The sequence below is a fragment of the Ramlibacter sp. Leaf400 genome, from assembly GCF_001424545.1.
GTDB lineage: Bacteria > Pseudomonadota > Gammaproteobacteria > Burkholderiales > Burkholderiaceae_C > Ramlibacter.
Genome location: NZ_LMQL01000009.1, coordinates 220,595 through 275,389 on the forward strand (window position 1 = coordinate 220,595; position 54,795 = coordinate 275,389).

The 54,795-nt window shown below is 69.5% G+C and carries 57 protein-coding genes (2 of these 57 only partly in view); 21 read left to right on the forward strand and 36 right to left on the reverse strand.

Annotation, left to right across the window (positions count from 1 at the left end; translation table 11 throughout):
* From ASG30_RS09265 to ASG30_RS09300, 8 genes are all read left to right on the forward strand, one after another.
* A protein-coding gene (locus tag ASG30_RS09265; RefSeq protein WP_055895187.1) for a potassium transporter Kup crosses the window boundary here: on the forward strand, positions 1-268 show its final stretch. Its footprint begins 1,601 nt before the window's first position; only the last 268 of its 1,869 coding nucleotides appear in the window; the start codon falls outside the window, past its left edge; it ends in the stop codon at positions 266-268.
* 423 nt (positions 269-691) lie between these two features.
* Positions 692-1,588: a LysR substrate-binding domain-containing protein gene (locus ASG30_RS09270; RefSeq protein WP_055895188.1), complete on the forward strand. Its 897-nt coding sequence runs from the start codon at positions 692-694 to the stop codon at positions 1,586-1,588.
* 119 nt (positions 1,589-1,707) lie between these two features.
* Positions 1,708-2,682 carry a Bug family tripartite tricarboxylate transporter substrate binding protein gene (locus tag ASG30_RS09275; RefSeq protein WP_055895190.1) on the forward strand — a complete coding sequence of 325 codons (975 nt, stop codon included), beginning with the start codon at positions 1,708-1,710 and terminating at the stop codon, positions 2,680-2,682.
* Positions 2,682-3,656: a succinylglutamate desuccinylase/aspartoacylase domain-containing protein gene (locus ASG30_RS09280; protein WP_055895192.1), complete on the forward strand. Its 975-nt coding sequence runs from the start codon at positions 2,682-2,684 to the stop codon at positions 3,654-3,656. The genes ASG30_RS09275 and ASG30_RS09280 overlap by 1 nt, the downstream gene beginning before the upstream one ends.
* A 38-nt stretch (positions 3,657-3,694) precedes the next feature.
* Positions 3,695-4,723 carry a type II asparaginase gene (locus tag ASG30_RS09285; protein WP_055895194.1) on the forward strand — a complete coding sequence of 343 codons (1,029 nt, stop codon included), beginning with the start codon at positions 3,695-3,697 and terminating at the stop codon, positions 4,721-4,723.
* A 92-nt stretch (positions 4,724-4,815) separates the two neighbouring features.
* Positions 4,816-7,251 carry a penicillin acylase family protein gene (locus ASG30_RS09290; protein WP_055895196.1) on the forward strand — a complete coding sequence of 812 codons (2,436 nt, stop codon included), beginning with the start codon at positions 4,816-4,818 and terminating at the stop codon, positions 7,249-7,251.
* A gap of 175 nt (positions 7,252-7,426) precedes the next feature.
* Positions 7,427-8,035: a hypothetical protein gene (locus ASG30_RS09295; protein ID WP_156385471.1), complete on the forward strand. Its 609-nt coding sequence runs from the start codon at positions 7,427-7,429 to the stop codon at positions 8,033-8,035.
* 214 nt (positions 8,036-8,249) lie between these two features.
* Complete coding sequence (locus ASG30_RS09300; RefSeq protein WP_055895201.1) at positions 8,250-8,663, forward strand: hypothetical protein; 414 nt, start codon at positions 8,250-8,252, stop codon at positions 8,661-8,663.
* A 93-nt stretch (positions 8,664-8,756) separates the two neighbouring features.
* Here ASG30_RS09300 and ASG30_RS22105 read toward each other — a convergent pair whose 3' ends face one another.
* The 15 genes from ASG30_RS22105 to ASG30_RS09370 form a co-directional block, all read right to left on the reverse strand.
* Positions 8,757-9,476 (reverse strand): hypothetical protein, encoded by a 720-nt coding sequence (locus tag ASG30_RS22105; protein ID WP_082521999.1) that lies wholly within the window; start codon positions 9,474-9,476, stop codon positions 8,757-8,759.
* Positions 9,477-9,573: 97 nt separating this feature from the next.
* Positions 9,574-11,496 carry a PAS domain-containing hybrid sensor histidine kinase/response regulator gene (locus tag ASG30_RS09305; RefSeq protein WP_055895203.1) on the reverse strand — a complete coding sequence of 641 codons (1,923 nt, stop codon included), beginning with the start codon at positions 11,494-11,496 and terminating at the stop codon, positions 9,574-9,576.
* A 186-nt stretch (positions 11,497-11,682) separates the two neighbouring features.
* Positions 11,683-12,420, reverse strand: a complete 738-nt coding sequence (locus ASG30_RS09310) for a sulfite exporter TauE/SafE family protein (protein ID WP_055895204.1) — start codon at positions 12,418-12,420, stop codon at positions 11,683-11,685.
* A 77-nt stretch (positions 12,421-12,497) separates the two neighbouring features.
* Complete coding sequence (locus ASG30_RS09315) at positions 12,498-13,520, reverse strand: YeiH family protein (protein ID WP_055895206.1); 1,023 nt, start codon at positions 13,518-13,520, stop codon at positions 12,498-12,500.
* Between the two features lie 47 nt (positions 13,521-13,567).
* The gene (locus ASG30_RS09320) at positions 13,568-14,671 is read right to left on the reverse strand and encodes a Bug family tripartite tricarboxylate transporter substrate binding protein (RefSeq protein ID WP_082522000.1); all 1,104 of its coding nucleotides are present in this window, start codon (positions 14,669-14,671) and stop codon (positions 13,568-13,570) included.
* Positions 14,672-14,813: 142 nt separating this feature from the next.
* A complete protein-coding gene (locus ASG30_RS09325) occupies positions 14,814-15,692 on the reverse strand; it encodes a LysR family transcriptional regulator (RefSeq protein WP_055895207.1) in 879 nt (292 codons plus the stop codon).
* A 15-nt stretch (positions 15,693-15,707) separates the two neighbouring features.
* On the reverse strand, positions 15,708-16,628 hold the full coding sequence (locus ASG30_RS09330) for a LysR family transcriptional regulator (protein WP_055895209.1): 921 nt from the start codon (positions 16,626-16,628) through the stop codon (positions 15,708-15,710).
* Positions 16,629-16,648: 20 nt separating this feature from the next.
* The gene (locus ASG30_RS09335; protein ID WP_055895211.1) at positions 16,649-17,482 is read right to left on the reverse strand and encodes an amidohydrolase family protein; all 834 of its coding nucleotides are present in this window, start codon (positions 17,480-17,482) and stop codon (positions 16,649-16,651) included.
* Between the two features lie 28 nt (positions 17,483-17,510).
* The gene (locus ASG30_RS09340; protein WP_055895213.1) at positions 17,511-18,197 is read right to left on the reverse strand and encodes a fumarate hydratase C-terminal domain-containing protein; all 687 of its coding nucleotides are present in this window, start codon (positions 18,195-18,197) and stop codon (positions 17,511-17,513) included.
* The gene (locus ASG30_RS09345; protein WP_055895215.1) at positions 18,191-19,129 is read right to left on the reverse strand and encodes a fumarate hydratase; all 939 of its coding nucleotides are present in this window, start codon (positions 19,127-19,129) and stop codon (positions 18,191-18,193) included. Before ASG30_RS09345 ends, ASG30_RS09340 begins: the two co-directional genes overlap by 7 nt.
* A gap of 10 nt (positions 19,130-19,139) precedes the next feature.
* On the reverse strand, positions 19,140-20,894 hold the full coding sequence (locus ASG30_RS09350; protein ID WP_055895217.1) for an L-aspartate oxidase: 1,755 nt from the start codon (positions 20,892-20,894) through the stop codon (positions 19,140-19,142).
* Positions 20,895-21,242 carry a succinate dehydrogenase gene (locus ASG30_RS09355; protein ID WP_055895219.1) on the reverse strand — a complete coding sequence of 116 codons (348 nt, stop codon included), beginning with the start codon at positions 21,240-21,242 and terminating at the stop codon, positions 20,895-20,897.
* Positions 21,239-21,574: a succinate dehydrogenase gene (locus ASG30_RS09360; RefSeq protein WP_055895222.1), complete on the reverse strand. Its 336-nt coding sequence runs from the start codon at positions 21,572-21,574 to the stop codon at positions 21,239-21,241. Before ASG30_RS09360 ends, ASG30_RS09355 begins: the two co-directional genes overlap by 4 nt.
* Before the next feature lies 1 nt (position 21,575).
* Positions 21,576-22,310: a succinate dehydrogenase/fumarate reductase iron-sulfur subunit gene (locus tag ASG30_RS09365; protein WP_055895223.1), complete on the reverse strand. Its 735-nt coding sequence runs from the start codon at positions 22,308-22,310 to the stop codon at positions 21,576-21,578.
* Between the two features lie 136 nt (positions 22,311-22,446).
* Positions 22,447-23,397: a LysR family transcriptional regulator gene (locus tag ASG30_RS09370; protein WP_055895872.1), complete on the reverse strand. Its 951-nt coding sequence runs from the start codon at positions 23,395-23,397 to the stop codon at positions 22,447-22,449.
* A 130-nt stretch (positions 23,398-23,527) separates the two neighbouring features.
* On the opposite strand from ASG30_RS09370, the gene ASG30_RS09375 reads away from it, so the two are divergent.
* On the forward strand, positions 23,528-25,042 hold the full coding sequence (locus ASG30_RS09375) for a CoA-acylating methylmalonate-semialdehyde dehydrogenase (RefSeq protein WP_055895226.1): 1,515 nt from the start codon (positions 23,528-23,530) through the stop codon (positions 25,040-25,042).
* Positions 25,043-25,175: 133 nt separating this feature from the next.
* Here ASG30_RS09375 and ASG30_RS09380 read toward each other — a convergent pair whose 3' ends face one another.
* Entirely contained in the window at positions 25,176-26,135 is a 960-nt protein-coding gene (locus tag ASG30_RS09380) for a LysR family transcriptional regulator (RefSeq protein ID WP_055895227.1), read from the reverse strand.
* A 126-nt stretch (positions 26,136-26,261) separates the two neighbouring features.
* Between ASG30_RS09380 and ASG30_RS09385 the strand changes: the two genes are divergently transcribed.
* On the forward strand, positions 26,262-27,239 hold the full coding sequence (locus ASG30_RS09385) for a Bug family tripartite tricarboxylate transporter substrate binding protein (protein ID WP_055895230.1): 978 nt from the start codon (positions 26,262-26,264) through the stop codon (positions 27,237-27,239).
* A gap of 223 nt (positions 27,240-27,462) precedes the next feature.
* On the opposite strand, the gene ASG30_RS09390 is transcribed toward ASG30_RS09385, so the two are convergent.
* The gene (locus tag ASG30_RS09390; protein WP_156385472.1) at positions 27,463-27,831 is read right to left on the reverse strand and encodes a hypothetical protein; all 369 of its coding nucleotides are present in this window, start codon (positions 27,829-27,831) and stop codon (positions 27,463-27,465) included.
* 53 nt (positions 27,832-27,884) lie between these two features.
* On the opposite strand from ASG30_RS09390, the gene ASG30_RS22490 reads away from it, so the two are divergent.
* Entirely contained in the window at positions 27,885-28,337 is a 453-nt protein-coding gene (locus ASG30_RS22490) for a hypothetical protein (RefSeq protein ID WP_156385473.1), read from the forward strand.
* Between the two features lie 34 nt (positions 28,338-28,371).
* On the opposite strand, the gene ASG30_RS09395 is transcribed toward ASG30_RS22490, so the two are convergent.
* The gene (locus ASG30_RS09395; protein ID WP_055895234.1) at positions 28,372-28,824 is read right to left on the reverse strand and encodes a fasciclin domain-containing protein; all 453 of its coding nucleotides are present in this window, start codon (positions 28,822-28,824) and stop codon (positions 28,372-28,374) included.
* 138 nt (positions 28,825-28,962) lie between these two features.
* Here ASG30_RS09395 and ASG30_RS09400 point away from each other — a divergent pair, with 138 nt between their 5' ends.
* Positions 28,963-29,895, forward strand: a complete 933-nt coding sequence (locus ASG30_RS09400; protein ID WP_055895238.1) for a MerR family transcriptional regulator — start codon at positions 28,963-28,965, stop codon at positions 29,893-29,895.
* Between the two features lie 67 nt (positions 29,896-29,962).
* Here the strand turns inward: ASG30_RS09400 and ASG30_RS09405 are convergent, their stop codons facing one another.
* Genes ASG30_RS09405 through ASG30_RS09440 form a run of 8 tightly spaced genes read right to left on the reverse strand, consistent with a single transcriptional unit; the run spans position 29,963 to position 37,010 of the window.
* Positions 29,963-30,889, reverse strand: coding sequence for an ACP S-malonyltransferase (locus ASG30_RS09405; RefSeq protein WP_156385474.1), 927 nt, complete (start codon positions 30,887-30,889; stop codon positions 29,963-29,965).
* A 4-nt stretch (positions 30,890-30,893) separates the two neighbouring features.
* On the reverse strand, positions 30,894-31,757 hold the full coding sequence (mdcB, locus tag ASG30_RS09410; protein ID WP_055895241.1) for a triphosphoribosyl-dephospho-CoA synthase MdcB: 864 nt from the start codon (positions 31,755-31,757) through the stop codon (positions 30,894-30,896).
* Positions 31,754-32,410, reverse strand: coding sequence for a malonate decarboxylase holo-[acyl-carrier-protein] synthase (gene mdcG / locus ASG30_RS09415; RefSeq protein ID WP_055895243.1), 657 nt, complete (start codon positions 32,408-32,410; stop codon positions 31,754-31,756). Before mdcG ends, mdcB begins: the two co-directional genes overlap by 4 nt.
* Positions 32,411-32,419: 9 nt before the next feature.
* On the reverse strand, positions 32,420-33,121 hold the full coding sequence (locus tag ASG30_RS09420) for a biotin-independent malonate decarboxylase subunit gamma (protein ID WP_055895245.1): 702 nt from the start codon (positions 33,119-33,121) through the stop codon (positions 32,420-32,422).
* Complete coding sequence (locus tag ASG30_RS09425; protein ID WP_055895247.1) at positions 33,118-34,014, reverse strand: biotin-independent malonate decarboxylase subunit beta; 897 nt, start codon at positions 34,012-34,014, stop codon at positions 33,118-33,120. The genes ASG30_RS09420 and ASG30_RS09425 overlap by 4 nt, the downstream gene beginning before the upstream one ends.
* The gene (gene mdcC, locus ASG30_RS09430) at positions 34,011-34,343 is read right to left on the reverse strand and encodes a malonate decarboxylase acyl carrier protein (protein ID WP_055895249.1); all 333 of its coding nucleotides are present in this window, start codon (positions 34,341-34,343) and stop codon (positions 34,011-34,013) included. Before mdcC ends, ASG30_RS09425 begins: the two co-directional genes overlap by 4 nt.
* A gap of 9 nt (positions 34,344-34,352) precedes the next feature.
* Entirely contained in the window at positions 34,353-36,044 is a 1,692-nt protein-coding gene (gene mdcA / locus ASG30_RS09435) for a malonate decarboxylase subunit alpha (RefSeq protein ID WP_442965680.1), read from the reverse strand.
* Positions 36,045-37,010 (reverse strand): Bug family tripartite tricarboxylate transporter substrate binding protein, encoded by a 966-nt coding sequence (locus ASG30_RS09440; protein WP_055895251.1) that lies wholly within the window; start codon positions 37,008-37,010, stop codon positions 36,045-36,047.
* Positions 37,011-37,115: 105 nt separating this feature from the next.
* On the opposite strand from ASG30_RS09440, the gene ASG30_RS09445 reads away from it, so the two are divergent.
* A complete protein-coding gene (locus ASG30_RS09445; RefSeq protein WP_055895253.1) occupies positions 37,116-38,027 on the forward strand; it encodes a LysR family transcriptional regulator in 912 nt (303 codons plus the stop codon).
* A 21-nt stretch (positions 38,028-38,048) separates the two neighbouring features.
* On the opposite strand, the gene ASG30_RS09450 is transcribed toward ASG30_RS09445, so the two are convergent.
* The gene (locus tag ASG30_RS09450) at positions 38,049-39,026 is read right to left on the reverse strand and encodes a Bug family tripartite tricarboxylate transporter substrate binding protein (RefSeq protein ID WP_055895255.1); all 978 of its coding nucleotides are present in this window, start codon (positions 39,024-39,026) and stop codon (positions 38,049-38,051) included.
* 98 nt (positions 39,027-39,124) lie between these two features.
* Here ASG30_RS09450 and ASG30_RS09455 point away from each other — a divergent pair, with 98 nt between their 5' ends.
* Complete coding sequence (locus tag ASG30_RS09455; protein WP_055895257.1) at positions 39,125-40,144, forward strand: J domain-containing protein; 1,020 nt, start codon at positions 39,125-39,127, stop codon at positions 40,142-40,144.
* A 37-nt stretch (positions 40,145-40,181) separates the two neighbouring features.
* Here ASG30_RS09455 and ASG30_RS09460 read toward each other — a convergent pair whose 3' ends face one another.
* Complete coding sequence (locus tag ASG30_RS09460; RefSeq protein ID WP_055895259.1) at positions 40,182-41,069, reverse strand: fructose bisphosphate aldolase; 888 nt, start codon at positions 41,067-41,069, stop codon at positions 40,182-40,184.
* Between the two features lie 119 nt (positions 41,070-41,188).
* On the opposite strand from ASG30_RS09460, the gene ASG30_RS09465 reads away from it, so the two are divergent.
* A complete protein-coding gene (locus ASG30_RS09465) occupies positions 41,189-41,938 on the forward strand; it encodes a fused MFS/spermidine synthase (protein ID WP_055895261.1) in 750 nt (249 codons plus the stop codon).
* Between the two features lie 33 nt (positions 41,939-41,971).
* Here ASG30_RS09465 and ASG30_RS09470 read toward each other — a convergent pair whose 3' ends face one another.
* On the reverse strand, positions 41,972-43,243 hold the full coding sequence (locus tag ASG30_RS09470) for a DEAD/DEAH box helicase (protein ID WP_055895263.1): 1,272 nt from the start codon (positions 43,241-43,243) through the stop codon (positions 41,972-41,974).
* A gap of 175 nt (positions 43,244-43,418) precedes the next feature.
* On the reverse strand, positions 43,419-43,769 hold the full coding sequence (locus ASG30_RS09475; RefSeq protein ID WP_055895265.1) for a DOPA 4,5-dioxygenase family protein: 351 nt from the start codon (positions 43,767-43,769) through the stop codon (positions 43,419-43,421).
* A gap of 80 nt (positions 43,770-43,849) precedes the next feature.
* Here ASG30_RS09475 and ASG30_RS09480 point away from each other — a divergent pair, with 80 nt between their 5' ends.
* Positions 43,850-44,404, forward strand: coding sequence for a hypothetical protein (locus tag ASG30_RS09480; RefSeq protein WP_055895268.1), 555 nt, complete (start codon positions 43,850-43,852; stop codon positions 44,402-44,404).
* 33 nt (positions 44,405-44,437) lie between these two features.
* On the opposite strand, the gene ASG30_RS09485 is transcribed toward ASG30_RS09480, so the two are convergent.
* Genes ASG30_RS09485 through ASG30_RS09505 form a run of 5 tightly spaced genes read right to left on the reverse strand, consistent with a single transcriptional unit; the run spans position 44,438 to position 49,467 of the window.
* The gene (locus ASG30_RS09485) at positions 44,438-45,244 is read right to left on the reverse strand and encodes a 2-keto-4-pentenoate hydratase (RefSeq protein ID WP_055895273.1); all 807 of its coding nucleotides are present in this window, start codon (positions 45,242-45,244) and stop codon (positions 44,438-44,440) included.
* Positions 45,245-45,294: 50 nt separating this feature from the next.
* A complete protein-coding gene (locus ASG30_RS09490) occupies positions 45,295-45,687 on the reverse strand; it encodes a hypothetical protein (protein WP_055895275.1) in 393 nt (130 codons plus the stop codon).
* A 42-nt stretch (positions 45,688-45,729) separates the two neighbouring features.
* Positions 45,730-46,230 carry a C40 family peptidase gene (locus ASG30_RS09495; RefSeq protein WP_055895277.1) on the reverse strand — a complete coding sequence of 167 codons (501 nt, stop codon included), beginning with the start codon at positions 46,228-46,230 and terminating at the stop codon, positions 45,730-45,732.
* 9 nt (positions 46,231-46,239) lie between these two features.
* Positions 46,240-47,199, reverse strand: coding sequence for a Bug family tripartite tricarboxylate transporter substrate binding protein (locus tag ASG30_RS09500; RefSeq protein ID WP_055895279.1), 960 nt, complete (start codon positions 47,197-47,199; stop codon positions 46,240-46,242).
* A 51-nt stretch (positions 47,200-47,250) separates the two neighbouring features.
* Positions 47,251-49,467 (reverse strand): ATP-binding protein, encoded by a 2,217-nt coding sequence (locus ASG30_RS09505; RefSeq protein WP_082522001.1) that lies wholly within the window; start codon positions 49,465-49,467, stop codon positions 47,251-47,253.
* 163 nt (positions 49,468-49,630) lie between these two features.
* Here ASG30_RS09505 and ASG30_RS09510 point away from each other — a divergent pair, with 163 nt between their 5' ends.
* The 3 genes from ASG30_RS09510 to ASG30_RS09520 all read left to right on the forward strand — a co-directional run bounded on the left by ASG30_RS09510 (position 49,631) and on the right by ASG30_RS09520 (position 53,162).
* On the forward strand, positions 49,631-51,034 hold the full coding sequence (locus tag ASG30_RS09510) for a M20 family metallopeptidase (protein ID WP_055895283.1): 1,404 nt from the start codon (positions 49,631-49,633) through the stop codon (positions 51,032-51,034).
* Between the two features lie 25 nt (positions 51,035-51,059).
* Positions 51,060-52,031, forward strand: coding sequence for a Bug family tripartite tricarboxylate transporter substrate binding protein (locus ASG30_RS09515; protein WP_055895285.1), 972 nt, complete (start codon positions 51,060-51,062; stop codon positions 52,029-52,031).
* A 237-nt stretch (positions 52,032-52,268) separates the two neighbouring features.
* Entirely contained in the window at positions 52,269-53,162 is an 894-nt protein-coding gene (locus ASG30_RS09520; protein ID WP_156385475.1) for a hypothetical protein, read from the forward strand.
* Between the two features lie 71 nt (positions 53,163-53,233).
* Here the strand turns inward: ASG30_RS09520 and ASG30_RS09525 are convergent, their stop codons facing one another.
* Complete coding sequence (locus ASG30_RS09525; RefSeq protein WP_055895289.1) at positions 53,234-53,734, reverse strand: glycine zipper domain-containing protein; 501 nt, start codon at positions 53,732-53,734, stop codon at positions 53,234-53,236.
* Positions 53,735-54,007: 273 nt separating this feature from the next.
* Between ASG30_RS09525 and ASG30_RS22495 the strand changes: the two genes are divergently transcribed.
* Both ASG30_RS22495 and ASG30_RS09530 read left to right on the forward strand, forming a co-directional pair.
* The gene (locus ASG30_RS22495; protein ID WP_156385476.1) at positions 54,008-54,217 is read left to right on the forward strand and encodes a hypothetical protein; all 210 of its coding nucleotides are present in this window, start codon (positions 54,008-54,010) and stop codon (positions 54,215-54,217) included.
* Between the two features lie 211 nt (positions 54,218-54,428).
* Positions 54,429-54,795, forward strand: partial view of a glutamine synthetase family protein gene (locus ASG30_RS09530; RefSeq protein ID WP_082522002.1) — the beginning only. 1,112 nt of this gene lie beyond the right edge of the window; the window shows 367 of its 1,479 coding nt (coding positions 1-367); it begins with the start codon at positions 54,429-54,431; its stop codon lies beyond the right edge, outside the window.

Genomic DNA, 54,795 nt, shown 5'->3' on the forward strand with positions numbered 1-54,795 from the left:
GCAGATCGTGCTGCACTACGGGTTCAAGAACGACCCGAACGTGCCGAAGGCACTGGGGCGGCTGCGCGAGCTGGGCTGCGACCTCGATCCCATGGCCACCAGCTATTTCCTCTCCCGCGAGGTGGTGGTCCCCACCATCGGCGCGGGCATGGCGCAGTGGCGCGAGAAGCTCTATGCCCAGATGCACCACAACGCGAGTGCGGCTGCGGACTTCCTGATGCTGCCGAACAATGCCGTCGTCGAACTCGGATCCAAGATCGAAATCTGAGAGAACCAGATGGCCATCCAGCCCGGCGACATCGTTGAACCGAGGTGTGGCGGCCCGCCGATGAAGGTGCGGTTCATTGCGAAGAAATTCGCCCTCTGCTCCTGGGTGGACTTGACTCGCGGCAGGCGTCGCGTCGATCTGTTCCGCCTTGACGCTCTGCGGGTCCTGGACAGAGTTCCAGACCAGCCACTACGCGGCGACCGGCCGAGAGATGAGGAACTATAAGAAGGGGCCCTGGTAGCAAAGCAGGGCTGCTCCTGGCCGAAAGCAGACAGTCCCTGTAGACCCAGAGCAGACACACGAGAGTGGCGCCCGACCAGGGCCCCTGTTTCGCTCATCTTGCCCATCGGTCACTCTCTGCGCGATGCCTGCGCCCGGCTCCGATACGATGGCCCCCGCCCCATCACGGCCGCACCCCTTTCCATGCAACTCAAATGGCTCGAAGACCTGCTCGCCCTGCAGGAAGCAGGCAGCATCGCCCGGGCCGCCCAGCGCCGCCACGTCACCCACCCCGCCTTCGGCCGCCGCCTGCGCGCCCTGGAGGCCTGGGCTGGCACGGCATTGATCGAGCGCGACGCGGCCACCCTGCAGTTCACCCCCGCCGGCGAAGCCATGCTCGACGCCGCGCGCGAAGCGATTGCCGCGCTGGCTGCGGTGCGGCAAGGCGCACCGAAGGACGGCGAGGACGAGAGCGTGCACATCGTCACCGGGCGCACCCTCGCCCGCACGCTGATGGCGACGTGGTACGCGCGCACGCAGCCCCTCTTCGGACCGCGCAAGCTGCAGGTGTCGACGATGGCCGTGCAAGACGCCATGGGCGTGCTCGAAGCGGGGAACGCGCAGTTCCTCCTGATCTACTACCACCGCATGCTGGTCACGCGGCTCGACCACCGGCGCTTCACGCACCTGCGCCTGGCCGACGAGATGCTGGTCCCCGTGAGCTGCGCCACGCCGGACGGGCGGCCCATGCATCCGCTGTCGCGGCGCAAGGCGACGCCCCGGATCTCGTACGCCGGCAGCCTGGCGATGGGCCGGCTGGTCCACGACCACCTGGGCAGCCACCCCCGCGCGCCCCTGCTCCACACTGCGCTCGAGGTCGACAGCGCCGATGCGGCACACGAATTCGTGCTGCGCGGCTTCGGCCTGGCTTGGCTGCCGCGCTCGATGGTCGCGGCCGACTGCCGCCAGGGCCGCATGGTCGAGCTCGGCGACAAGAGCCACGCCGTGCCTCTGGAGGTGCGGCTGTACCGCTCGCGTAACCCGCTCGGCCCGCTGGCCGAAGCGCTGTGGCAGGCCACGGTCGACGCCGGCGGCATCTGATCCCTTCCGTGCCGAACCGGCACGGAGAGCGCTCCTTCCGTGCCGAACAGGCACTCCTGCGCTGCAGAGCCCCGGCATCATCGCGCTCGACTGCCACTCCTCCGAATCGAGTCTCGAGAATGTTCAAGCTCCGCAGAGCCCTGCTCGCGCTCGGCGTCCTTTGCGCCTGCGCCCCTTCCGCCTTCGCCCAACCGGACGCCTTTCCCAGCCGCCCGGTCACGATCGTCGTGGGCTACCCGCCCGGCGGTTCGACCGACCTCGTGGCCCGCGTGGTCGCCGAGGAGATGGCCAAGGTGCTCAAGGCCACGCTGGTGATCGAGAACCTGGGCGGCGCCGGCGGCGCGCTCGGCGCCCAGAAGGTGGTGAGCGCCAAACCGGATGGCTACACCCTGCTGGTGGGTGTGAACAACGAGATCGTGATCGCGGAGTCGATCAACAAGAACCTGAAATACAAGGGCGCGCGCGACCTCGAGCCGCTGGCGCTGCTGGCCGCGCAGCCCCTGGTGCTGGTGGCGTCGCCCAAGGCGGAAGTGCGCACCACCGCCGAGTTCGTGGACGCGGTGAAGAAGGCGCCCGGCAAGCACTCGTTCGGCAGCTCCGGCATCGGTACCTCGCTGCACCTGCTGGGCGAGCTGGTCAAGGAGAAGGCCGGGCTCGACCTCCTGCATGTTCCGTACCGCGGCGTCGCCCCGCTCACGTCCGACCTGCTGGGCGGCAACATCCATTTCGGGGTGTTCGTCATGTCCTCTGCGCTGCCGCACATCAAGGCGGGCAAGCTGGTGCCCCTCGGCATCAGCGAAGCCAGGCGCTCCAGCATCACCCCCGAGATCCCGGCGCTGGCCGAGCACCCGGCCATGAAGGGCATCGATCTGAGCAGCTGGTTCATGCTCGCCGGACCGAAAGGCATGCCGAAGGAGGTGATCGCGAAGCTGCGCGCCGCGGCGCAGGAAGCCCTGAAAGCGCCGGCCGTGCGCCAGAAGCTGCAGGATGCGGGTGCCAGCGTTCCCGCGCCGGTGGCGGACCTGCCGAAGTTCATGGTGGAAGAGACCGGGAAGTTCCGCCGCATCGCCGACACCGCGAAGATCGAGCAGTGATGCGCGAACCTGAATTCCGACTGGCGCCGCCGGACCTGGGCCGCTGGCGCCAGGGCAACACCCGCACGGAAGGCGTGTGGCAATTCCAGTCTGCCGAGCCCGGCCCGCGCGTGACGATCACCGCGCTGATCCACGGCAACGAGCTGTGCGGCGCCTGGGCGGTGTCGCAGCTGTTGGCGGTGCTGGAAGGCGGCACGAAGCTGCGCCGCGGCCGGCTCACCCTGGCCCTGTGCAACCTGCGCGCCTTCGAGCGCTTCGATGCGGCCCAGCCGCATGCCTCTCGCTTCGTCGAGGAAGACCTCAACCGGCAGTGGAGCCCGGACCGGCTCGCCAGCGGCAGCAGCCTGGAACGCCGTCGGGCCGCCGAGCTGAAGCCCTGGCTGGAGGACGCGGACTTCCTGCTGGACCTGCACTCGATGCACGAGGAAGGCTCCGCGCTGCTGCTCACGGGCATGCAGCCGCGGCACGTCGACTTCGTGCGCGCACTGGGCGTGGCCGGCACCGTCATCGTCGACCCCGGCCACGCCGAGGGCAGGCGCCTGCGCGACTTCGGCCCGTTCGGCAGCGATGCGGGCGATGCCCGCTCGGTGCTGATCGAGTGCGGCTACCACGGCGACCCCGACAGCCGCCTGGTGGCGCAGGACGCCGTGCACCGCCTGCTGGCGCTCACGGAAGTGATGGACGTGCAGGACCTGCCGCCGCAGTGGCGCCTCGACCGGCCGCCCGCGCAGTGGTCGCTGGAGGTCACCGACGCCATCGTGGCCGAGACCCTGGACTTCCGCTTCGCGTTCACGCCCACCGACCTGCAGGTGATCGAACGCAAGGGCACCGTGATTGGCCACGAACAAGGCCGCGAGATCGTCACGCCGTACGACGACTGCGTGCTCGTGATGCCCTCGCTGCGGCAGCTGCGTCCCGGCGTCACCGTCGTGCGCCTGGCTCGCCGCCGTTCCATGAAGGCCGCGACCGCCTGACGAATCTCCCCAGCTGTTCCCCGAAAGAGACCCGCCCCATGCAACGCAAACTCCTCGCCCTCCTGATCGGTGCCACCCTGTCCTTCCACGCTTCGGCGCAGGACAAGCCCGGCGTGACCATCTACGCCACCGGCGGCACCATCGCCGGCGCTTCCAAGTCCAACACCGACACCACCGGCTACCAGCCCGGCGCACTGGGCGTCGAGGTGCTGATCAACGCGGTTCCCGAGATGAAGGAAGTCGCCACCATCAGCGGCGAGCAGATCGCCAACGTCGGCTCGTTCGACATGAACACCGAGGTGCTGCTGAAGCTGGCCAAGTCGATCAACAGGAAGCTGGCCGAGAACGGCACCGCCGGCGTGGTGATCACGCACGGCACCGACACCACCGAGGAGACGGCTTTCTTCCTCGACCTGACCGTCGCCAGCCCCAAGCCCGTGGTCGTGGTGGGTGCGATGCGCCCGGCCACCGCGATCTCCGCCGACGGCCCGATGAACCTGCTGGAAGCCGTGACGCTGGCGGCCTCGCCCCAGGCCCGCAACCGCGGCGCGATGGTGGTGCTGAACGACCGCATCGCCTCGGGCTTCTACATCACCAAGACCAACTCGCTGATGATCGACACCTTCAAGTCGGCCGAGCAGGGTTACCTGGGTGCCTTCGTGGGCGGCGCGCCGAAGTTCTACTTCGAACCCGCGCGGCCGGTCGGCAAGCCGGCGTTCGACGTCACCCGTCTCGACAAGCTGCCCAAGGTCGCCGTGCTCTACACGCACCAGGAGTCCGACATCGACCTGCTGGACGCGGCCGTCAAGGGCGGCGCCAAGGGCCTCGTGATCGCGGGCGTCGGTAACGGCAACGTGCCCACCGCGGTCAAGGCGAAGATCAAGGAACTGTCCGCCGCCGGCATCCCGGTGGTGATCTCCACGCGCACCGGTTCGGGCTACGTCACGGCCAAGACCGACGGCATCGGCGCCGGCATCTACAACCCGCAGAAGGCGCGTATCCTGCTGCAGCTGGCGCTGGCGCAGGGCGCCGACCTGGCGCGCATCCGCGGCTACTTCGGTTCCTGATCCGAGCGTCCCGGCACGACCCATACCAACAACAGGAGACATCCGTGCAAGTTCGTCCCGCTGGTCTTCCATCCCTCCGCCCTTCGGGCCGCATGACACTGCTCGCCGCCTGCACGGCGCTGGTCGTGGCCGGCTGCGCCAGCACGGTGCCGGTCACTGCGCCGGCGCGCGCGGTGCCCGTCGCCGGCCTGGAGAAGCCCGCCGAGATCCTCATCGACCGCTGGGGCGTGCCGCACATCTACGCAGCCACACTGTACGACGCGTTCATCGCGCAGGGCTACGCCGCGGCGCGCGACCGCCTGTGGCAGATGGACACGTGGCGCAAGCGCGGCCTCGGCGAGATGGCCAGGGACTTCGGGCCGGGCTGGGTGGACAGCGACCGCGCCGCGCGATCGGTGCTGTTCCGCGGCGACATGTACCGCGAGTGGCTGGCCTACGGGTCCGATGCCAAGCGCGTCGCGGAAGCCTTCGTGGCGGGCGTGAACGCCTTCGTCGCCGAGACCGAGGCCGACCCCGCCAAGCTGCCACTAGAGTTCCGCTTGCTGGGCTACAAGCCCTCGCGCTGGGCTGCGGAGGACACGGTGCGCATCCGCCACCATGGCCTGACGCTCAACTTCACGGGTGAGGTCGACCGGGCCGCCGCCTATTGCGCGGGACCGGACGGCATCCGCGCCGACGCGCTGCGGCGCGAGACCTCGCCGACGGTGGTCGCGAAGGTGCCGGAGGGGCTCGATCCCTGCGGGCTGCCGGCGGCCGAACTGAAACGCGCCTACGCGCTGGCCACCGCCGCACCGCGCTTCACGCGCGAGAACACGCCGGTGGCCAGCAGGGTGTCGGTGCTGCCCGCGGATCCCGCGGCCCTGCAGACCGCGGAACAGCCTGACGCCGACACGCTGGCCAGCTACGGCAGCAACAACTGGACGATCGCGCCGAAGCTGACCGCCACCGGCCGCCCGATCCTCGCCAACGATCCACACCGTGCCCATGGCGCGCCGAGCCTGCGCTACATCTCGCACATCTCGGCACCCGGCATGGACGTGATCGGCGCGGGCGAGCCGTTCCTGCCCGGGATCTCGATCGGCCACAACGGCCGCATCGCGTTCGGCCTGACCCGCTTCTACATGGACCAGGAGGACCTGTACACGTACCAGGTGAACCCGGCCAATCCGCGCGAGTACCGCTACCAGGGGCGCTGGGAGCCAATGACGCGCGTGCAGGAAAGCATCGCCGTCAAGGGCGAGGCGCAGCCGCGCGTGGTGGAGAACTGGTACACCCGCCACGGCCCCGTGCTGCACGGCGACGCGAAGTCCGCCTTCGCGCTGCGCGCCGCCTGGCTGGACCTCGGCATGGCGCCCTACTTCGGTTCCATGGACTACATGCGCGCGCAGAACTGGGACCAGTTCCGCGCGGCCATGAACCGATGGGGCGCGCCCGGCGAGAACCAGGTGTACGCGGACAGCACCGGCAACATCGGCTGGATCCCCGGCGGCCTGACGCCGATCCGCCCGAACTGGGATGGGCTGCTGCCCGTGCCGGGTGACGGCCGCTACGAGTGGACCGGCTACCGCAACGGCGATGAGCTGCCGTGGGAGTTCAATCCCGCGCGCGGCTACGTCGTCACGGCCAACGAGAACAACATCCCGCCGCAGCATCCGCTCTACCGCAATGGCGGCGTCGGCTATGAGTGGTCGGACCCGGCGCGCGCGCACCGCCTGCACGGCATCTTCCAGCAGCAGGTCGCGGCCGGCCGGCCGTTCACGCTGGAGGATTCTCAGCGGATGCAGACCGACGTGACGGCGGTTCCGGCGCAGCGCCTGCTCAAGCTGCTGGCGCCGCTGTCCTCGCCGGACGCCGACACCGCGCGCGCGCTGGCGCTGCTGCGTGGCTGGGACGGCCGCATGGCGCCCGACAGCGCGGCCGCGGCCCTGTACGAGGTGTGGTTCATGGAGGCGCTGCGTCCGGCGGTGGTGGGCACCCTGCCAGCGGCCGTGCAACGCGTCGCCGCCACCGAAACCAGCACCGAACGCGTGGTGCAGTTCCTGGAAACGCCGGCGGCCCCGCTGAGCGCGGCCCAGCGCGACGCCCTTCTGCTGGCCAGCCTGGGCAAGGGCTATGCGGCGGCGGCAAAGCGGCTGGGAAGCGACCCGGCCGCATGGCAGTGGGGCAAGCTGCACCGCGCCGTGTTCAACCATCCGCTGGCAGCGGCCGTGGACCCGGCGACGCGCGCGCGCCTGGTGGTGGGTGACTGGCCCCTGGGCGGCTCTCCCTCCACGCCGCTGGCCGCGAGCTACAACCCGGCCAACTACCAGCTGACCGCGGGCGCATCGTTCCGCATGGTTCTCGACGTCGGCCAGTGGGATGCCTCGCGCGTGGTCAACACCCCCGGCCAATCCGGCGATCCGGCCAGTCCGCACTACCGCGATCTCGCTCCCGTGTGGGCCGCGGGCCAATATTTCCCGCTCGTCTACAGTCGCCAGGCAGTCGAGCGCAACGCGACTCAGCGACTCCAGCTGCAGCCCGCGCGCTGAAGAAGAGAGGGCCATCCTGCGGCCTGAGCAACACTCCGGCTGCCGCGCAGGCGGCCAGTGTGGGGCCGCTGAGAACGGGATGCAGATGGCTGCTTCTGGCCGGAAGCAGCCCTCAGGCAGGGCCCGGAGAGCACGAGGGCGTGGCTGCGGCAGGTGCGTAAGATGCCGAGACAACATGAAGAAACTCGCTTGCATTGCCTTTGCCTTGCTTGTGTCGCAGGCGTCCATAGCCCAACTTGCCCCGGAGGAACTCAAGGGATACCAGAACCTGCTGCTCAGCGCCGCCAGGAACCCGCTGAGCGACTGTGCGGACGCTGGCATGGAGAAGCTTTACGTTTACCGCGTGTACCACCTGGGAAAGAAGACCGATGCCGACATTGAGCAGGCGCAGCTTGCGGGCGCGCAGGACGAGTCCTCACGCATCAATGTCCAGCGCGAGCTGAAGGTCTGGACGCAGACGCACCAGCCTCACGTGGTTGCGCAGGTGAAGTTCGACGTGTGCCTGCTGCAGGCGCGCGTCACGACGACCGACACCCAGCGCCGCTTGCACCGGCAGTGCTTCGACAACTCGCTGTTCGCCGTCGACGTGATGCGGGCCAAGGACAACAAGGAGCCGGCCGTGGAGGTCAAGGCCCGCATGGCGCGCGCCAAGCTGGCGCTCTCGCGCGACCAGGCGAACAGCTACATCGACGAGATGTTCGCCGCACCCGGCCGGAAAGAGGAACTCGGCCTGGCGCGGGAGCTGTTCTCGTCGTGCATTGATGCGAACAACGGGCGGTATTGATCGGCGGGCGATGCCCGCGCTCAACGCATGCCGGCAAGCAGCCTGTTCTTGCATGCTTCGAACTCGCCATCCGAGAGTCCGTATGGCTGCTCCTGGCCGAAAGCAGCCACTCAGCACTGCTAGCGGCAAAGTCACCAGCAGAGGACACACTGCCGCTCTATTTCAACTACGCGACCCGAGTCGCCGGGCAACCCGCTCGGTTGGAACCACGCCCATGCGCGAGATCCTCTCAAGTGCCTTCGTCGAGCGTGCAAGCCAACAGCTGCCCTGGTTCGCCGTGGTGCTGCTGGTTTCGGTGGCCATCACGTCCCTGGTTTCCCGCGAACGCCGCCGGCGGCTTGGCCTCACCAGGTTCCTGCTCGGCTACCTGTGCATCGCGGCCGTGCCGCTCTTCGGCGTGATCGTGCTGCGGTCGGCGCTGCGCGAGGGACTGGAACAAGCCGGCCACGGTTGGTGGGCCGCGTTGTGGCTCAGCCTGTTCTCGATGGTGACCTTCATCGTCGTGGCGCAGTGGGTCGTGCGCCGCATGCCGCCGACCCGCGGGTGGCTACGGGGCTATCGTCAGGCCGGTCGCGACATTTGGCGCAACCGGCTGGCACGCTGGTTCGGCATCCGGCCGCGCGATTGATGACGTTCCAAGCACCAACCGGCGAGTTGGCAAGGCGGGCACAGTACCAGCAGCTGCGGTACCGTCGCCGGAACAGCCGTCGTGCGGCTGTGGCTACTCGAACCAGCGGAACCAGTGATCTGCCGAGCAAACTGCAGTCAGTGGTTGGACCGGGAACGCCTGCCACGGCGCGCTCACGGTCGACTCGCTCAACCCTTCGAGCACCCGGTCCGCGATGCCACGCCTCAATCGATGTCGGTAGTCAAGAACCTGCCCCCACGTCGAGCTGCCCGTCAAATGAAGCGGACCGATCGGCGCTGCGACTGATGCCGCATACGGCGGAGGGAAGAGGTTCCGGTACGCGCGCACGTGATAGAGCCATGAGAGCCCTCGCACCTGCCGTACTTCGGGGTGCCGTTGGCGAACATCCGTGAAGAGTGCCTGCAATTCGGCGCGCCGTTCCGAGAGGCTGCTCGCCGCGAGCGGACTCGAACACCTGTGACGCTCTTCTGGCATGAAGTGGAGGCGCAACGTCCCCTGCGCGTCCGGCGCATCGTAGCTGAAGCATCCAAATGGTGATGGGCTTCGGGTAGGGGCGCTGTCATGCGTGTCCATCACGATCCGCAGAACATCGTCGTGATGCGAGCAGGCCTGGACTCCATCCAGGAAAGCCGCCCACCTGTCGTGACCCGAAGGACCGACCATTGCAAAACGCCGACGCAGGTTGGTGCATCTGCCAATAGCTTCGTGAAGCGGAATGCCGATCAATGCCGCATACCGTTCGGCAAAGCGCACCTGCAGGTCGAAGTAGCCTGGATCGACGTGGCCGGTCACCGGCAGATTATCGGCAAGACTGCTTTCGAAAGCAGACGTCAGGCCGCCCGGCACAGGCGTTCGATGGCTCCTGAACGCAGAACCTGCAAGTTTCCGCTCACGCCTGCTGCAGCATCCTCGCCAGTTCCCCCATGTCTGCCGGCTTGACCAGGTAGTGGTTGAAGCCCGCGTCATTGCCGCGAGTTCTGTCGTCCGCACCGCCATAGCCGGTGAGCGCGATGAAGGTCGCAGCACTCCCGTTGGGGTGGGCACGCAAGCGCCGGGCGAGGGTGAAGCCGTCGATGCCGGGCAAGCCGATGTCCAGCACGAAAGCATCGAAGGATGAGAGCTGGACCGCCGCGAGCGCTTGCGCGGGTTCGTGCATCACGCGCGCCGCGTGGCCCAGGCTCTCCAGGAGCATCCCCAGGGTCTCGGCGGCATCCTTGTTGTCGTCGACGACCATGACCCGCAGGGCTTGTGACGCTCGCGGCATCTGGATCACTTCATCGGGGTCGGATGTCGTGGACGTTCCGGCCTTCATCAGCGGAAGCGTGACGGCGAATGTGCTGCCCCGTCCAGGCCCCTGACTCTCGCCGGTGACGCGGCCACCGTGAAGCTCCACCAGGCTCTTCACGAGAGCGAGCCCCAGACCGAGCCCGCCTTGCCCGCGATCGGGCGTGCGCTCGCCCTGCGTGAACAGGTCGAACACATGGGGCAGCAGCTGCGGCTCGATCCCGATGCCGGTGTCGGCCACGCGCACCTCCACGGCTTCGCCGACAGCCAGCGAGACCGAGAGGCCGCCGTTCGGCGCCGTGTATTTCGCGGCGTTGTTGAGCAAGTTCGACACGACCTGAACGAGCCGGGTGCGATCGCCAAGGACGTGCACGTCGCCGGACGGCATGCGCGTCGTCAGCTGGTGCCCGCGCGCCTCGATCAAGGGCCGCACCTGCTCGATCGCACTGCCGAGCACTCCCTTGATCTCCACCGGCCTGCGCTCCAGCTCGACAAGCCCCCGCGTGACCCGCGAGACGTCCAGCAGGTCGTCGACCAGTTCCGTCATGTGACGCACCTGGCGCTCGACGATCGCCGCGGAGCGCGCAACCCTTGCCGGGTCGTCGGACGCCGCCTTCAGGAGCTGCGCCGCGGTGCTGATCGGCGCCAGCGGGTTGCGCAATTCGTGCGCGAGCATCGCCAGGAAGTCGTCCTTGCGCCGGTTGTTGGCAAGCAGCTCGTCCCGCGCCTCCTTCTGCTCGTGGATGTCGGTGCACGTTCCCATCCACCGAACGATGAGGCCTTGCTCGTTGCGCACGGGAAGTGCCCGCCCGAGCACCCACCGGTACTCGCCCGAGCGGTGCCGCAACCGGTATTCGATCTCGTACGGATCGCCCGTCCCGAGGCTGTGCCGCCACACCTCCCAGGCGCGAGGCTGGTCTTCTGGATGGAACATGCCGTTCCAGGCTTCCCCGTCGGTGGAACCCTGCGGCGCGCCGGTGAACTCGTACCACTGCCGGTTGTAGTAGTCGTGGTAGCCATCCGGCAGCGTTGACCACACCATTTGCGGCATGGCATCGGCGATCGTCCTGAACTGCGCCTCGCTCGCGCGCAATGCCCGGTCCGCCAACAGGCGGTCCGTCACGTCTTCGTGGATCAACATGACTTCCACGACGTTGCCATCCGGACCCTTGATGGGCCGTGCCGTGGCTTCGACCCACCGAGCCGACCCCGGCTTGCCCAGTTCTGCAGGGTCGTAGTGGATCGCCGGCAGCCGCACCGGTTCACCCGCGAACGCACGCCGCAAATGAGCGGTCACCCCCTTCACCTCGAGCTGCGGGTCGGTGAGCATGTTGTACTCGGAGAGCACGAATTCGAGGAGAGGGTCCCCTTCGTGCGTGCCCCAGAGGTCCTTCCATGCCTGGTTCACCCGCAAGGTCCGGCCGTCCACGGACAGCAGTTGCACGCTGAAGGGGGCCTGCTCGAAGAGAGTCTGGAATCGCTGATCTGTGTTGAGCTCAGCCGCTGGAGAGGGGGCGGGGATGGTCACCGGGGCATTGTGCCCACCGCCGCCACGAGCCGGCCGGCAGCAGACAATCAAGGGGCTTTGGCCAAAGACAGGTGTGTTATCCCGCAGCAATCGCTGACCGGCAAGACGCTGGACGACTCGATCGAAGGCCGGCTCGACGTGGCGTCCTAGTTCATCGTCGCCGACGTTCATGACGTCGGCTGCACATCAGGACAGCCCCCGCAGGATCACGCCGCAGCCGCCTGCGGTGAGGAAGACGAGCAGCAGGCGCTTGACAGTGGCGGGGGCGATCTTCTTTCGCAGCGACGCGCCGAGCGCCAGCCCGCCCAGGCTGAAGGGAACAGCGCTCGCCGCGGTCAGCACGAGGCCCTCCTGATGGAGCAGCCCGGTGCCGGCAAAGGCCGCCAGCCTGACGATCGCACTGAGGAAGATGACGGTTGCGATCGTCGCCCTGAAAGTCTCGAGGTCGGGCAGGCGGCGCGAGAGGTACATCGTGTAGATCGGGCCGCCGGTTCCGAACAAGGCGCTGAACATCCCCCCGGCGAGCCCGGCGGGCACGACCCAGCCGCTGTGGAGCACGCGCTGGTCGGCTGCCGGCGAGAGAAGGCTGCGGGCCGCCATCGCGATCACGAAGACGCCGAGGCCGATCAGCAGCCATCGCGCGTCGAGCCTTGCCAAGGCCGTGGCCCCTATCCACACGCCGAGCAGCAGGAACGGCGACAGGCGCAGCAGTTCCTTCCGGGAAACGAGCTTGCCGTTCCTCAGTCCCACCAGCGTGGTCGCCAGGAGATCCAGCAGGACGATCAGGGGAACCGCGAACTGCAGCGGCACGACCTGCACCAGCACCGGGACGGCCACCATGGCGGCGCCGAATCCGGTGAGGCCGAAGACCGTATAGGCGACCGTGATGGTCGCCGCGATCGACAGGTACTCGGTGGTGCTCACGTTGGATGGGGGCCGTGGCGTTGGGCGCGAACGTGCGGGGCGCGGCAAGGCTCTTCGCCCTGCGTGCCCTGCGCGGTTCAGGACAGCCCGAGCTTGAGTCCGAGCAGGGCGGCCGCGACGAACACGGCGATGAACAGGGTTTCGACCACCAGCATGAGGACAGGCTGCCACCCGAGTTTCAGCAGGTCTTCGAAGGACGTCTTGACGCCCGCCGCGGCGATGGCGATCACCAGCAGCCACCGGGACGCATCGCTGGCCATCGACACGGCCTGGGTCGGCAGCACGCCGGTGCTCGACACCACCACGAGGGCGATGAACGCCAGCAGGAACCCCGGGACCGGCGGAACCTTCCTGTCCAGGCCGACGGCGGCGGCCCCCGCCCGGCGAAAGGCCAGGCAGATGACCAGGACGACCGGCACCAGCAGGAGCACGCGAAAGAGCTTGACCACCGTGGCCGTGTCGGCCGCCTGCGTGCCGAGCAGCGCTCCGGCGGCCACGACCTGCGCCACGTCGTGGATGGTCGCGCCCAGGAAGATGCCGCTTTGCATCCCGTTCAGGTCGACCGCTTTCAGCACGAACGGGTAGAGCACCATGGCGACGGTCGAGAAGACGGTGACGCCGACGACGTTCAGCAGCGTGATGCGCTCGTTCTCCCGCGTCTGCGGCAGGACCGCGGAAATGGCCATCGCGGCCGAAGCCCCGCAGATGGCCACCGCGCCGCCGGAGAGCACTCCCTCCTCCGGCCGGCGCTTGAGGACGCGGGCGAGCAGCACGCCGCAGCAGATGGTGAGCGTCATCGCCAGCACGACGACTGCGGCGGTCTTCCACCCCAGGTCGGCCACCTGCTCGACCGTGATCCGCGCGCCGAGGAGCGCGACGCCCACCCGCAGCAGGGTGCGCCCGCAGAAGTCCACGCCTGTCTTGATCTGCGGGTTCGCACTGAGGAAGTGGAACGCCAGGCCGATCAGCAGGGCATAGATCAACTGGGGGCCGCCGTAGTGCTCCGACACGAAGGTCGAAGCCAGGGCGATGACGACGCAGACGAGCGTTCCAGGCCACATGCGCATGGCCGAGGTACCCGCCAGGACAACAGCGTTCATCGGAGGTTGCCGGGGCTCGGATGGAGTCGGTGCCAGTGGGCGCCGGGTCAATTGGCGCTGATCTTGCGCTTGGAGACCAGCACCTTCCAGCGCTCCGTCTCGTTGTTGATCTCATCGCCCAGCTTGCCCTTGGGCGACAGCGTGGCGGTCATGCCCTGCTCGGCCAGGTACCGCTTCATGCCCGGCTGCGCCACGGCCTGCCGCACGCTCGCATCGATCCGGTCGGTGAGCGCGGTGGGCGTGCTCGCGGGTGCGACCAGGGCGAACCAGCCGGTGAAGTCATAGTTGGAGAGGCCCGCCTCGGCGACGGTGGGCACCTCCGGCAGCAGCGCGACCCGCTCCTTGCCCGTCACGGCCAGGGCGCGGATCTTGCCGGTCTTGAGCAGCGGCGAGATGGCGTTGATGTTGCCGACCGCCATCTGGACGACGCCTGCCAGCAGGTCGGCGTAGGCCGGGCCCTCGCCCTTGTAGGCGATGTGGGTGATGTCGATGCCTGTGGCGTCCGCGAACGATTCCCCCGCCATGTGCACCTGGCTGCCGTTGCCGGCCGATGCGAAATTCACCTTCGCAGGGTTGGCCTTCGCGTACGCGATCAGCTCCTGCATGTTCCTGGCCGGTAGGTCGGAATTCACGGTGACGACCATCGGTCCGCTCGCCACCTTGGTGATCAGCTCGAAGCTGCGGGTCGAGTACGGCAGCTTCGAGTAGATGTGCGGGTTGACGGTGAACATGCTCCCGGAGGCGAGCAGCAGGGTGTACCCGTCGGAAGGCGACTTGGCGACCACCTCCGCGCCGAGCGCACCGCCTGCCCCCGGACGGTTGTCGACCACGACGGATTGCTTCCAGATCTTGCCGAGTTCATTGGCAAGGGCACGCCCCAGCAGATCCGTCGCGCCGCCGGCGGCGAACGGGATCACGATCTTGACCGGCTTGTCCGGCCACTCCGACGCCGCGGCATTCCTGCCGCTCAAGGCCAGGAGGCCGAGGATGATCGCCAATGAAATCCGGCCGAGCGCACGCTCGGACCGCTCCTGGGCGGTGGGCTGGGGGGCTTCCGGGCGGCGCCGGGCAGCCGGGGCCTGCAGGAAGGCACGCAGTGCCCGCAGGGGGCTCTTCCACCGGGCCCAGCCCAGGTTCGTCTCATGGTTCATTGGTGTCTCCTTCTGGTGAACATCGCTGCAAGCAGGCAGCTGTCTTTGCAATGCAGCGGTCTGCTGCGACTGTAGGGAGCAGGTCCGCTTGGGCGAAACGAATAATTCAGCTCGAACTGACCGGCGCAAGTGGTCACCTCGCTCAATGCACGAAGCTGGAGGCGGCTTCCGAGAGCTGGCGCTCCGGATGCACCACGAGGAACAGCGGCCTTGTCATCGCAGGCAGCTGCGTTGCGAGCTCCACGAGCGTTCGCTGCTCCAGCATCTCCTGCACCAGCAGCCGGGACAGGCAGCTGATGCCCAGGCCGGCCGCCACCGCGCGCTTGATGGCCTCGGAGCTGCCCAGCACCTGGCCGACCTGCAATTCCCCCAGCAGCGGCACCAGGACTGCCTGCACGGCATCCCGGGTGCCCGAGCCCTCCTCGCGCAGGATCCAGCTGGCGCGGCGCAGCGCGTCGATCGGGATGCACGGCTGGGAGGTTCGCTGCAGTGTCGCCAGGGCGTGGTGCGGCGCGGCCACCAGCACGAGTTCGTCATCGCGCCAGTGCGCCAGGTTCAGGCCGGGCAGCCGGCTGGGGCCTTCGATCAGGCCGGCGTCCACGCGCAGTTCGCTGACGGCCCTGGCGACATCCTGCGAGTTGCCGATCTGCACGTCGACGCGCCGGTCCGGATAGCGCTTGCTGTACGCAGCCAGCAGGTCGGGAACGAGGTAGTTCCCGACGGTGGTGCTCGCAGCGAGCTTCAGGTGACCGAGCTGGCTGGATCGGCTGAAGTCCTGCTCGATGCCCCGGGCGCCATCGAGCAGGCGCGCGGCCCGCTCGTGGAGCGCCCGCCCGAGGTCGTTCAGCACGAGTTTCTTGCCCACCCGGTCGAACAGCTGCGCTCCGAGGGTGAGCTCCAGGTCGTTCAAGGCCGCACTCACGGCCGACTGCGACAGCGCAACGTCCGCGCCGGCGGCCGACGTCGAGCCCGCACGTGCGACGGCGGAAAAAAGCTCGAGCTGGCGCAGGGTGATACGCACGTGAAAGGGCTGCGCTCAGGGGCGCGAGCCGTGGGTGCCGCCGGGGGCGCCGGCCTTGCCGCCGTTGGACTTCGCGGACACCGCGCGCAAGGCATCCAGGAGGATCTGCGCGAGATGGGCCCGGGGGTTCTCGCGCGGCACCAGGATGCCCAGCCGGCGGGTGAGCGGTGGAGAGCCGAAAGGAATGGTGCGGATCGACGCCGGGAATTCGCTCTTGAGGTCGCGCGCCGGCACGATCGATGTGCCCAGGCCATTGGCGACCATGGCGATCACGCCTTCCAGGTTGTCGATCTCCATGACGGAGCGCACGGTGATCTTGCGGCGCGTGATCTCCTCGTGGATCAGGTAGCCGACGCGCGCCGAACGGTTGAACCGCACGTAGGGGGTGGACTCCAGCACCTCCTTGTCCGTGCCGCCCTCGGTGGTCCGGTGGGTGATCACGACGAACGGCTCGTCCGCGAACGGCAGGAATTCCAGTTCGCTGCGCATGGACTCGGGCTCGGTGGTGATGGCCACGTCCAGTTGCCGGTGGTACACCGCCTTCTCGAGTTCGTGGGTCAGCCCGGTGGTGAGGTGGATGTCGATGCCATGGCCCTGCTGGCGCATCCGCTTCAAGGCCAGGGGAAGGACGCCGGAGACGCAGGTGTGCACGGATCCGAGCTTGAGAAGGCCGCCCCCGGCATCCTTCTTCAGCGCGGCGCTCATGCTCTCCCAGTGGGCGATCAGCTCGCGTGCCCGGTGGGTGAGCGCCAGCCCGCTGTCGGTCAGCACCGGCGGCCGCCGGCTGCGGTCGAAGATCGTGATGCCCAGCTCCTCTTCCAGCGCCCGCATCTGCATGCTGACCGCCGACAGCGACAGGCCGATGGCGTTTCCGGCCTCGGCGAAGCTGCCGCGATCGGCGATGGCGATGAGGGTGTAGAGGGTCTTGACGTCCATGTCGGTTCTTTTTGCCGGCGCTACAGGTCCAGCAGGCGCCTGGCGTTGCCGCCCATCACCTTGGCCAGGTTCCCGGGCTTGAGCGGCAAGGTCTCGAACCACTCCTTGTAGTCCCGGACCGGGCAGAACGGGAAGGAGCTGGCATAGAGCATGCGATCGGCCAGGAAACTGTCGGCGGCCTTCACGTACTCCTCCCAGCCGGGCATGCGGGAGAAATACATGTCGGGCGAGAGGAACATGTTCGGCCGGCGGAAAGCGATGTGCAGGATCTCGTTGACCCAGGGCCAGCCCCCGTGCGCCACGACCACGTTCAGCTTGGGAAAGTCGGCCAGCACGCGGTCGGTGCGGATCGGGTCCGAGTAGCTCAGGTCCGGCCCGGCGGTGCCGCCGACCATCATGATCACGGGCACCTGCAGGTCCTCGCAATGCCCGTAGATCGGGTAGAGCCGGCGGTCGTCCGCGTACATCGGCACGGGGTACGAACCCGGCTCGATGTTGACCAGCTTGAAACCGCTCTTGACGGCGGCGGTGATGGTGTCGCACGCGCCCTTGCGCGAGGTCGGGTCGATCGACGCGGCGCCGATGAAGCGGCCGGGGTGGTCGGCGACGATGCGCTGGACGTCGGCGTTGGGAACGCTGCCCAGGGTGCCGGCGAGGCGGCCGACCACGACGCCCTTGGCGACGCCGGCCTGGTCCATCTCCTGGAGCAGCAGCTCCATCGACTGCTTCTGGGCGGCGGGCGAGGGCTCGAAGCCCACCGTGCGCGTGAAGCCGTCGCGGCGCTCGCCGGCGGAGTACATCAGGGTGTCGAGGAAGCCGCCCACGGGCGGGCGGAGGCGAAAGTCGATGATCATGCTGTGTTCGTGGAATGTGCCGCGCGGCCTACATCACTTCGTTCTTGCGGTCGGCCGTTTCGCCGTAGCGGTGGAGCGCCGGCGGCTTCAGGCCGGCGTACAGCTGCTCGATGCCGGCGTTGATCTGCTCGCCGTGCAGGGCGAACAGCGAGTTGCCCTCCAGGTCGCTCTCCACGATGAAGGGGCCGAAGTTCTCGACCTCGAACATCCACATGGCCTGGGCGATGCCCAGCTCGTCGAGCCAGTGGGCGGCGCGCACGTGCTTGATGCCGCGGCCCAGCAGCGCGCCGGTGCCGTAGCCCACCGTGGTCAGGTAGACCGCGCCGCGGGGCGCCAGCACCTTCTTGTAGTCCTCGGCCGGCATGCCGCCCTTGCCGATGATGATGCGGGCGCCGCTGCGCTCTATCCATTGCGGCAGCCATTTGGAGAAGCGGAAGCTGGCCGTCGCCGTCACGGCGCCGACGTTGTAGCCGCCCTTGCCATCCTCCGCCGCCGCCGGCGAGCAATGGAAGTTGACGTTGCTGATCTCGGCCAGGTTTTCCACCGGCAACGGCAGGCCCTGGTCCAGCACTTTCTTGTAGACCCCCTCCCGCGCCGTATAGACCACGCCGGTCAGGTAGACGGCGGCGCCGAGTTCCAGCTTCGCGATGTCCTCGCGCGAGGCGGGCACGTTGAGGCGGAACACCTTCATTTCGTCATCAGTGCTGTCTACCATTCGACCGTCTCCCGGCGCATGTAGGGCGTGAACCATTGGGGATCCGTGCGGTACTCGATCTTCCCGCCCGGGTGGATGCGGGCGGTGGCGCGCCGCGAGGAAAGGCAGAAGGTGTGCAGGCTGATCGGCATGCCGCCGGTGTGGGTGTAGCCCACCTCGATGTGGCAGTCCACCACCATCGAGGAGCCGACGAAGCCCATCGCGCCCATGCCGATGGAGTTGCCCAGCTTCTTCAGTTCCAGTTCGAGCTCGGCGATCTTCGGGTCGGGGTTGCGGTTGCCCACGGTGCGCAGGCAGGCGGCCTGCTTGCCCAGCTGCATGCAGGTGTCCTTGGAGCCGCCCAGGCCGATGCCGACCACCGCCGGCTGGCAGGCCAGGCCGCGCTTGCCGAACTGGATCAGCGTGTCCAGCACGAAACGCTTGATGCCGTCGATGCCGTCGCCGGGGAACAGCATGCGGTAGTCGGTGCCGAACAGGCCGCCCTTGTGGACGGTCGTGACGTCGATCCAGTCGGCATCGGGCTCGAACGACCACTCGATCTCGGGCGCGTTGATGCCGACGTTGTTGTTGTGGTCGGTGCGCCAGAGCGGGTGAACGCGGTTGGGACGCAGCGGGATCGCCGTGGTGGCATCGGCGGTCGCCTTGCGCAGCACGTGCTCGATGGCGACGAAGCCGGACTCGACCGCGGCGTTGTTGCCCACTTTCACGTAGTAGCGCGGCACGCCGGTGTCGGCGCACATCGGGCGGCGGTCCTCGGTGGCGGCATCCCAGTTGTCCTGCATCGCGTGGATCACGAAGCGGGCCAGCTTGCCGGTCTCGGTCTTCTGGGCCTCCTTGATCCCCTGCTTGTAGTCCTCGGGGATGTCGATCGCCGCCCGCTTCATGATCTCGAGCGCGGCTTCCTCGACCTTCTGGATCGGAATCTTCGTCATTGCAGTCTTCCTACGCCGCGAGCTTCACGGGCGGTTGGCCGGCTTCGCCGGTGATGAGGGATTGGCCGGGGCGCACGATGTCGAACTTCACCGGGACCATCTCCAGGGCGATGTCGTCGTCGCCGGCGGCGCCGACGCGGGTGTAGCAGCTGGTGTGCAGGTCGCCCGTCTCCGGGAAGTCCTCGCGGAAGTGCGCCCCGCGGCTGTCTTCGCGCGCCAGCGCGGAAACCGTGATGACCTTGGAGATGTCGACCAGGCTCTCGAGGTTGAGCCAGTCGTGCCAGGTCATGTTGAAGCGGCGGTCGCCGTCGGCCACGCCCATCTCGTACAGCGCGAGGCGGTGCGAGGCGACGCTGTCCAGGCCGCGCTCCATCGCCTCGCGGCGGCGCAGGACCCCGACGTCGTCCCACATGGTCTGGGCCAGCGCGTCGCGCAGGTCGTGGATCGCACCGGGGGGGCGCGCGAACGGATACTCGGCGCGGTCGACGCCGCGCATCAACACGTTGCGGTCCGGGTCGCGCCAGCGACCGGACTTCGCGACATGGGCCGCCATGGCGTCGCCGGCGATGCCGCCGAACACCGTCGAATTGGCCACGCCGTTGCCGCCCAGTCGGTTGGCGCCGTGCACGCCGCCGCAGTCTTCCCCGGCCGCGAACAGCCCGGGCGACGCCGTGGAGCCGTCGACCTCGAACTCGACGCCGCCCATCAGGTAATGCGCGGTCGGCACCACTTCCACGCGGCCGCCGGCGAGGTCGAAGCCGCAGTCCTTGCAGCGGTTCACCATGCCCGGGAAGCTCTTGGCGACCTTCTCCGGGCCGAGGTGGCTCATCTGGATGTAGACGCCGCCCATGGGTCCGGTGCGGCCGGCCCGCATCTCGGCGTAGATCCCGCGGCTGACGACGTCGCGGGTGGCCCGTTCTCCGCGCTTGTCGTAGTGGGTCATGAAGCGCTCGCCGCCGCCGTTGAGCAGGTAGCCGCCGGCGCCGCGCAGGCCTTCCTCCAGCACGGTGCCCGTCATGCGGGTGTCCGGGCCGCCCAGCAGGCCGGTGGGGTGGAACTGCACCATCTCCATGTCGCGCAGCTTGAGACCGTAGCGCAGCGCCATCGCCAGGCCGTCACAGGTCTTGTCGCCCGAGGGCGTGTGGTAGCGGTACATGGTCGGGCCGGCGCCGGTGGCCAGCAGCACCGCCTTGGCCTGCACGAAGCGGTAGCCGCCGGTGCGCATGTCGATGAACAGCACGCCGGAGATGCCGGAGCCGTCGGCTGCCGGGACCAGCTCGATCGCGCGGTGCTCCTCCATCTCCTCGACGTCGAGGGCGCGCACCTGCTCCATCAGCCGGTTGATGATCTCGATGCCCGTCAGGTCCGCCTTGTGCACGGTGCGGTCGAAGCTCTGGCCGGCGAAGGCCTTCTGGTGCAGCGTGCCGTCCGGGTTGCGGTCGAAGAAGCAGCCGATCTCGTTTTCCAGCTCGCGTACCCGCTCGATCGCGCCCTCCACCAGCCGCCAGGCCAGGTCCTGCCGGGGCAGCCACTTGCCGCCTTCGATGGTGTCCATGAAGTGCCGCTCCACCGAGTCACCGGCGGAGAGGGCGACGTTGTAGCCGCCCTGGACCATGCGCGTGCAGCCGCTCTTGCCCAGCAGGCCCTTGACCGCCACCGTCACCTGCAGGCCGGGATTGGCCTTGCGGGCGTGCAGCGCGGCGAACAGCCCGGCGCCGCCGCTGCCCAGGATCAGGATGTCGGTCTTGTGGTGCTCGATATGCATTCAGATCACTCCCGCCACGAAGATGGCGCCGATGCCCAGCGACAGCGCGCCGCCCCAGGTGATCCAGGACAGGCGCGCGTCGCGCGTGCTGCTCCAGGGCAGCAGCTCCAGCGCCAGCAGGCGCAGGCCGAAGAACATGTGCAGCGACAGCAGCAGCACGAGTCCCCATTCGCCGAACTTCACGGCGCCCATCTCGGAGAACTTGAGGAAGGCGTCCATCCGCCCGCCCTCCTGCAGCGCCAGCGCCAGCACGTAGAAGTGGACCGGCAGGAACAGGCCCAGCGCCAGGCCGGAGAGGCGGTGGCCGAGGAAGGCCCAGTAGCCCTGGTGGTTGCGCGGGGACTTCACGAGGCCAGCCCTCCGACGGCGGCCACGGCCCGCACACCCATGGCCAGCAGCACCAGCCCGAACACGAGCGCGAGCCAGCCTGCCGCGGGCCGGCCGAGCCGCCCCCATTCGATCAGGATGTTGCGCAGGCCGATCGGCACGTGCACGGCGACGGCCACGACGAACAGGCCGTAGAAAGCGATCCAGCCCCAGCTGCCTTGCGTGCGGGAAAGGATCTCCGCGGCGGTCAGCCCGCCGCGCACGGCATAGAGGATCACGCCCAGGTGCACCAGGACGAACGGGGCCATGACCATGGCGGTCAGGCGCTGCAGGGCGAACAGTCGCGGCTCCATCTCAGCCGCCCTTCAGGAACTGCAGCAGCGCGCTCTTCTTCAGGCCGGCGATGCTGCCCGTGGGGCTGAGGCTCACCGGGCAATGCGTCATGCAGCTGCCCTGGGTATGACAGGAATTGCAGCCGCTGCCCGAGGTGGCCTGGCGCAGCACGCCCTTGGGATCGGCGTGGCGCTCGTCGTTGAACAGCGTCCAGGCGCGGTTGAGGGCCGCGGGGCCGAGGTAGTCCTTGTCCCACGACACCACGTCGCAGGCCGCATAGCAGACGCCGCAGTTGATGCACTCGATCGCGGCGTCGGCCTTCTTGCGCTTGGGGCTGGCCGGCGACACGTTGGCCGGCGGATCGTTGCGGGTGGCCGTGCCGACGAAGGTGCTGCCGGCCTTGCGCCACTTCTGGAAGAACTCGGTCATGTCGACGACCAGGTCCTTGATGCGCGGCATGTTGCGAAGCGGCTCGATCACGATCACGCCGTCTTCCTCGACGCGGCTGACGTGGGTGCGGCACGTCCAGCGCGGCTTGCCGTTGACGGTCATGGCGCAGGAGCCGCAGACACCGACGCGGCAGGCGAAGCGGTAGGACAGCGTGGGCTCCAGCCGGCGCTGCACCTCGGTGACGACGTCCAGGATGGTCTGGTTCTCGCGCCAGGGCACGGAGTACGTGGCGAACTCGCCGCGGCCGGTGCCGCGGGAGATGCGCACGGTCAGCATGCGCTGTTCGGTGGTCGGGCTGGTGTCCATCGGATGGCGTTTCGTCTTGAGGCGACCGGAGTCTAATGATTCATAGAAAATGAATCAAGCGATATTTGATTCATTTTTAGTGAAGATAAAAGCCGCAGTCGGGGCGGCAAGCGCGGCCTTGGCTGCCCCGGCGGGCTTATTTCACGGTGAAGCCCGCGCCAAAGGATTGCTGCAGGAAGGCGACGAACACCTGGACGGCCTTGTGGGCCTGGCTGGAATAGGGGCGGATGGCGTACAGGGAATCGCCGAAGGCCCGGATGGAGCGCCAGCGCGGAAGGACCTCCACCAGCTTGCCCGCCTCGAGCGCGGACTGCGCGCTGAAGTCGGGCATCAGCGCGATCCCCAGCCCGGCGGCGGCGGCGTCGCGCAGGGCCTCGCTGTTGTTGACCGCGAGCGGTCCGGAGATCGGGACGGTGACCGCATCGCCCCCCTGGCTGCCGCCCCTGGCGGCCGCCGCCACGAAAGTCCAGGCCGGCGCTCCTTCCGGGCGCGGGTAGTGCAGGCAGGCGTGCTGGCCGAGGTCGCCCGGCGTTTGCGGCGTGCCCCGTCGGCGCAGGTAGGCACGGCTGGCCACCAGCACCGCGCGGGTCGGTGCCAGCTTCCAGGCCACGTGGGTGTCGGGTGGGGCTGCGGTGTGGCGCACGGCCAGGTCGAAGCCTTCCGGCGCCAGCGAGCGCAGCCGGTCGGACATGTCCAGTTCCAGCCGCACGTCGGGGTAGGCGCGCAGGAATTCCGGCAGCCGGGGCACCAGCTGCTGGCGGGCGAAGGCGACCGGTGCCGTGACGCGCAGCAGCCCGCGCGGCGTGGCCGCCAGGTCGCGGACACCCGCGAAACCGCCGGCGATCCGCGCGAAGGCGTCCCGGGTGTGGTCGACCAGCTGCTCGCCGGCCTCGGTCAGCCGCACGCTGCGAGTCGTGCGCTGCACCAGCGAGACGCCCGTCGCGCGCTCGAGTTCGGCGATGTGCTGGCTCATGGCGGCCTTGCTGACGCCCAGCCGCGCGGCGGCGGCCGTGAAGCTCTTGTGTTCACCCAGGACGACCAGCCAGTGCAGGTGGCTCCAGAGCGATTCGACTTTTCGGGATTCCATCGCCCGATTGTTCACGATGATGAACAAGCAATTCAAGCCGCGTGACTATGCGCCCGCGGCCCGGCTGCCTAGACTCCGCGCCACACGTCGCCGCAGCACCCGCTCCGGCTTCATCCACACGGAGATTTCCATGACCCCTCCCTTCACCGATTCCGCCGAGGTCGCGCACTTCATCGACGGACAACTGCGCACCGGCGCCGGCCAGCGCACCCAGGCCGTCTTCAACCCGGCCACCGGCGCCCAGGCGCGCCAGGTCCGGCTGGCGGCCGAGGAGGACGTGGCAGCTGCCGTCGCCAGCGCCGCCCGCGCCTTTCCGAAGTGGTCCGACACGCCGCCGATCCGCCGCGCGCGCGTGCTGCTCAAGTTCCTGGAGCTGATGAACCAGCACAAGGACGAGCTGGCCGCCATGATCACCGCCGAGCACGGCAAGGTGTTCAGCGACGCCCAGGGCGAGGTGATGCGCGGCATCGATGTCGTCGAGTTCGCCTGTGGCATCCCGCAGCTGCTCAAGGGCGACTACACCGACCAGGTCTCCACCGGCATCGACAACTGGACCCTGCGCCAGCCGCTGGGCGTCGTGGCCGGCATCACCCCCTTCAACTTCCCCTGCATGGTGCCTTGCTGGATGTTCCCCGTGGCCATCGCGGCCGGGAACTGCTTCATCCTCAAGCCCAGCGAGCGCGATCCCTCGGCCTCGCTGATGATGGCCCGGCTGCTGAAGGAAGCCGGCCTGCCCGACGGCGTGTTCAACGTGGTCCAGGGCGACAAGCTCGCCGTGGACGCCTTGCTGGAGCACCCCCAGGTGAAGGCCATCAGCTTCGTGGGTTCCACGCCGATCGCCAGTTACATCTATGAGGTCGGCGCCCGCAACGGCAAGCGCGTGCAGGCGCTGGGCGGCGCGAAGAACCACATGGTCGTGATGCCGGATGCCGACGTCGACCAGGCGGTCGACGCCCTGGTGGGCGCCGGCTATGGCTCCGCCGGCGAACGCTGCATGGCCATCTCGGTTGCCGTCCTTGTCGGCGACATCGCCGACAAGGTCGTTCCCAGGCTGGCCGAGCGCGCCAGGAACCTGGTCGTGAAGAACGGCATGAACCCCGATGCGGAGATGGGACCGATCGTCAGCCGGCAGGCGCTGGAGCGCATCGAAGGCTACATCGGCATCGGCGTCGACGAAGGCGCGGAACTGGTGGTCGACGGCCGGAACTTCAAGGTGCCGGGGCATGAGAACGGCTTCTTCACCGGCGGCACGCTGCTCGACAAGGTCACCCCGGAGATGCGCGTCTACAAGGAAGAGATCTTCGGGCCCGTCCTCGCCTGCGTCCGCGTTCCGGACCTCGCCTCCGCGCTGGAAGTGGTGAACGCGCACGAGTTCGGCAACGGCGTGGCCTGCTTCACCCGCGACGGCAACGTGGCGCGCGAGTTCTCCCGCCGGGTGCAGGTCGGCATGGTCGGGATCAACGTGCCGATCCCGGTGCCGATGGCCTGGCACGGCTTCGGCGGCTGGAAGAAGAGCCTGTTCGGCGACATGCACGCCTACGGCGAGGAAGGTGTGCGCTTCTATACGAAGCAGAAGTCGATCATGCAGCGCTGGCCGGAATCCATCGGCAAGGGCGCCGAGTTCGTGATGCCCACGGCGAAGTGACATGACGGCCTGAGCCTCGGCGTCGGAAATATCGAGATCGAAGCAGGCGTCGAGTCGTATCCCGTCCCAAGCGCGGCGGCATGTCCGGCGCTTGCACCAATCGCTATGCCCTGACGAATTCGCATGCGGGACGTCAAGCCCGCCACATCGGCCACTTTGCCCGTGGGTTATCGTGTTCTACCGAGCGCATCCCCGTCTGCGAGTCCTTGAACAGCGCCGCCACGAAGTCCGAGAAAGCGCGCACTTTCGGTGAAGCGCCGCGGCCTCGGGCGTACATCACGTGCACCGGCGGCGCGTCGCTGGTCCAGTCGGCCAACAGCCACACCAGGTCGCCCGGCGTCGCCAGCAAGGGGTCGGCGTTGTTGCTCGGCAGCCGCGCGATCCCCAGCCCGGCCAGTGCCATCTCGCGCATCGACGACCCCTCGTCGATGCACAGATTGCCTCGCGCCTTGATTTCGCAGTGTTGTTCACCCTTCCGGTAGCTCCAGACGTCCTGGGCGCGCCCATGCGGCAGCACGTGAACCACACAGTTATGTTCCGTCAACTCTTGCGGGGTCTGTGGCGTGCCGTGACGTTCGAGGTAGCTGCGGGCGGCGACGGTACGAAAGCACCGCTCGGCAACCCGGTGCGCAACGAGGTTCGAATCCGGCGGGTCGCCCAGGTACACGGCGACATCGAAGTTCTTGGCTTCCAGGCTCATCGCGCCTGCGACGATGCTGACGTCGAGCTGCAGCTCGGGGTAGCTGCGCAAGAAGGCCGGCAGGTTGGGCACGATATGGGACTTCGCCGGGCTGCTATGCAGCGCGACGCGCAGCCGTCCGCGCGCCACGCCGCGCGAGCCTGCCAGCTCCCGTTCGGCGGCCTGCAGCTCTGCAACGATCGTGCGGCAGCGCGCCTGGAAGCGCGCGCCCTCCTCGGTGAGCGACACGCCGCGCGCCGTGCGTGTCAGCAGGCGCACCCCGAGTGACCGCTCAAGCGCTGCCACCGCCTTGCTTACTGCGGAGGGGGTCAGGCCAAGCACGGCAGCCGCAGCCGCGAAGCTGCGCAGTTCCGCCACCTGTACGAAGACACCGATGCTGCGCAAATGCTCCATTCCGCCGCCCCAAAGACCTCTCGTGACACGAATTATTTTCACGTTCGTTGTTCCGTGCAATAGCTGGCGCTCGGCCAGCGGCGGGGCTACTGTCACGACACTGGTTCACTAATCAAGAGATGTCCGATGAATCGCCTACGCCGTTCGATCCTGATATCCGCCGCACTGGGCATCGCTGCCGCCTTGGGCACCGGCGAGGGCCTCGCCCAGACCTTTCCAGCGAGGCCGATCAAGGTGCTCGCGGGTGTCGCCGCCGGCTCGTCGCCCGACGGCGTGTTGCGCCAGGTTGCGCAGACGTTCGGTGCTGCCGTCGGGCAGCCGGTCGTTGTCGAGAACCGTCCGGGCGCCAACGGCATCCTTGCGCTCGAAGCGCTAAAGAGCAATCCGCCGGACGGCTACACCATCGCCATGGTGGCCTTCTCGCAGATGAGCGTGAATCCCAGCCTGGTTACCGCGATGCCGCACGACCCGCTGCAAGACTTCACCCACATCGGCATCTTCTGGCGTGGCCCGCAGCTGCTTTCGGCCAGTGCCAGCGCGCCGGCGTCATCGCTGAGCGAACTCCTCGCTGCGGCCAGAGCGCGCCCTGGGCTTTTGCGCTATGGAACGGCCGGCAATGGTTCCCCCGGGCACCTCTTCATGGAGCAGCTGAAGCTGGCCGCGGGTGTCGACGTGCAGCACATTCCCTATAAGGGCCCCGCCGCGGTCGTGGCCGGGGTCAGCGGCGAGATCGAGCTTCTGATGGAGGGTGTGTCACCGCAGCTGCCGCAAATTCGTGCCGGCAAGCTCAAGCCGCTGGCCGTTTCGGGCTCGCAACGGCTAGGAGTGTTGCCCGACGTACCGACGTTCGACGAACTTGGCATCAAGGGCATTGGCACGGTCTGGCTTGGTTTCGTAGCACCGCGCGGCACGCCTGCCGCGGTCGTGGCACGGCTCAACCAGGAGCTTCGGCGTGCCGTCGATTCGCCCGAGTTCCGCAGTGCATCGGAGGGTTTCGGAAGGTTGGTCACACCCGGAACACCGGAAGCGATGACAGCGACGATCCGTGACGAAATTCCGCTCTGGCGCGAGGTGGTGCAGCGGGCGCAGATCAAACCCGAGTGACTGCAGCGTTGATCGACGCCTGTCGACGACGCATTGTCATGCGGCCACGCCTGACCCCGATCTGCCGGTCTCGCGCAGTGAGGCCGCCCGATAACTGTGAAGTCATCGCCCTCCTCCGTTCTTCATCTTCCGCTCTCCGCCGTTGCACCGGTCCACTGGCTCGGGTCGTCATCTGCAGCAATGGCCGACGCCCTTGCAGGAGCCATGCATGAACAAGTCGTTGTCAGGACGCCTCCTCCCAAGGCTCCTCGGCCGTGCTTGGCGGGTAGGAGTCGTCGGGATCATATTGACATGGGTAGTGAGTACCCAGTTTCGGCCGCTCTCGCCCCTCGGTTCCGGCGCGGCTGCCGCGGTCCCGGGGCAGTCGCTGGAAGACGGACGACGCCACTTCGACAGCCTCGACCCACTGCGTGTTGATGCTTGGCTCGGAAACCTGCACGCCAGCGCAGAACTGGCGCAGCACCTCGTCGCGCGCTTCGAGGCGTCGGGTCAACAGGAGGACCTGCACGAGGCCTTCCAGTGGATCGCGCGGGGCTGGGACCAATCGGGCTACCCGGGCCCTGCGCTTGTCCAGCACGTTGTCCTGGGACATTGCACACGTGCCGTCTTGCGGTGGCACCCGCTGTGCGTGTCAGGGGAATAGGCATGCACACCGAGCAGGCCATCTGGCTGGTCGGCTGGGCCTACGTGCTGGTCAACACCGGTCGCGTAGCCAGTTACGTGCCGCAGATCTTGGCCGTCTGGCGTTGCCGGGACGGTGCGCGGTCCATCTCGCTGGTGACCTGGAGCTACTGGACCGTCGCCCACCTCACGGCCGTCCTGTACGCGGGCCTGGTGATCGCCGACGCAAAGCTGCTGGCAGTGTCCATCGGCAACCTCGCCAGTTGCGCGATCGTGGTCGCTCTCATCGTGGTGCGCCGCCGCGGAGACGATGTCCTGCAGCATCGCTGCAAGCGTTCCGGAGGCGGCCAACCCGCCACACCGCACAGGTCCGGACGCGGACCTCAAATGTGGCGAGGGGCGGCACGGGCTGGCCAAGAGGCCGGACGGAGCCCGGGCTCGCATCCGCCGGCACCGGCCAGGAGGTCCGCTCTTTGAGTTCATGCGCGGGCGCGTTGGCGCCAGCCGCCACTTACTTCGGCAGCACGACGCTGTCGATCACGTGGATCACGCCATTGTCGGCCACGATGTCGGTCTTGACGACGTTGGCACCGTCCACCTTCACGCCGCCGGACGTGCTCACCGTCAGCGGGCTGCCCTGCACGGTCTTGACCGGGCCGGCCTTGACGTCCTTGGCCAGCACCTTGCCGGGAACGACGTGGTAGGTCAGCACCTGCGTGAGTTTGTCCTTGTCCGCGAGCAGTGCGTCCAGTTGATCCTTGGGCACCTTGGCGAACGCGGCATCGGTCGGCGCGAAAACGGTGAACGGGCCCGGCCCCTTGAGCGTGTCGACCAGCCCCGCCTTCTGTAGCGCCGCGGCCAAGGTCTTGAATTCGCCGGCCGACGTGGCGGTGTCAACGATGTCCTTGGCCTGGACGCTTGCGGCTGCGAGGGCGATGGCGGTGATGAGCAGGTATCTCTTCATGACGTAGTCCTTTGGTGTGAAAGGTGGGTGGGTGGCGGGGAATCAAGGGGCGAGCAGCAATTTGTCTAGGACAAAACTCGGATGAAGGCGAGAATAGGCGGAGTGCCTCAAGCCGTCAACGCTTTGTCTTGGACAAAAATGAAAGAATCTGTTCCGGATCTCACCATCGCGGCCGTTGAACGAGAGGTGGGGCTGTCCAAGGACGTGCTTCGCGTCTGGGAGCGCCGCTACGGTTTTCCCTCCCCATCGCGCGACACGCACGGCGAGCGGCGCTACCCCGGCGAGCAGGTGCAGCGGCTCCGCGTCATCAAGCGCCTTCTCGACCAGGGATTGCGTCCCGGCCGGCTGCTGGGGAGTTCTGCGGAAGAGCTGGCCGTCCTGGCAGCCGACATGCCGCGCGAAGCTCCGGTGACGAGCCTCGAGGACGGGGGTCCTGCCGAGGCGGCCGGGTTGCTGGACTGCGTCCGCTCCCATGACGCGGCGCGGCTCCACCACATGCTGCAGCAGCGACTGACGCAATTCGGCCTGGCTGCTTTTGTCCAGGACACGATCGCGCCCTTGGCGGTAGAGGTCGGAAACGAGTGGGCGCGCGGCGGGCTGCAGGTGTTCGATGAGCACCTGTTCACCGAGGTGGCCACCCGCCTGCTGCGCCACGCCATCCTGGCCGTCCCACCGGGACAAGGGCCGCTCGTGCTGCTCACGACCGTTCCCGAGGAGGCGCATGGCATGGGCTTGCTCATGGCCGAGGCCATGTTGTCCCTGCGCGGGGCGCGCTGCATCAATCTGGGCACGCAGATGCCGCTGATGGACATCGCACGCGCGGCGGACGCCTACCGCGTCGAGGTGGTGGCGCTGTCCTTCTCGGCGGCCTTCACCCCGCGCCGCATCCCTGGGCTGTTGCAGCAGTTGCGAAACGAACTGGGCGCTCACGTCCGGCTGTGGGCGGCCGGGGCGGCCGTGCACCGAGTGGCGGCGATGGATGGCGTGGTCGTGCTGGGATCGATGGAGGACGCCGTGGCTGCGCTCGACGCCTGCGCGCCCGCCACTCAGCGGGGGCCCGTGCAGGCCTGAGGACGTACCGGTTGATCGGGAGCGCGGCGACCGCCCCTGGCCGGAAGCAGCCGTGACAACCCCTTTCTCAAGTGGCCGGCTGTGCTTCGCGCCAGACCCAATCGACCACCGCTTGGGCGGAACGGAATTCGTCGATCGAGCGCGCCGGGATGCGCGGGTGCGCCGCGCGCCACATCGTCGACAAGGTGGCGCCCGGGCCGATCTCCAGCACGCAGCGGACATTGCGCTCCGCCACGCTCTCGAGGCAGCTGTCCCACAGCACGGGGCTCGCGATCTGCGTGCTGAGGCAGCGCGCGAGATCGGCGGGGGCGCGCGCGGCGGAGCCGGTGACGTTGCAGACGAGGGTGGACCGCGGGGCCTGCAGGCGCAGGCTCTCCAGCTGCGCAGCGAACTCCTGCACGGCCGCCTGCATCCACGGCGTGTGCGAGGCGATGCGCACGCCGATGTCGGTGACGCGCCCGCTGCCCGCGGCCGGATCGTCGGCCGCCGCTTCCAACGCGGTGGCGAGCCCGCCCACGATGGCCCGGTCCGGTCCCAGCCGGATCGCGATCGCGAGACCGTGGCGCCCGCACCAGGCCTCGATGGCCGCCATCGGCAGGTCGCGGACGGCCAGCAGACCGGTCGCCAGGCCCTGGACGCTGCGGTCCATCGCCTGCGCGCGCAGGACGGCGAGCGACAAGGCCGTGCGCGGTTCGAACACGCCTGCCGCGGCAAAGGCCGCGAGCTCGCCCACGCTGTAGCCGGCCACCACGCTGGCCGGTGGCAGCAGCGGGGCGAGAACGCTCCAGGCCGCAAGCTCCACGCCCACGAGCAGCGGTTGCGCCACCGCGTTCGAGCGTGCCCACTGCGCATCGGCCAGGCGCTCGCGCCAGTCCGGACCGACGAGGGTTGCAAGCTCGTCGAGCAGCGGGCGTGCCGCCGGCGATTGCTCCAGCCAGGGCAGCATCTGCGCATGCTGCGTGCCCTGCCCCGGGAACAGCAGTGCCAGGCCCACGGCGTCAGTCCGCCGCGGTGACCCGCTGCAGCCAGCAGGCCGCCGCCAGCACGTCGGCCGCACCGCCGGGCGACAGGTTGGCGGCCACGAAGGCGCGGTGGATCGCCAGCGCGTGCGCCTGGGCGTCGGGCCGGTCGCCGCCGCCGCGCTGCAGGAAGTCGCGCGCCGCCTTCTGCGCGAAGCGCAGGCCGGCCAGGCCGCCGCGATGCACGAGGTTGGTGTCGTCCAGCACGGCCATGGCGGCGAACAGCGCCTCGAGCCGGGCGCGATGCGGCGGCAGCCCGCGCGCGAGCGCGCCGCTCAGGCGCGGCCAGACCACCTCGAACAGCAGCGGGAACCCTTCGGCCGCTTCGACGCCGACGCTGCGCAGGCCGTAGGCCCGGGCCGCCCGCGAGCCGTGCGAATCCCGGCTTCGTGACGCTCGCTGCGCCAGCGCCGGGCCCCACAGCGCCAGCAGCGTGTGGCGCAGGCCGTCGGCGCCGACCTCCTCGCCCTGCGACACCCGATGCCCCGCGGCAGCGCACAGCAGCCCCAGCGTGAAGATGGCGCCGCGGTGGGTGTTGACGCCCCCTGTCGCGCGCAGCATCTGCCCCTCCGCGGCGATGCCCTGCGCCTCCAGCGCGGCGAACGGCGCGCCCGCCGCACCCAGCCGGGCCAGCGCAGGGAAGGCGTGGCGCAGCGCGAAGAGGCTGCGCATGAAGGTGCGCGCGTCCATGTCGCGATGGCTGCCGGCGTCCTGGAACGAGACCAGGCCGGGCTTGGGCGCGAGTTCCAGCTCGTCGTACAGGGCGACCACGGCCCGCTGGCCGAGCCGCGCGACGCGAGCCGGGTCGGCCTGCCAGGCCTTGGCGCGGAAGGCGAGCTTCATGCCGCCACCGCCTCGCACCACGGCGGCAGGGCCAGGGCGTGTTCCACGTCCACCGAATCCAGGCGCTTGACCAGCAGGCCCCGGGTGCGGCCGGCGCGCCAGGCCGCGTATTCGCGCCACGCCACGGCGGCACCGCCGGGGAACATCAGCTCGCCGTCGATGCGGGCGCCCAGCGACTGCGAAGCCTGCAGCAGGCCGACGGCCGCATCGGCATCCCGTTCGCTGCCCACCGACAGCCACAGGTCGAGGTCCGAGGCGGGGTGCACATAGTCCAGGCCGGTCAGCAACTGCCAACCGTAGCTGCCGTAGACCCGCGGGCTGGACCCCAGGCGCTCCAGTGCCTTCAGCAGCGCGCGCACCGCGCACCGGCTGTCCTGCGGCAGCAGGGGCACGGCGGCACGGGCCGCCGGGAATTCGTCGTACCAGGCCACCCCCTTGGCATCGAGCTGCAGCGACAGGCGCAGCCGGCCGCAGGACAGCGGCGCCGGCCAGCCCAGCGTGATCCGGCCCGGCCCGCCGCACTGCCGGGTCACCACCAGCGGCAGGCGGCGTTCCGCCCAGGTCCGCAGGGCAAGTTGCGTGTGCGCCCCCAGGACCTCGGCCCAGCCCCGGGTTGTCAGGTACGCCAGCTGGTGCCGCCGCAGGCGCGTCACGGCTGGCCCTCAGGCGGCGTCGAGGACACGTTGCACCGTGGCGGCAGCCAGTTTCCGGCCGCCCCGCGCCACGCCGTCGAGCATGCGCCGGTCTTCGGCCGGCAGTTGCGCCAGCGAACGGCGCAAGGCCTCGGCCAGGTCGCCCCGCCACAGCGACGCCACGCCGCCCATGGCGACGTAGTTCTCCACGCCCGGCGCGAACACGGGGTTGGCCACCGAAAGCTGCTCCAGCAGTTCCTGCGGCAGCTTCGTCACGCGCGCCATTGCCGGCAGTCGCATGACGCGGATCTCGGCCTCGGGCAAGGCATGGCAGGCGTCCGCCAGCAGGCCCGAGGTGATGAAGCCACCGGACAGCGCCTGGTCGTAGACCAGGCCCAGCACCCGGTGGCCGCGACGGCGCGCCAGGTCGACCGTGCACCCCAGGTGCGCCATCGCGCGGTGGATGCCCAGCAACTCGTCGTGCCGGCGCAGCCGCTGCCCCTGGGTGTCGACCAGCAGCAGGAGGGTGCGGCCGGGGCTGCGCTGCACCGTGTCGAGGACCGCACGCGCCTGCCGCAGCGCCATGGCGTAGCCGATGGCCGCATGGTGGGTGGTGCCCAGCACGTCCAGCGGCTCGCCGTCGAACACGGCGCTGCCCCGCAGCAGTTCGTCCTGCTCCACGATGCCGTGGTCGGGCCCGAACAGGGCTTCACAAACGTCCTGCCACTTCATGCCGGCTGCTCCTGCGGGTTGGGGCGCATCGCCCGGATCTGCGGCACCCGCGCATCGGGCACCTGCTCGGCGCCGGTGATGCCGAGCCGGCGCCACAGCGCCAGCGCGTCGACCTCCCCCTGGGCCAGCGCGAGGCGTGCCGCCAGCAACGCGTGTTCCGCTTCCAGCGCTTGCAGCGTCAGCGGGCGGGAGCTGCCCAGCGCCCGGATGGCGGCGGCGCGGAACGCCGCGACGTCGTCCTCCACCAGCTGGTCGCAGTCGCCCAGCAGGTAGCGGTGCTTGCCGCCCGTGGTGCGCCACACCAGGCCGCGGTCGCGCGAGTCGAACTCCTCGACGCCGGACGACGCTTCGATCACCTCCGGCCCCGACATGGCGTGGCGGCCGAGGTCGCTGATCACGATGTGGTCGGCGCACGCGGCCACGATGCCCATGCCGCCGAAGCAGCCGTTGGCGCCGCCGATCAGCACGATGACCGGAATGCCCGCGGCCCGCACGTCGAGCAATGCGCGCATCACTTCGCTCACCGCGATCAGGCCGGCGTTGGCCTCGTGCAGGCGCACGCCGCCGGATTCGGCCAGCAGCAGCACGGCATCGGGCCGGTCCCGCAGCGCGCGCCGCAGGAGGCCGACGAGCTTGGCGCCGTGCACTTCCCCCACGCCGCCGCCCATGAAGGCGCCCTCCTGCGCGGCGACGAACACCTCGCGGCCGTCCAGGCCCGCGCGCCCGACCGCGACGCCATCGTCGAAGGAGGTGGGCACGCCGAGCTGCGCCAGGTGCGGGCTGGTGACCCGCTCGGCCGGCGGCAGCCACTCGTGGAAGCTGCCTTCGTCGAGCAGCCTGGCCAGCCGCTCGCGCGCGCTGCACTCGGCATAGCTGATTCGCCGGGGGTTCATGGCTGTCCTCCGGGCAGCTCCGCGACCGCTTGCGCCAGCCGCAGGCTGACGACCGCGGGCGTGGCGCCCATGTCGTGGATCGAGACCTGCACGCCCGCGAGGTCGTGCCGCTGATGGAAGTCGCGCACCACCGCCTCCCAGATCGCGCCGAAGCCGCGCGCCGAGGTTTCGACGTGGAATCGGCAGGTCGCGCCGGGGCGGGACTCGAGCAGGACCTCGAGATTGCCGGAGCCGACCACGCCGACCAGGATGGGGGCGAACGCGCCGGGCGACCTGGCGCCGGGCAGCTCGTAGTCGAGGGATTCGATGCCGGGGGGCATTGCGGTCATGCCGGTCTCCTACCAGTTGCGAAAGCGCGCCGGCGGCCGGTACAGGCCGCCCGAGGCGTCGACCAGGTCCCGCATGGACCGGGCCGCCAGCAGGTTGCGGGTGGCCAGTCGGGCGTCGACGCCCAGGTCCTCGGGCCGCTGGATCACGCCGCGGTCGCGCAGGTTCTCCACCATGCGGTGGTCGCGCGCCATGCCCACCGGCGTGTAGCCGGCGACGCCGCGAACGGCCTGCTCGCGCTCCTCCTCGTCGCGCACGAGCAGCAGGTTGGCCAGCCCTTCCTCGGTGAGGATGTGCGTCACGTCGTCGCCGTAGATCATCACGGGCGGCAGTTCCATCCCGGCCTGCTCGGCCAGGCGCCACGCATCGAGCCTCTCGACGAAGGCCGGCTGCATGTGCTCGCGGAACGTCTCGACCATCTGCACCACCAGCTTCTGTCCCCGCGGCGCGGCCCCGGCGTGGCCGCTGGCCTGCTGCTTCTGCCGGCCGGCCTTCAGCCAGGCGGGGCTGGCGTGGCGGCGGCCGCGCGCGTCGGCTCCCATGTTGGGCGCGCCGCCGAAGCCGGCGATGCGCCCGAGCGTCGCGGTGGAGCTGTTGGCGGCCAGGTCGACCTGCAGTGTCGAGCCGATGAACAGGTCGCAGGCGTAATGGCCCGCCGCCTGGCAGAACGCGCGATTGCTGCGCATGCTGCCGTCCGGCCCGGTGAAGAACACGTCGCTGCGGGCGCGCAGGTAGTTCTCCATGCCCACCTCGGAGCCGAAGGAATGCACCGATTCCACCCAGCCGGCCTCGATGGCGGGGATCAGCGCCGGATGCGGGTTGAGCGCCCAGTGCCTGCAGATCTTCCCCTTCAGGCCCAGCGACTCGCCGTACGTGGGCAGCAGCAGCTCGATCGCCGCGGTGTCGAAGCCGATGCCGTGGTTCAGGCGCTGCACGCCGTATTCGGCGTAGATGCCCTTGATCGCCATCATGGCCATCAGCACCTGGATCTCGGAGATCTGCGCCGGGTCGCGGGTGAACAGCGGCTCGATGAAGTGCGGACGCGGACTGGGGATCACGAAGTCGACCCAGCCGCCCGGGATGTCGACGCGCGGCACGGTGTCGACCAGCTCGTTGACCTGCGCGATCACGATGCCGCCGCGGAAGGCCGTGGCCTCGACGATGGCAGGCGTGTCCTCCGTGTTCGGGCCGGTGTAGAGGTTGCCGTCCCTGTCGGCGGCCTGGGCGCAGACCAGCGCGACGTTCGGCGTCAGGTCGACAAAGTAGCGCGCGAACAGCTCCAGGTAGGTGTGGATCGCGCCGATCCGGATCTGGCCCGCGGCGACCATGCGCGCCAGCCGGGCGCTCTGCGGGCCGGAGAAGGAAAAATCCAGCCGCGAGGCGATGCCGTTCTCGAACACGTCGAGGTGCTGCGGCAGCGCCAGGACCGACTGCACCAGGTGCAGGTCGTGCACCCGTGCCGGGTCCAGCCTGGCCAGCGCCTCGGCCAGGAAGTCGGCCTGCTTCTGGTTGTTGCCTTCCAGGCAGACGCGGTCGCCGGGCTCGATGGCGGACTCGAGCAGGTCGACCACCAGGTCCGCCGGCACCACCTTGCCGGCGGCGTGGCCCGCCAGGCGCTCGCCGGCGCGCAGCAGCCGGCTCTGGCGGTTGCGCGCGCGGGTGTCCCAGGCGCTGGTGGGCATGGTGCTCGTCAGGGCGTCCATTCAGTCGATCTTGATCTGCGCCGTGCGGGCCACGTCGGCCCAGCGCTTCGTCTCGCCCGCCACGAACTCGCCGAAGGCCGGGCCGTACAGGCTGGGGGCTTCGGCCCCGAGGCCGGCCCAGGTCTTCACCAGGTCCGCGCCCGCGAACGCCTTCTTCATCTCGTCCACCATCCGGTCCACCACCGGCTTGGGCGTGTTCTTGGGCGCCCACAGGCCGTACCAGGTGGACACCTGGTAGTCCGGGACGCCGGCTTCGACGGTGGTGGGGATGTCGGGGAAGCCGGGCGCGCGGCGGGTGCTCGCCACCGCCAGCGCCTTGAGCTTGCCGCCGCGGATGTGGTTGGCCGAGGAGCCCAGGCCATCGAACATCAGGTCGACCTGGCCGCCGATCAGGTCCTGCAGCGCGGGGCCCGCGCCCTTGTACGGCACGTGGCCCATGGTCGTCTTGGTCTGGATCTTGAACAGCTCGCCGGCCAGGTGGTGCGACGTGCCGTTGCCGGCCGAAGCGTAGTTCAGCTTCCCGGCCTGCGCCTGCGCCAGCAGGGCCTTGAGGTCCCGGCCCGGCACGCGTTGCGGGTTGACGATGACCACCTGCGGCACGCTGGCGATCAGGGCCACGGGGACGAAGTCGTTGGCCAGGCTGTAGTCGAGCTTGGGGTAGACGGAGGGGGCGATCGCGTGGTGCACCGCGCCCATGAACCAGGTGTAGCCGTCCGGTGCCGCCCGTGCGGCCAGGGTCGCGCCGATGTTGCCGCCGGCGCCGCCGCGGTTGTCGACGATCACCTGCTGGCCCAGCTGCTTCGTGAGCTGCGCGAACAGCGGACGCGCGAAGGCGTCGGTGCCGCCGCCCGCCGGGAACGGGACCACGACCGTGATCGGCTTGGTCGGCCAGGCCTGCGCCGCGGCCGGCGCCTGAGCCAGGGCGGCGCAGGCCGCGGTGGCGATGATGGTCAGAGCTTTTCGCATCGGCTGTCTCCTCGAAAGGGGTTCGGTGGTCAAATCTTCGGCCAGGCCCCCGGCGAAAGCCATTCGCATTGGGTTGAGGCGCCTTCACCCTGCATTGAGGACAGCTTGGTCAACCTGAACCGCTTCGATCTCGTGACCCTGCGCCTGCTGGTCGCCGTCATCGACGCCGGCAGCCTGACCGCGGGAGCGGACCGGTTCGGCATCTCGCTCGCGGCGGCGAGCAAGCGCATCAGCGAGCTGGAGCAGCACTGCGGCGTCACGCTGCTGCAGCGCAGCCAGCGCGGGGTGACGGCGACGGCGGCGGGCCAGACGGTGCACCGCCACGCCATCGAGGTGATCGCCCGGCTGGAGCAGCTGGCGCAGGCGGTCGACGACCTGCAGTCCGGCGCCGCCGGCCACCTGCGGCTGTGCGCCAACCCTTCGGCCCTGGGCGGCTTCCTGCCCGGCCTGCTGGCGCGGTATGCCGAGCGCTATCCGAGCGTGCGGATCGACCTGGAGGACACGCTCAGCGAGGACGGCGTGCGTGCGGTGCAGAGCGGCGCCGCCGAACTGGCCGTGGTCGGCGACAACGTCCCGCACGAGGGGCTGGAGACCTTCGTCTGCGACGTGGACGAGCTGGTCCTGCTCGCGCCGCAGGGCCACCCGCTGGCCGGGCTGTCGTCGGTGCCGATGGAGCAGGCGCTGTCCTTCGACCTGGTGGCCCTGGCCCGCAGTGCCTCGCTCACGCGCCGGGTGATCTCGGCGGCGGAAGCCGCGGGGAAGACGGTGCGCATCCGCGTCCAGGTGCGCAGCTTCGACTCGATGTGCCGCATGGTGGCGCGCGGTCTCGGCATCGCGATCCTGCCGCGGGCCGCGGCGGCGCTCTATGCGGATGCGCTGGGCTTGTCCGTGGCGCCGCTGGCGGGCGCCGACGTGCAGCGACGGCTGCTGCTGGCGATGCGCCAGCGATCGCAGCTGGCGCCCTCGGCCCTGGCGCTGGTGGAGATGATCGAGGCTGGACGCGGCTCATCCATGTAATGGCTGCTGGACCACCGCTCCTCACTCCACCGTCACCTTCGCATCCCGGATCACCTTTCGCCAGCGGGCAGTCTCGCCCCGGATGAAGCGCGACGCGGCATCGGGTGCGCTGGCCACTGCCGACAGGCCGAGCTCAACGAAGCGGCTGCCGACGTCCGGCTGGCGGATGGCGGCGACCAGCGACTCATTGAGCGCGTTGACGACTTCGGGCGGCGTGCCGGGCGGCGCGACGACCGCGTACCAGGTCACGGCCTGCATCTGCGGCAATCCGATCTCGGCGAAGGTGGGAACGTCGGGCAGCGAACCCGCACGCCTGGCGTCCGCGACGGCCAGGATCCGGACCTTGCCGGCCTTGTGCAGCGCCATGGTCGCGCTGAGGTTGGTGAAGAACACGTCGACCTGGCCCGCCGCCAGGTCCGCCATCGCCGGGGTGTCGCCGCGGTAGGGGACGTGGATCATCTCGGCGCCCGCCGCGGTCTCGAACAGCTTGGCCGTCAGGTGCGAGGTGGTGCCGTTGCCCTGGGACGCGTAGCTCACCTTGCCTGCGTTCGCCTTCGCGTAGGAGACGAATTCCTGGGCCGTGCGGACCGGCAGCTTCGGGCCGGTGACCAGGGCGTTCGGGACCTCGGCGATCACCGTCACCGGCACCCACTTGTCCGGGTCGAACGCCAGCTTGGGATAGAGGCTCTGGTTGACCGAAACAGGCCCCGGTGACGACAGCAGCAGCGTGTGGCCGTCCGCTTCGGACTTGAACACCGAATCGGCACCGACATTGCCGCCGGCGCCGGTGCGGTTCTCGACCAGCACGCCCTGCGGGAAACGGGTCCGCAGCTTGTCGGCCAGCACGCGCGCGAGCACATCGGCTGTTCCGCCAGCCGCGAACGGCACGACGACACGCAGCGGCCTGGTGCCGAGCTCGGCCGCGGCCGCGCCGTTGCAGGCGAGGGACAGCAGCATCGCGCCAAGCGCCGCGCGGCGGCCGATCGATCCGGTTTTCATGGAGCTTTCCTTCAGGGGTCCGACATCGAAAAGGCGCCGGGTGCCCGCAGGTTATCCGACCGCCGGGGAGCAGCCGTCCACCCAGGGACAATGCGTGCATGTCGAACGCCGCCCTGCAGTCGCTGCAGATCCAGCCTTGCGCCACCGACCCCGTGCTGGCGCAGCAGCAGACGCGCTTCAACGCCCTGGTGCGACAGCTCGAGCTTGGGCGTGCTGCACTCGCCGGGTGGAAGGAGCGGATCGACCGCTACCACCAGGCCGTCGAGCCTGTCCGTCGAGAGCTGCATGCGGCCTGGCGGCAATGGGCGTTCGCGCTCGACCACGCCGGCCTGCAGCCTGGGCTGACGCGCGCCGAACGTGCGCAGCTGGACGAGCTGCTGCGGGAAGCGACGACGGCCCTCCTGGAGGTGGAGGACGATGCCGGGCTCGAGGAACTCGCGCGCCGGCATGAGGAAGGTTCGTCTTGCGCGCAGTCGGGCCGGGAAGATGCCGCTGATGAAGCCGGCGATGAAGAACTTCCCGAAGAGGACCCGGCGCAGGACTGGGAGCAACAGGCTGCCCGCGCCTCGGCCCAGCGAGCGGAATGGGCGGCGAAGCGACGCACCGCCAGTGCACGGAAGCGGCGCCAGCAGGCGGCGCAGGAGGTGTCCCGGTCGCTGCGCGACGTGTACCGCCGGCTCGCCAGTGCCCTCCACCCGGACCGCGAGCCGGATGCACGGCAGCGTGGGCGCAAGACGGCGCTCATGCAGCAGGCCAACCAGGCGTACGCGGAAGGGAACCTGCTGGCCCTGCTGGAGTTGCAGTTGCAGGCCGAAGAGGTCGACGCGGCGCACCTGGCCGGCGTGGACCCGCGGCGCCTGCAGCACTACGTCACCGTGCTGCAGGAGCAATTGACGGACCTGCAGTCGGAGACGCGGCGGCTGGAGACCGGATTTCGTGCCGCCGTGGGCGTCGCGCCCGGATGGGGGCTTCAGCCGCGGCGGGCCGATCGGCTCATCTCGTCGGAGGCCCAGAGGTTGCGGGGCGAGTTGCAACTGCTGCAGCGCCAGACCAGGTTGCTGGGGGACCTGGAGGCGACGAAAACCTGGCTGCGGGAGGTCCGCAGCGCCAGGCACTAGGCACCAGGCGCACGGCCACCCCAGCAGCACCGGGGCCTTACGTGCTCGATGCCTGGTAGATGCTGGCGATGGACGCGTCCAGCGTCCGGTTGAACTCCTCCTCGCCCTGCTGCGCCGTGAGCCCCTCGGTCAGCGCCCGCGAAAAGCTCGCGATCACGCCAGGGTTGCGCGCCAGCAGCCTGTTCGCCTCCTCGCGCGAATAGCCCCCGGAGAGCGCGACCACTCGCAGCACTTTCGGATGCGCCACGAGATCCGAATAGAAATCGTCGACGGAGGGGATGGTCAGCTTCAGCATCACCTGCTGCTGCGGCCCGAGCGTGTCCAGGTGCTTGAGCAGGGCCGCCTTGAGCAGCCGCTCCGCGCCCGGCTTGTCCGGCGCATGGATGTCGACCTCCGGCTCCAGGATCGGCATGAGGCCGGCCGCCAGGATCTGCTGGCCGATGTTGAACTGCTGCCTGACCACGTCCTCGATGCCCCGGGCGTCGGCCTGCTTCACGACCGATCGCATCTTGGTCCCGAAGATTCCTTTGCCCTTGGCGCGCGCGAGCAGGGCGTCGAGGTTGGGCATCGCCTTCATCACCTGCACGCCGTTGGCCTCGTCGGCCAGGCCCCTGTCGACCTTCAGGAACGGAACGACCTGCCTGGCGGACCAGAGGTAGTCGGCGCTTGCGCGCCCCTCGATCTCGCGGTCCATGGTCTGTTCGAACAGGATCACGCCCAGGATGCGGTCGCCGGTGAACGCCGGGCTCGTGATGATGCGGGCGCGCATCGCGTGCACCAGGTCGAACATCTGCTGGTCGCCCGCATAGGCCTCGGGCTTGATGCCGTACAGGCTCAGCGCCTTGGGCGTGCTGCCCCCGCTCTGGTCGAGCGCGGCAATGAAGCCCTTGGCGGATCGGACCTTCTCAAGCTGCTGCGGATTCATGGGCGGTCTCCGGAGTGAGTGAAAAGCCGGTCCATTTTGCGCACGAATCCGGTGCCGGTGCGCTGCCGGTTCCATCGATGAGCTCGGGCACCAGCGGGTCCGGGTTTAACCTGCACGCCATGAACATCGCCATCACGGATGCGGACGGCCTGCGCCTGCTGCAATTGGGAGGCACGCCATGGTGCCAGGGGGCGATGCGGCTGGATGCACCGGACCAGCTGGAGCTGGAGTACGCGGTGCACATGTTCGGCTGGCTGCTCTTCCACGACGTCGACCGTCTGGAAGGCAAGCGCCTCGTCACCCTGGGCCTGGGCGCCGGCTCGCTGACGCGCTTCGCGCATCGCGTGCTGGGGATGCCGTCGGTGGCCGTGGAGATCGACGCGGACGTGATCGACGCCTGCCGCACGCACTTCCTGCTGCCGCCGGACGGCGACGGCCTGCGCGTGGTGCACGCGGACGCGCGCGACTTCGTCCGGCAGGCGCGCAACCGCCGCCGCTTCGACGTGCTGCAGGTGGACGCTTACGACGCCTGGGTGGACAGGCCCGTCCTGGACACCGAAGCCTTCCACAGGGACTGCCGCGCCTGCCTGCGCGAGGGCGGCACGGTCGCGGTCAACCTGATCGGCCACGCGCTGGACCTGCAGGCCAGCGTGGCCCGCATCCGCGCCGGCCTGCAGCCAGGCACCGTCTGGCAGTTCCCCCCCGTGGATGGAGGCAATGTGGTCGTCATCGCGCACTGCGGGGACACGCCAGGCGAAGACGTGCTGGCCGCACGCGCCGCGACGATCGAGCGGCGCTGGGGGCTGGCGGCGTCGGAATGGCTGGCCATGGCCCGGCGGTCGCCGGGCGCCCTTCAGGCAAACGGGTAACGGCGCCGGGTCCCCTCCGCCCGGATCGGGCTGCTAGCCGCCGCTGCCCTGCGGACCGTCGCCCTGCTTCGCCGCCGCGGCGCGCAGCTTGTCCTTCTTGCTCGGCCGCTTGCCCTTGATGCCGCCGGCGCCTGCGTCCGCCCGCTCGGGCGGCTCCACCTGCACGGGCTCGAAGCCGGCGACCTGCTCGCGCGCCAGGCGCACCTCCTGGCGCTTCTCGATCAGGCGCATGTGCGCCTCGGTGGCGGCGCTGACGAAGCTGACCGCGATGCCGTTCGCGCCCGCGCGTGCCGTGCGGCCGATGCGGTGCACGTAGTCGTCGGGGGAGCGCGGCAGGTCGTAGTTGACCACCACGGAAAGCCCGGGCACGTCGATGCCGCGGGCGGCCAGGTCGGTCGTCACGAGCACGTCCACGGCGCCTTCGCGCAGGTCCTGCAGTACGCGCGTGCGCAGCGACTGGCTCATCTCGCCGTGGAACGCCGCCGCCGGGACGCCCCGGCTGGCCAGCTTGTGCGCGACGTGCTCGGTGGCGTAGCGGGTCGCGACGAACACCAGCACGCGGCGCCAGGCGCCCTGCAGCACGAGGTGGCGCAACAGCTCGGCCCGGCGGGAGGCGTCGACCGCGATCGTCCTCTGTTCGATCTCCGGTACGGCCTCGACCTGCGAAGCGGCCGCCACGCGCACCGCGTCGTGCAGCAGGGTGTCGGCCAGGGCCTGCACGTCCGGCGGGAACGTCGCGGAAAACAGCAGGTTCTGGCGCTGCGCCGGCAGCGCGGCCAGCACGCGTTCGCGCTCGGCGGCGAAGCCCAGGTCCAGCAGGCGATCGGCCTCGTCGAGCACCAGCGCCTGGACGCCGTCCAGGCGCACCGCATTGCGATCGAGAAGGTCGAGCAGGCGCCCCGGCGTCGCGACGACGATGTCGGCGCCGCCGCGCAGCCGCAACATCTGCACGTTCACCGACACGCCGCCGTGGACCACCGCGATCTTCAGGGGCCGCGCCGGGGAACCGCCCAGGCGCAGGAACACCTCGCCGACCTGCGCCGCCAGTTCGCGCGTGGGCACCAGCACGAGCACGCGCACGCGCCGGAACCCCTGGCCCCGGGCCAGGAACCGCTGCAGCAGCGGCAGCGCGAAGGCCGCGGTCTTGCCCGAGCCGGTGGGCGCCAGGCCGAGCAGGTCCTGCCCGCGCAGCAGCGGCGGGATGGCCTCCACCTGGATCGGCGAAGGCGTGGTGAAGCCCGCCTGCGCGCACACCTGCGCGAGCGCTGGGGACAGACCCAGGGACGCAAACGTCGGGGCGCTCATGGTGAACGGTGCAGCGAGGGGCCGGCCAAGGGAGTCCTTCACGGAGGCGGTGAATTGCGCATTGTCATGGCTGAGTCTCGCTGTCCCTGGCCCCGCGAGCGGCACCTACAACGGTCCTGCGTCTTCGTCGCACGCGGGATCGCACTCTTCATGTCACTGGAACCGACTTGTCCGTTCAGGATTCCTGGAACATCCGCAAGTCGAGCGGCCACTCGTTGCCCAGCCAGTAGGCGTGGTCGGTGTGGTCCTTGAGTTCGTCTCCGCTCAGCCCGTGAACGAACACGTCGAGGCCGCCGCGGTGTTCGTCGAGCCAGGGCACCACGCGATCGAACTCGGCCGCCGAGAAGGCAAGCTGGCAACTCCACCGCGGATGCGGCCCCACCAGCTTCTCGTGCACGCGGCCCACCGCCACCTTGAACAGGCGGCCAGCCTCTTCGCACAGGGCACGCGCCTGCCCGACCGTGCCGGCGTCGAAGTACACATGCGCGTGGTAGGCCGGGTGGAGGTTGACGGGGCGGCGCGGCATGCACGCGATTGTGGCCCGTCGATCCTCCTGCTGTTGCAAGTGCAAACACGACAGGACCTGCGCCATGACAAAGTCGGCTTATGGATGAGACAGCCGTTTACCTGGGACTGGGCGCCGGTGGCGCCCTGGTCGCGACCGTTTTCCTCATGACGCTCAAGGACCTGTGGGTGCATGACGTGCTGCCGCTGTTGCGGCATTGGAGGTATCGAGGAGTAAACATTTCCGGCGGTTGGACGGGATTGGGCAATGCATCGGCCCCGACCGCGGGCGAATGGACCGAGATCGGCCTGAGCCTCGAGCAGCAGGCGAGCGACCTGCGCGGGCTGCTCTGGATCCGGCACTGCTCCGGCGACCACAGCACGAAGCTGCAGGTGCCCCTGGAAGGCAGGATCTCGGACGGGTATGTCACGCTGGGACCGACGCCCGGCCGTGACGCGCCCGTGCTGCTGGCGACCGCACTGCTGGAAATCCAGGACGGCGGTTCGTCCCTGAACGGCCGGCTCGTCTACCGCGACGCCGGTACGCACGCCATCCACGGCATCCACATGTCCGTGCATCGAACGGCCTCCATGGCCTTGCCATGGATGCGCCCCCTGGCGGCGATTCCCGCGACCCCGGAATCCACTCCGGCGTAGTCGCGGGACGCGGGACAAGGCGCCGGCATCCGGTCAGGCGAACGTGACCTGGACTTTTCCGAGTCCGGAGAACTCCATCGCCGCTTCATCGCCCGCGTCGAGCCAGAGGGTCTTGACGAGGCTGCCGGTCATCACGATCTCGCCGGCACGCAACCCGGCGCCCTGGCTCGCCAGATGGTTGGCCAGCCAGGCCAATGCATTGTGCGGATGGCCGAGCACATCGGCCGCGGTCCCCCGGCCCACCTCCTGGCCATTGACCAGGGCCCGGCCTTCCACATGGACAAGGTCCGCGACCGCGGATCGGGCCACCGGTTTTCCGAGAACGATGCCGGCGGCGAAGAAATCGTCGGCGATCAGCGTCGGCGCGCCCAGCGTCTCCCACTTCGCGTAGCGGTCGTCCACGATCTCGATCGCCGGCAGGTAGCACTCGATGCTGTCCGCCACCGAATCCGGGGTGAAGGGGGCGCCACCGGGACCGAGATCCTTTCCAAGACGGACCGCGATCTCGCACTCGACACCCACGCGAACGAAGTCCTTGGCGTTCAGCACCACCCCACTCTGATGCACTCCGCGTGCATGGACGCCACCTGCGCACGGGTGGGGGATGGCAAGGTACTTCTGCATGACCTCGCTGGTACAGCCGATCTTGTAGCCGACCCTCGGACCCAGTTCGGTGGCCAGGAGCCGGTGAACTTCGGACTGGGCCCGGTAGCCGTCCTCGATGCTCTTCGGAACGATCGGTTGCGGCAGGGCCGGCAGCGGCGCCAGGCTTTTCCGTGCTGCCGCGATGGTGTGCGCTGCCTGCCGCAAGTCTTCTGGAGTGGAATGCTGATCCGTCATGTCGGTCTTCCTCGAGGAATGTGGTTTCTGCTGGAGACGCCGCAGCCGCTTCAACCCTGGCCCAGGCGCCCCCATTCCGGCAGGCAATGCCGCGCCAGGGCCGTCACCCAGAAGGGCTCCGAAGGGTCGAAGGCCAAACCCCACTGCCGGCTGATCACGAAGCCTGCGCGCTCGAAGGCCTCGGGGTCGTTCGCGCGGATGAAAACGGCGAGGCTGGCGAAGGGGATGGCGACGTTGCCGATGCTCACCACCTCGGCCTGCAGCGTGATCTCCTCCAGGCGCCCGCAGTCCTGGAAGCGAAACACCACGTCGCCGTAGTCCATCTCATGGAGGCCTACGCCGTTGCGCAGCGCGCGCCAGGGTTCACCGCGCCTGCGCAGCAGCTCCTGGCTGGACAGTGAAAACGGAATGTCGTCGACCTGCACGTAAGGATCGAGCTTCATCCGGCCGGATGCTAACCAACGGGAGTCGACGGCGCCAAAAACTCAGGCCCGGCGGTAATCCAGCAGCCGGGTCTTCCAGTAACGCTCATGGATGTTGTTCAGGCGAACGGTGCCGCCGGTGCTTGGCGCGTGCACGAAGCGCGACTCGCCCGCGTGGATGGCCGCGTGCGACGGTGAACCGTCGCTGCCGAAGATCACCAGATCCCCTGCGCGCAAGTCACCGGCGCCCACGGACTGGCCCCAGCGGCTGATCTGCGCGACCGTTCGCGGCGGCGAGATCCCGGCCGATCGCCAGTACACGTAGCCGATCAGGCCGCTGCAATCGAACCCGCCCTCCGGCGTGTTGCCGCCATACCGGTACGGGGTCCCCACCAGGCCCAGGGCCAGGAACGCGGCTTCGGCGGCCTCGGGGTCGGACATCGGGGAGGGCCGGGGAAAGGTGGCGCCCTGGCGGCCCTCGTTCGCCGTGGTGCCGCAGCCGGCCAGGCTGGCCAGGGCAAGCCAGCCCGCGCCGGCGACGAGTCCCCGCCTTCTGGCATCCATCCCGCCGCCCTAGTCCAGCTGAAGCTTGCGGTCGCGGATCAGGCGGGCCCATTTCTCGTTGTCGGCCTTCACGAAGTTGGCGAACTCCACCGGGCCCTGGAAGTGGGCCTCCGAGCCCGAAGCAGCGAATTTCGACCTGAGCTCCGGCTGCGCGAGAACCCGGTTCAACTCCGTGGCCAGCTTCTCGACCACCTCCCGCGGCAGGCCCGCGGGTCCCACGAGCCCCTGGAATCCGGTGGACTCCATCGCCACGAGTCCCAACTCGCGCACGGTGGGCACATCCGGCAGCTGCGGGTCCCGCTTCGCCCCGGTGACCGCCAGGGCCTTCAGCTTGCCGCCCTTGATCTGCGGGAGCAGCACCGTGCCCGCGTCGATCAACAGATGCGTCTGTCCGCCGATGAGGTCCTGCACGGCAGGAGCGCTGCCCTTGTACGGCACGTGCGTCATGTCCAGGCCGGTCGCCTGGTTCATCAGCTCGCCATTGAGGTGCGTGGAGGTGCCCGCACCGCCGGAGGCGTAATTGACCTTGCCGGCATTCGCCTTGGCCCAGGCGACGAATTCACGCATGTCCCTGGCGGGGTGGTCCGGCCGTGTCACCGCGACATAGCTGCCCTGGCTGATCTGTCCGATGTAGGTGAACTGGCGGACCGGATCGTATGGAAGCCTGGACTGCAGGTAGGGGGCGATGGCGAAAGGCCCGGTGTTGGCCAGCAGCAGCGTGTAGCCGTCGGGCACCGCGCGGGTGAGTTCGCCTGCGGCCAGCATCCCGCCCGCGCCCGGCTTGTAGTCGATGACCACCTGTTGCTTCAGCGCTTCCTGCAGCGGTTGCTGGAGGGTCCGCGCAGTGAAGTCGACACCGCCGCCCGGCGGGTAGCCGACGATGAGGCGGATCGGCTTGGTGGGATAGGACTGGGCAAGGCTGGCGACGCAGGCGACGCCGAGCAAGAGTGCGATGACGTTCTTCTTCATGACGACGTGGGCTCCTGGGCGGGTCGCCCATGCTAACGGAACGCTGGCGGCTCAAACCTGCAGCAGGGGCTGGCCCGCGGTGCAGGCGTCGAGAGCGTCGAGAAGGTCCTCGATGGCGTAGGGCTTGCGCAGCACCTTGCAGACGCCCCCGGCGGGGCGGGCGGAGTAGCCGGTCGCCACCAGAGCCGGCAGCCCGGGGCGGTTCTCCCTGCACCACGCGACCAGTTCCAGGCCCGTCATCGAGCCCGGCATCATCACGTCGGTGAACAGCACGTCGACGCACTGCCCCTGTTCGAGCAGGGCCCGCGCCTCGTCGGCTGTCCGGCACAGGACCACGGAATGGGAGGCGTGTTCCAGCGCGGCCACGACGACCGAAGCGACGAGGACGTCGTCCTCCACCATCAGCACGCGCAGCACCTTGTCGCTGCGCCGCGCGTGCTGCACGGCGGTCGGGGGCGCGACGGCCTCCAGCGCGGCCACCGGCAGGAAAAGGGACACGCACGTCCCTGCCCCCGGCGTGCTGGCGATGCGGACGTCGCCCCGCGATTGCCGCGCGAACGCCTGAACCTGCGGCAGTCCCAGGCCCGTCCCGGCGCCGACGGGTTTGGTCGTGAAATAGGGTTCGAACACGCGCGCCAGGGTGGCTGCATCCATGCCCGGGCCGTCGTCTTCCACGTCGATCCGCAGCAACCGGGGGGCATCGGGAACGGCAGGATCTCCGTCCACGACCGACGCGCGCAGCGTCACCGTGCCGCCGCGGTCGCGCATCGCATCCCGGGCGTTGAAGACCAGGTTGAGCAGGGCAAGTTCGAGCTGGATCGGGTCCGCCATCAGCGCCGGAAGACCCGGATCCAGTTGCGCCACGAGCCGGACGCGCTCGCCCAACGCCTTGTCGGTCAGGTCCTGGCTGCGCAGCAGCAGGTCGGCCAGGTTGATGGGCTGCGGACGCAACTGCTGCGTGCGGCCGAAGGCGAGCATCTGCCGGATCTGGTCGGCTGCGCGTCCGGAAGCAGCCAGCGCGGCCTGGAGCGGCCGGGTGTGCCTGCCTTCGGGAACGGAGCGGGACACCACCTGCAGGCCCATCGAGATGGTCTGCAGCAGATTGTTGAAGTCATGAGCGATCGCTCCGGTCAGGCGCCCGATCGCCTCGTGCTTGCGGGCCTCGAACAGGCTGGCCTCCGCTTTCCTGGCCTCTTCGGAGGCTTCCCGGACACGTGCCTCGAGCACGCGTCCCGATTCGTGCGCGCGTTGACCGGCGTGATGCAGCACCTCGCCCACCCGGTCGATCTCGGACAGGCCGGTGGCCAGGGGCGCGGGGACCCGCTGGTCCAGCAGCGCCCCGGCAGCCTGCTCCAGCAACTTCACCGGCTGGCTGATGCGGCGAGCCGCGACGATGGCCAGGCCCAGCCCGATGAAGAGCAGGACCGCGGACGAAGCCACCGCACGCAGCGCAAGCTCCGACGCGGCGTTGGTCAGCGCCTGCTCGGGAAGCGCGACGACGACCGCCCATCCGTACCGCCCGGGCGGCGACAGGTACGTGAGGCTCGCCACCCGGTCCAGCGTCTGCGTCGAAAGGAAGCCCGAGCCGCCCCGCACCGCCATCTCCAGCAGCGCCGGATAGCTCGCGCGCTGCCCGATCCAGCGCTCCGGATCGCGGCTGCGCCCCATCACGCGCTGCTGCGAATCGATCACCGAAGTCACCGTGGCGGCACGCGGCCGCTGTTGCTGGATCAGCTGCTGCACGCGCGCCGGCGGGAAAGGCACGCCCACGTTGAACTGCGGCGGGGTCCGCCCGCTCTCGGGGACCAGCACGGCCATCAACGGCGCCGGCGTCAGCGGGCCGTGGGGCACGAACGAGATGCCCATCCCGGAGGTCACGAACAGCGCGCCAGGGTGTCGCGCAACGACGGCGGCGACCGGCGCACCGGTGTTGAAGTACTGTCGCTCGCGGTCGAGTAGCACCACCCTCTCGTCGGACTCCTTGACCGCCGCGCGCGCTGCGCGCTCGAAGGTCGCCAGATCACGCGCCTCGAGCGAAGGGAGCGCGGCCATCGCCCGCGCGAGCGTCAGGCGGCGTTCGATCTCGGTGTCGATGCCGAAGCGCAGCGCCATGGCCTGCTGCTGCATCTCCTCCAGCATGCTTTGCTTCTGGCTGCTGTAGCCGCTATACGCTTGCAGCCCGAGACCCGCGACAGCGGGAATCCACAATGCCAGGACCAGCAGGAACAGTCGTCCGCGAATGCTGGTCTGGGGCATGGAAAAAGCCATTCCCGAGTCTAGCCCGGCCGGTCTGCGCACATGCGGTTCACACGGGAGAAGCACACCCCCGACGACTCGTGTGTCGGCCCTCGATCAAGCCTTCCCCAAGACGTCGCCGGCACGCGCGCCAGCTCTGCGGACCGCCCCCCTGCCCGCAGGCTAAAGTGCGGCCATGAGCCGACCGCTAGCCCTGCAGCGCGCGCAGGAAGTCCTGGATTCGGGCGCGCTGGCCGCCACGCTGGCGCGGCGCGTGCGCTACGCCTCCGAGAGCGAGGAGCCGCAGGCCGCCCCGGTGCTGCGCGCCTACCTCGAGGAGGAGATGGCCGCTTCGCTGGCGCCGCTCGGGTTCCATTGCCGCCTGCACGAGAACCCGGCCGCCGCCGGGCTGCCCTTCCTGGTGGCCGAGCGCATCGAGTCCGCGGGGCTGCCCACGGTGCTCATGTACGCGCACGGCGACGTGGTGCGCGGCCAGGCGCCGCAGTGGCGAGAGGGCCTCGCGCCGTGGGAGCTGCGCATCGAGGGCGAGCGCTGGTACGGGCGCGGCACGGCCGACAACAAGGGCCAGCACACCATCAACCTGGCCGCGCTCGAGCAGGTGATCGTGGCGCGCCAGGGCCGGCTGGGCTTCAACGTGAAACTGCTGGTGGAGACCGGCGAGGAAGCCGGCTCGCCGGGCCTGGCCGAGTTCTGCGCCCGCGAGCGGCAGGCGCTGGCTGCCGACCTGTTCCTGGCCAGCGACGGCCCGCGCCTGCACGCGCAGCGGCCCACGCTCTTCCTGGGCTCGCGCGGCGCGCTCAACTTCGAGCTGCGCCTGCAATGCCGCGAGCGCGCCTACCACTCGGGCAACTGGGGCGGCCTGCTGGCCAACCCCGGCATCGTGCTGGCGCATGCGGTGGCGTCGCTGGTCGACGCACGCGGCCGCCTGCTCGTGGACGCGCTGCGTCCGCGCGAAGTGCCGGCCGCGGTGCGCCGGGCGCTGGCCGACATCGAGGTCGGCGGCGGCGGGGACGATCCGGCCATCGACGCCGACTGGGGCGAACCGGGGCTGACGCCGTCCGAGCGCGTGATCGGCTGGAACAGCCTGGAGGTCCTGGCCATGGTGGCGGGCAACCCGGCCCAGCCGGTGGGCGCCATCCCGCCGGGCGCGCGGGTGTTCTGCCAGTTGCGCTTCGTCGTCGGCACCGAACTCGATGCCATCGTGCCCGCGCTGCGCGCGCACCTGGACGCGCATGGCTTCCAGGCGGTGCAGATCCATCCCGGCGCCAGCGGCGCGGCCACCCGGCTCGACCCGCAGGACCCGTGGGTGCACTGGGCGCTCGACTCCATGGAGCGCAGCACCGGCAAGCGCCCGGCGCTGCTGCCCAACCTGGGCGGCTCGCTGCCCAACGACATCTTCGCCAACACGCTGGGCCTGCCCACGCTGTGGGTGCCGCACTCCTATCCCGCGTGCGCGCAGCACGCGCCCAACGAGCACCTGCTGGCGCCCGTGGCCCGCGAGGGCCTCGCCATCATGGCCGGCCTGTTCTGGGACCTGGGCGACAGCGCGGCCGCCGTGCGTGCGGCGCGCGCCGCGTGAACCGATTCACTTTCCTTCCCGACCGATGAAACCGCTTCGCTCCCTGCTGGCCCTGGCCGCCACGTGCCTGGCCTTGGCCGCCCCCGCTTTCGCGCAGGAGTGGCCCACGCGCCCTGTCACCCTGGTGGTGCCGTTCCCGCCCGGCGGCGGCACCGACATCGTCGCCCGCCTGGTCGCCAACCGGCTCTCGCCGCGGCTGGGCCAGCCCGTGGTCATCGACAACCGGCCCGGGGCGGCCACCGCCATCGGTGCGGCCGCCGTGGCGCGGGCCGCGCCCGATGGGCACACGCTGCTGCTCTCGGGCTCCTCCACCTATTCGATCCTGCCCGCGCTCAAGCCCGGGCTGCCCTATGACCCGATCGACAGCTTCTCCCACGTGGCCGTGGTGGCCAGGGCGCCGCTGGTGCTGGTGACCGGCCCCTCGACGCAGATCACGTCGGTGGCCGACCTGCTGCAGCGCGCGCGGGCCGATGCCAACGGCCTGATGTACGCCACCTTCGGCAGCGGTTCCGGCCCGCACCTGGCGGGCGCGATGCTGGCCGAGACGGCCCAGGCCCGGATGACGGCCGTGCCGTACAAGGGCAGCGCACCGGCGCTGACGGCGCTGATCTCCGGCGAGGTGCCGATCGGCTTCGACACCGTCGCCGCCGCGGCGCCGCAGATCCGGGCGGGCAAGCTGCGCGCACTGGCCGTCACCGGCGAGCAGCGGGCCGCGCTGCTGCCCGACGTGCCGACCTATGTCGAGGCGAAGATCCCGAAGGCGTCCTTGGTGAGCTGGTATGCGCTGGCGGCGCCGGCGCGCACGCCGGAGCCGGTGCTGGCCCGACTGAACCGCGAGCTGTCCGCGGTGATGGCCGAGCCCGAGGTGCGCAAGACGCTGGAGGGCGCGGGCCTGGAGCCGGTGCTGCTCGGCCCGCAGGCCTTCCGCCGCCTGATCCGCGACGAGGTCGACGCCTTCAAGGCCATCGCGCGCAGGGCGCAGATCAGCATCGAGTGAGCGCCGGGCATGGCGGCCGGCCCGGCCTCCTGCCCGCGACCAATGACAAGTTGATACCCGCTGCTGAGAGCCGCGCTCCGATGTCCGCGAAGACAATGCATTAGCGCCTTTCGAAGGCCGTATCGGCAGCGCCATCGGCGCTCGCCTTCTCCCACCTGGGTGTTCTTCCTCCGGCTGTTTCTGGCAGCCGGACCGGCACCGCTCGTCTTTTCCTTTTTCCTTTGGAGGAAGTCCGCGATGAACCCGTCGAATCCAGAAATCCACGACAGCCCAACCGGCATGCCCGCCGTGCTCGAAAGAACCGCGACCGCGGACGCCGCGTCATCGAAGGCGGGTGGGGGCGACCGCATCCACCGCGCCGCCGGCAGGCTGCACAAGGCCATCGACAGCCTGGAGCAGGGCCTGACATCGAAGAGCCGCGGCGTGATGTCCAGCCAGGCGAAGTACGGCGAGCAGGCTCGCCAATATGGCGACAAGGTGCGCGACCAGATCAACGCCCGACCGCTGCAGGCGGCGGGCCTCGCCGTGGGCGCGGGCGTGATCCTCGACCGGATGTTCTCGCGTTCGCCGAAGGTGCGGGTGGTCAACGTTCCCGTGCGTGCGCGTCCCGTCTGGGATGCGGACCTCCATCCCGAGCGACGCGCCAACCGCTGGCTGCACGCAGCCGGTTCGCGCATGCACGGCATCGGCGAAACGGGGCAGGAAGCCATGGGGAAGGTGGGGGCGGCCGCGGCGCTCGGCCTGGCCAGCACCAAGGCCATCGCGTCCGACCTGGCGCGCACGGCCAGCACCTTGCCGCTCCAGGTGCGGATGGGCACGCAGCGGCTGCTGGCCCGGTCGCACGAGTACGGCAGTGCGGCGCGCACGGGCGTTCAGGCGCACCCGTACGCGGGCGTCGGCGCCTTCCTCGGTGTCGGGGCGCTGCTGGCGACGGTCCTGATGCAACGCATGCGCCCGCAGCCCGGCACGACGTTCGTCGGGGCCGATGAGCGCGACGCGACCGCCTGGCAGCGCGATCGGTACGACGTGCAACCCGGCTACCGCGAGACGATTGCGTCGCATCCGGTAGCGTCCGCCGCGGTGGTGCTGGGGCTCGGTGCGCTCGTCACCGCCCTGCTGGCGCGACGCTAGGCGCGCACGCCGAAAAGCCGCGTCGCCCGAGGGCGACGCGGCGATCAGGTCAGCGACCGGTCAACGACCGTTCAGCGGCCGTCCTTGTCGGAGTCTCCGGGGATCACACGCTCGGCAGCATTGCTCACGCGGTCCCAGGCGTCGCGCGCCGCGGGGCGGGCATGTTCCCACTCCAGCGACGAGCTGCCTCGTGCCCTGCCCCAGTCGCGGCTGAGCTCGGGCTCGACATCGTCGAAGGAGCGGTCCGGATTGCGGTTGTACGACTCCACGCCGGCGCGGTAGGCGGGTTGGTAGTGGTCCCAGCCGACTTCCTTGCGGGCATACGGGCGGCTCGAGTGGTTCTCGCGCCAGTACTTGTCTTCGATGGCCGGATCAGCCGCCTTCTTGCCCATCAATGCGCCCGCGACCGCGCCCACGGCAGCGCCGACCGCGGCACCCACGGGACCCGTCACGCCGCCCGCCAGGGCGCCGGTCGTGGCGCCGGCGGCCACGCCACCGATAGCTGCCCCTGCCACGGCGCCCGTACCAGTAGCGGCGGCCTTCTTCTTCGCGTCGGGATTGTCCTTGTCCATGTCGATCTCCTTGGTTGGAAAAACCCAAGGTACCCCAACGCAACGGGAGGCTGCTTAGGCAGGCGACGCATGTTGGCAGCCACCCTCGCCTAACGGCTTGTCATCCAGTGCAGACAGAGCAGCACCACCCCGCCAAGCCTCATCCGTTGGATCCGGAGCCGGCCTGCGCCCCCGCTGCTGTTGAACAAGAGTGCGGCCTGCTCGAGTTCGTCCGGCAGTCGACGAGTCCGGTTTCTCCGCCCATCATGACCCTTGCCGATCGATACTGAAAGAATGGCTCTCGTCCCCCCGCATCGCGGTCAGCTCTTCGTCGATCCGGAGGGCAGGCGCTGGCATGTCGATGGCGTCGTCCACCTCCCGAAGACCCAGCAAGGCGGGCACTTCATCGTGAGCCTGAAGCACGGCGAAAACGAACTTGTCCTGAGTTCAGCCGACTTCCACTCGCTCGTCCGGCGCGGCACGTTGCGACCGGTCGTGCATTAGGAGTACGGGAGTACCAGCCACGCCGCTCAGACAGCTTCGTCATATCGAACGGCACGGGGGCTTCGGCATTCCCATGGCAGGGCTCTTTCACCGAGGAGCGTTTTCCCGGAGTTCGCAACTCAGGCGTCGCACGGATGGCTACGATGACTTCGTGAGTTCCGCAAGCGACGACATCAGCAGGCGCAGAGGCGAGAAGGATTTCCGCCGCCGCATGCGGGCGCGTGTCAACCCCGAGGTGGTGCCGCCGAATGGGCGCACCCCGTCCAGTTCCGATCCCGCCACGCCGCCCGCGCGCCCGTCGGCACCGCCGGGCACTTCCACCGTGCAGGACCGCAGCCAGTTCCAGTTCGCCGAGCTGGACAACTGGCTCAACGAACACCGCGTCACGGAGATCGAATGCCTCGTGCCGGACCTCACCGGCGTCGCGCGGGGAAAGATCCTGCCGCGCGAGAAGTTCACGGAGGACCGCGGCATGCGGCTCCCCGAAGTGGTGGTGGCCATGAGCGTCACCGGTGAACATCCGGACGAGGGGCCCTACTTCGACGTCGTCAGCCGCAACGACGCCGACATGCACCTCG

Bases quoted from the DNA above. Each gene is read 5' to 3' on its own strand.
- ASG30_RS09270 (WP_055895188.1), top strand. From the start codon at position 692: ATGCAACTCAAATGGCTCGAAGACCTGCTCGCCCTGCAGGAAGCAGGC.
- ASG30_RS09275 (WP_055895190.1), top strand. From the start codon at position 1,708: ATGTTCAAGCTCCGCAGAGCCCTGCTCGCGCTCGGCGTCCTTTGCGCC.
- ASG30_RS09280 (WP_055895192.1), top strand. From the start codon at position 2,682: ATGCGCGAACCTGAATTCCGACTGGCGCCGCCGGACCTGGGCCGCTGG.
- ASG30_RS09285 (WP_055895194.1), top strand. From the start codon at position 3,695: ATGCAACGCAAACTCCTCGCCCTCCTGATCGGTGCCACCCTGTCCTTC.
- ASG30_RS09290 (WP_055895196.1), top strand. From the start codon at position 4,816: ATGACACTGCTCGCCGCCTGCACGGCGCTGGTCGTGGCCGGCTGCGCC.
- ASG30_RS09295 (WP_156385471.1), top strand. From the start codon at position 7,427: ATGAAGAAACTCGCTTGCATTGCCTTTGCCTTGCTTGTGTCGCAGGCG.
- ASG30_RS09300 (WP_055895201.1), top strand. From the start codon at position 8,250: ATGCGCGAGATCCTCTCAAGTGCCTTCGTCGAGCGTGCAAGCCAACAG.
- ASG30_RS09315 (WP_055895206.1), bottom strand. From the start codon at position 13,520: ATGAACGCTGTTGTCCTGGCGGGTACCTCGGCCATGCGCATGTGGCCT.
- ASG30_RS09320 (WP_082522000.1), bottom strand. From the start codon at position 14,671: ATGAACCATGAGACGAACCTGGGCTGGGCCCGGTGGAAGAGCCCCCTG.
- ASG30_RS09330 (WP_055895209.1), bottom strand. From the start codon at position 16,628: ATGGACGTCAAGACCCTCTACACCCTCATCGCCATCGCCGATCGCGGC.
- ASG30_RS09335 (WP_055895211.1), bottom strand. From the start codon at position 17,482: ATGATCATCGACTTTCGCCTCCGCCCGCCCGTGGGCGGCTTCCTCGAC.
- ASG30_RS09340 (WP_055895213.1), bottom strand. From the start codon at position 18,197: ATGGTAGACAGCACTGATGACGAAATGAAGGTGTTCCGCCTCAACGTG.
- ASG30_RS09345 (WP_055895215.1), bottom strand. From the start codon at position 19,129: ATGACGAAGATTCCGATCCAGAAGGTCGAGGAAGCCGCGCTCGAGATC.
- ASG30_RS09350 (WP_055895217.1), bottom strand. From the start codon at position 20,894: ATGCATATCGAGCACCACAAGACCGACATCCTGATCCTGGGCAGCGGC.
- ASG30_RS09360 (WP_055895222.1), bottom strand. From the start codon at position 21,574: ATGGAGCCGCGACTGTTCGCCCTGCAGCGCCTGACCGCCATGGTCATG.
- ASG30_RS09365 (WP_055895223.1), bottom strand. From the start codon at position 22,310: ATGGACACCAGCCCGACCACCGAACAGCGCATGCTGACCGTGCGCATC.
- ASG30_RS09370 (WP_055895872.1), bottom strand. From the start codon at position 23,397: ATGGAATCCCGAAAAGTCGAATCGCTCTGGAGCCACCTGCACTGGCTG.
- ASG30_RS09375 (WP_055895226.1), top strand. From the start codon at position 23,528: ATGACCCCTCCCTTCACCGATTCCGCCGAGGTCGCGCACTTCATCGAC.
- ASG30_RS09380 (WP_055895227.1), bottom strand. From the start codon at position 26,135: ATGGAGCATTTGCGCAGCATCGGTGTCTTCGTACAGGTGGCGGAACTG.
- ASG30_RS09385 (WP_055895230.1), top strand. From the start codon at position 26,262: ATGAATCGCCTACGCCGTTCGATCCTGATATCCGCCGCACTGGGCATC.
- ASG30_RS09390 (WP_156385472.1), bottom strand. From the start codon at position 27,831: ATGTCCCAGGACAACGTGCTGGACAAGCGCAGGGCCCGGGTAGCCCGA.
- ASG30_RS22490 (WP_156385473.1), top strand. From the start codon at position 27,885: ATGCACACCGAGCAGGCCATCTGGCTGGTCGGCTGGGCCTACGTGCTG.
- ASG30_RS09395 (WP_055895234.1), bottom strand. From the start codon at position 28,824: ATGAAGAGATACCTGCTCATCACCGCCATCGCCCTCGCAGCCGCAAGC.
- ASG30_RS09400 (WP_055895238.1), top strand. From the start codon at position 28,963: ATGAAAGAATCTGTTCCGGATCTCACCATCGCGGCCGTTGAACGAGAG.
- mdcB (WP_055895241.1), bottom strand. From the start codon at position 31,757: ATGAAGCTCGCCTTCCGCGCCAAGGCCTGGCAGGCCGACCCGGCTCGC.
- ASG30_RS09420 (WP_055895245.1), bottom strand. From the start codon at position 33,121: ATGAAGTGGCAGGACGTTTGTGAAGCCCTGTTCGGGCCCGACCACGGC.
- ASG30_RS09425 (WP_055895247.1), bottom strand. From the start codon at position 34,014: ATGAACCCCCGGCGAATCAGCTATGCCGAGTGCAGCGCGCGCGAGCGG.
- mdcC (WP_055895249.1), bottom strand. From the start codon at position 34,343: ATGACCGCAATGCCCCCCGGCATCGAATCCCTCGACTACGAGCTGCCC.
- mdcA (WP_442965680.1), bottom strand. From the start codon at position 36,044: ATGGACGCCCTGACGAGCACCATGCCCACCAGCGCCTGGGACACCCGC.
- ASG30_RS09440 (WP_055895251.1), bottom strand. From the start codon at position 37,010: ATGCGAAAAGCTCTGACCATCATCGCCACCGCGGCCTGCGCCGCCCTG.
- ASG30_RS09450 (WP_055895255.1), bottom strand. From the start codon at position 39,026: ATGAAAACCGGATCGATCGGCCGCCGCGCGGCGCTTGGCGCGATGCTG.
- ASG30_RS09455 (WP_055895257.1), top strand. From the start codon at position 39,125: ATGTCGAACGCCGCCCTGCAGTCGCTGCAGATCCAGCCTTGCGCCACC.
- ASG30_RS09460 (WP_055895259.1), bottom strand. From the start codon at position 41,069: ATGAATCCGCAGCAGCTTGAGAAGGTCCGATCCGCCAAGGGCTTCATT.
- ASG30_RS09465 (WP_055895261.1), top strand. From the start codon at position 41,189: ATGAACATCGCCATCACGGATGCGGACGGCCTGCGCCTGCTGCAATTG.
- ASG30_RS09470 (WP_055895263.1), bottom strand. From the start codon at position 43,243: ATGAGCGCCCCGACGTTTGCGTCCCTGGGTCTGTCCCCAGCGCTCGCG.
- ASG30_RS09475 (WP_055895265.1), bottom strand. From the start codon at position 43,769: ATGCCGCGCCGCCCCGTCAACCTCCACCCGGCCTACCACGCGCATGTG.
- ASG30_RS09480 (WP_055895268.1), top strand. From the start codon at position 43,850: ATGGATGAGACAGCCGTTTACCTGGGACTGGGCGCCGGTGGCGCCCTG.
- ASG30_RS09485 (WP_055895273.1), bottom strand. From the start codon at position 45,244: ATGACGGATCAGCATTCCACTCCAGAAGACTTGCGGCAGGCAGCGCAC.
- ASG30_RS09490 (WP_055895275.1), bottom strand. From the start codon at position 45,687: ATGAAGCTCGATCCTTACGTGCAGGTCGACGACATTCCGTTTTCACTG.
- ASG30_RS09495 (WP_055895277.1), bottom strand. From the start codon at position 46,230: ATGGATGCCAGAAGGCGGGGACTCGTCGCCGGCGCGGGCTGGCTTGCC.
- ASG30_RS09500 (WP_055895279.1), bottom strand. From the start codon at position 47,199: ATGAAGAAGAACGTCATCGCACTCTTGCTCGGCGTCGCCTGCGTCGCC.
- ASG30_RS09505 (WP_082522001.1), bottom strand. From the start codon at position 49,467: ATGGCTTTTTCCATGCCCCAGACCAGCATTCGCGGACGACTGTTCCTG.
- ASG30_RS09510 (WP_055895283.1), top strand. From the start codon at position 49,631: ATGAGCCGACCGCTAGCCCTGCAGCGCGCGCAGGAAGTCCTGGATTCG.
- ASG30_RS09515 (WP_055895285.1), top strand. From the start codon at position 51,060: ATGAAACCGCTTCGCTCCCTGCTGGCCCTGGCCGCCACGTGCCTGGCC.
- ASG30_RS09520 (WP_156385475.1), top strand. From the start codon at position 52,269: ATGAACCCGTCGAATCCAGAAATCCACGACAGCCCAACCGGCATGCCC.
- ASG30_RS09525 (WP_055895289.1), bottom strand. From the start codon at position 53,734: ATGGACAAGGACAATCCCGACGCGAAGAAGAAGGCCGCCGCTACTGGT.
- ASG30_RS22495 (WP_156385476.1), top strand. From the start codon at position 54,008: ATGGCTCTCGTCCCCCCGCATCGCGGTCAGCTCTTCGTCGATCCGGAG.